This window comes from Shewanella sp. 30m-14 (assembly GCF_052977125.1).
In genome coordinates this window covers 115,344-171,635 of sequence record NZ_JBRILW010000003.1, presented here as the reverse complement: position 1 = coordinate 171,635, position 56,292 = coordinate 115,344, and the positions used below count along the sequence as shown (strand labels likewise).

The following is a 56,292-nucleotide window of genomic DNA, read 5'->3' as shown; positions in this document are numbered from 1 at the left end:
ATAGCAGAATTAGCTAGGAGAATTGCCAGAATGGCTACAATGAAATTTTTATGTGATACCAAGCGCTGCATCGAGTGTAACGGTTGTGTCACAGCATGTAAGAACGAAAACGACTCTGCTCTAGAGTGGGGTATTCAACGTCGTCGCGTTGTGACTATCAATGATGGTGAGAGAGGCGAAGCGTCTATCTCAGTAGCATGTATGCACTGTAGTGATGCACCTTGTATGGCTGTTTGCCCTGCAAACTGTTTCTACAAGACTGAAGATGGCATCGTATTGCACGACAAAGATACTTGTATCGGTTGTGGTTACTGCCTATATGCTTGCCCATTTGGTGCTCCTCAGTTCCCTCAAGGCGGCGCTTTCGGTGCTCGCGGTAAGATGGACAAGTGTACTTTCTGTGCCGGTGGCCCAGAAGAGAACTTCTCTGAAGCAGAGCGTCAGAAATACGGTGCAAACCGAATTGCTGAAGGCAAGCTACCTATGTGTGCTGAGTTGTGTGCAACTAAAGCGCTACTTGCGGGTGATGCTGAGATTGTTTCTTCAATCTTCCGTGAGCGTGTTGCATACCGTGGTTCTAAAAACGCAGCTTGGGGTTAATCAACTTAGGTTGACTAACATCCAACATACCCTGAGTGGTTCATTGACTTGAACCACTTAGTGGTAACAGAGGACGTATTATGAACAAATGGTTAAAACACATAGGCGTGGCAATTGCACTGTTTTTCAGTGTGTCAGTATTTGCCAATGCTTCAGACAAACTAGGTGACACTGTTGATATCAACAACGGCCAAGTTTGGGCTCAGCTTAAAGCTGGCGAAGAAGGTCGTACAACATCAACAAGCGAGTTTCACGGTCAAGCAATCAACACGTATGACTTACGTGTTTTAGAGCTACGTAGTGATATTCTTGCTCCAGCATTAATGGCTGCCCTTTTCGGCATGATCATTATTTTTGTTCTGTTTATCAAAGTGAATGGCATTTCTAAGCTTCACGGTGGTTACTCAGGCAAGCTGGTTTACCGTTGGTCTAAGTTTGACGTATCAATTCACTGGTTAGGTGCTATTCCTTGCCTGCTATTGATCCTGACAGGCTTAACGCTACTTGCTGGTCGTTATTTCGTCCAGCCGTACATCGGTGAAGGCCTATGGGCTGGTATGGTAAACGCTGCTAAGCAAGTTCACGACATCATGGCGATCCCGTTCATGTTGGGGTGGGCGCTTATGGTTACGCTATGGGCTAAAAATCAGATGCCTAAGATGTACGACATTAAGTGGATGATGGTTGTTGGTGGTTACATCAATTTCGGTCCATTTAAAGGTAAGCATCCAGACGCTGGTTTTGCTAACGCGGGTGAGAAATTATGGTTCTGGGCATTCGCTGCCTTTGGCCTACTGATTTCTGCATCAGGTATGTTATTGCTATTCCCGAACTGGTTCGAGCCTAGCCGTACATTAAGCCTAATTGCGTTAGTACTTCACTCTGTCAGTGCTATCATCATTACTGCTTTCTCAATCGTGCATATCTTTATGGCAACGGTTATGTCTGAAGGTGGTATGGAGTGTATGGTTTCTGGTTACTGTGACGAAACTTGGGCAAGCCAACACCACAATCTTTGGTTCGATGAAATCAAAGAGAACGGTACGCTTAAGTACAAAGAGTAATCCTCTTTATGCTTAACGCCTAAACACCCTAGCTATTCGTAGCTGGGGTGTTTTTATATTAAGTACTCGTCGTACAATTTATGCGCAATCGCTAAAGTATGATCTGCTTAACAAAAAAAACTACATTTCATTGATAGGAAACGCTAAGTTATAACCTAATCACGTTTTATGCTCATTTAACGTGCTAATTTTGTTCACCTCAATTGCATTCCAATTTCCGATTCTTTTGTCATTAGCATTCTTCTTATAGGAACTTTTATGTCTTCAATTATTTTGCCTGGAACTGCTCAACCCTATAGCGCCAATATCACCACGCCTAACTGGATGATTAGCGGTATGGAGAAAGTCATGCAGTTTTATGTTGATCGCAATTTAAGACTGGACACCGTTTCGGCTGAAATGATGCCAAACCCAATTGAGGGTAAGAAGTACATGCTTTATGCGCATGTGCCTTTCTGTCACACCTTGTGTTCATTCTGCACCTTCCACCGCTTCCTATTTAAAGAAGATAAGGCACGCGCCTATTTTATCTCTCTGCGTAAAGAGATGGATATGGTTAAAGCGTTAGGCTATGACTTCGAGTCTATGTATATCGGTGGCGGTACCACAACCGTATTAGAAGATGAGCTTGCCCGTACCATCGAGCATGCAAAGAAGTTGTTCCCAAGTATAAAAGAAGTGTCGTGTGAATCAGATCCACAGCACTTAGATAGCCCTGGCTTTAAGCAGCTAGAAGGCTTGGTCGATCGTATGTCGATCGGGGTGCAGAGCTTTAATGATGATATTCTCGCGATGACAGACCGTCTTGATAAGTTCGGTTCTGGACAAGAGACTTTCGATAAGATTATGGCGGCTAAAGAGCTGTTTCCGATCATTAACGTCGATCTTATTTTTGGCTTCCGTGGCCAGACCGATGAGGTGATCCAGCATGACTTGGATATGGCCTCTCGTTTGGACCCTCGCCAAATTACGACTTATCCGCTGATGATTACTCACCAAACACGTAAGAGTGTCAAAGGTAAGTTAGCAGCCCCCCATGGTGATATGGCGCGTCAGTATCGTCAAATCCTGAATAGCTTGAATGGTCAATATAACCAGTTATCAGCTTGGGCGTTTGGTAAGGCGAATAACGAAGGCTTTGATGAATACGTTATCGATTATGATGAGTATCTAGGTGTCGGTTCAGGTTCATTTAGTTTCTTAAATGACACGCTTTATGTGAATACATTCTCACTCAGAAATTACCAAGAACGCATTGCTGATGGTCGTATGGGTGTTGATCAACAGAAGAATTATGGTCGTAAGGAAGTGATGCAATATCGTTTCTTACTCGGTATGTTCTCTGGCCGTTTATCGCGTAAATATTTCCGCGATACTTTTGGTGTAAATCTTGATGCCGCTCTGTTTAAAGAGATGACATCGATGAAAGCCATCGGTGCGATTAAGAACGATCCAACTGACCCTGATAAGTTGATTGTGACCGATAACGGTAAGATGATGGGCTTACTGATGATGAAAGAGTTCTATTCAGGTATGGATAACGTACGAGCTCAGTTGCGCAAGCCGCTTAAAGCCTGCGACATGTAAACAATCTAGCGAGTCCCGTTATATGCGGTTCAGCAACAAAAAAGGGTGAAGCTATATAGCTTCACCCTTTTTTTCTATAAGGTGCTGTAACTTCTTAATATCTTCTTTGATCTGCAAAACATAGTCATCGGTGTACTGCAGTTGTTCAAATTCACATAAACACGCTTGATAACGAGCAAGCTGTGCTTCAGGTGTCGTCCCAAATTCCATTTGATCGAGCATGCCAATAATTGAGTCCATTCAACTATCCTGTAAGTAGGCTTACCAATATCATAAATCGTAAATTTGATTTGCATAGCGCAGTATCAACTCAGATACGATAAGGGTAGCTTATACCCAGTGAATTACTCTGTATGGAGTGGATTTTTTTCAATAAGTTACCCGTAAATTGAAAAAACAGGGCTAAAGCCACTGACTATAAGCTCTCACATTAGTTTAAGAGATCGCTTACATCGCTGGTAATAAAAGCATTACAGAGGCTTTGTTTGTTGATTTCTTGGCCAGAGCTTGGAACCCTGAATAAAATCTCTTACTATCGAGTGAACTCTTGCTTATATCGAGCTGTTATGGCGAATATCTTGTTGGTAGCAAACCTCAACTGCGATCGTATTTTTAACCTAAATCAACCTATCAAGCCCGGTGGGCGATTCCATTATCAAGATGGTGGTCAGCGCTTAGGTGGCGGCGGAGCTAACACGGGCATAGGTTTAGTGTGGGCGGGTAACCAAGTCACCCTTGTCACCGAGGTGGGCCGTGATGATGTTGGTGATTGGTTGATAGCCGAAGCCAGTACTCAGGGGATTAACTGCAGCTTGATCCAGCGCCGCGCGGGTAATACTTGTGAGATGCTACTGATGATGACGCCGGATGGTGAGCGAACCATTATCCGGCCTGAGCGACCTAAGTTTGAATTACCATTACCACCGAACTGGCAAAATATTGATGCCCTTTATATTAACTCTTCAAGCGAAGGGGCGGTGAGTTGGGCCAAAACTGCAATGCAGCATTGTTGGGTCGTCGCCCAACTGGCTAAAGATCAACGTCCGCGCCCATGCCACGTATTAATCGCATCCTTAAGTGATATGCAGGGCCGTTGTGATGGAGATCTTTGGCATTTTGCAACATCGATAGCGGGTGACAATCTCAAATATTTTGTGGTTACCGACGGCGAAAACGGGGCGATCTTATATAGCGCAGCAGAGCCTGTAACGGTTGCGGCAGTCCCGAGTAACGTTGTGGATACAACTGGTGCAGGCGATGCCTACGCGGCAGGGCTGATTCACGCCTTAGTGAGTCATAAAGATATTATCGAATCGATGCAAGAGGCCGCTATTTGGTCCGGCTTTGCAGTGGCGTGTCATAGCTCTATTCCTGGAAAAGGCTTAAAGCAATATCTCACTGAAGCGCCATGAGCTTGTCATATTGGTGTCATGTCACAGTCATCAATTCAGCCTAGAATTGGTATTGAATCATCTCTGAATGTAACTTTTTCACTTCCTTTTGCCCTGTCACTGCGACAGGGCTTTCTTTTTCTAGCCTCTATCAAATCGCTATAAAAAGACTAAAAGTCGATGCGAGCCCATGGGTTTTCAGTTACGATTGAGAAAATTTAACAAATAGTTAACGCTGGCTAGGTTTTATTGACTGTGGCTTTAGATGTTAAGCAAGGACGGTTTATGGGCGATAGGTTTTTTAACGATAAGAAACGCTTTATATGGATTTTATCCTTATTGTTATTAGTTGCCTTCGTGGTGACCAGTGGGATCAGTTATCAAGTCGCCCACGATTCACTCAGTGAACAGGTTAAAGATAATAACCTGCCACTGACCAGTGACAATATCTACTCTGAAATTCAACAAGATCTGCTTAGGCCTATCTTTATCTCGTCATTGATGGCGCAAGATACTTTTGTTCGTGATTGGACCCTTAACCAAGAAAAGAATCCAGAAAAACTTATTCGCTATTTGAAAGAGATCCAAGAGAAGTACGGCACAGTCACTAGCTTTTTTGTTTCCGAAGCCTCACGTAAGTATTACCACTCAAGTGGCGTGCTCAAACAGATTAAAGATATTGATCCTGAGGATGCTTGGTATTTTAGAGTTCGCTCTCTACCTGAATCTGAACATTTTGAGGTCAATATTGATCCCGATTCAGCAGATCTAAATCGAACCGTTATTTACGTTAACTATAAGGTGTTTGACTTTGAAGGTAACTTTATCGGCGTGACAGGGGTAGGGTTAGCGGTTGAAAGTGTAAAGCATCTCATCGAGCTCTATCAGACTCGTTATAATCGCAGCGTATATTTTAGTGACAGGCAAGGCAACATTACTCTGCAGAGTGAGCAGTATAGTGGCGCGTCGACGCTGCAAACGAGTCCTGGGCTTGAAAAGCTTGCAACAAGAATACTGACCAGCCCAAGCACCGCATTTTCGTATCAAAAAGATGGCAACACCATCTTCCTTAATAGCCGTTTAGTGCCGGAGTTTAAGTGGTACTTAATTGTGGAACAGAATGAGGCGCGGGGAGAGCAAAAGCTGTTAACCACCTTTTGGATAAATATTGGTTTAAGTTTGTTGGTGACTATTGGGATCCTGATAATCGCCAATATGACTCTGGGGAAGTATCAACGTAAGTTGGAATTGATGGCATCAACCGACAAGCTCACTGGCGCGGCTAATCGACAAGCTTTTGAAGAACATTTTGCTCATTCATTGGCAAGTTCAGTGCTTGATAATAGGCCGATATCGCTATTATTAGTCGATATCGATCATTTCAAACAGGTCAACGACTCTTACGGACATAATATTGGTGACTTGGTTATCCAAACCGTTAGCCATATGCTCAAAAGTCAGCTTAAAGAGGATGACTTGTTGTGTCGTTGGGGCGGCGAGGAGTTTTTAATCTTGCTGCCTAATAGCAGTTTAAGCCAGAGTAGTGAGCTAGCCGAAAAGATAAGACAGCAGGTGGCTGAGCGACTATTACGCGTCAATGGTTGTGAAATCAATGTCACCTTGAGTTGTGGTGCTGCGCAGCACCGCGCATCGGAACAGGCTGAAGATCTGATCAATCGTGTCGATATCGCGCTCTATCAAGCCAAAGAACAAGGACGTAATCGAGTCGTGCTGTCTTATTAGCGCGTGCCCTAGGCTACAGAAATGTGGGGGGGCTTCTATTGCTTAGCTCTGGGGGCCTCAGCTAAATCAAGTTACTGCATCTTTTGCTGACGATGTTAGGATAGTTCAAGTTTTTCAGCAGAGTAGATATTAATGGCACCTCAAACATTAGTGGAGCAGATCTCAGGCTTATACCAGGGTGAAGTCATCGTTGGGCTAGGTAGCGTGACCTCTGGGATTAATCACAAGCGCCGTGCGGTTCAATTGCAAGTCGGTATCCAAGGCGTTGCCGGAGATGCTCAGGCCGATGTTAAGCACCATGGTGGACTCGATCGAGTGTTGCATCATTTCCCTCGGGAGCATTATGGTCAGTATCGTCGCTGGGACATGATGGCGAGCTTTAAAGATGCCCCTGCTATGGGGGAGAATATCAGTACTGTTGGCTTAGATGAAACCGAGGTGAATATTGGCGATATCATCAAAATCGGTGAAGTCGAATTGCAAGTAACTCAGCCGCGCTCTCCCTGTTTTAAGCTCAATTTACAGTTTGGTCATAATGAGTTTGCTTTGGCGATGCAGCAAAGTGGACGATGTGGTTGGTTTTACCGAGTATTAAAGCCCGGCACGATTGTTGAAACCGATACCATCGAGCGGATTAAGCGCTTAACGGATATCAGTGTGGCAGAGGCTATGCATATCTATTTCTTGCCAGAATTTAACGCAGAGCAATATCAACGTTTGCTTGATTGCGAAGGTTTAGCGGCTGCCTGGGTCAATAGTTTACAGCGACGAATAGAGAACAATGCCATCGAAGATTGGCAAATGCGCCTGTATGGCCCACAAACTCCTTAAGGCTTTATCTGATAAGGGGCTAACTAATGGCCACAATTAATGCAAGGAGTGGTGTGTATGACGCAAGATGAAAAAAATATGGGGATTATTGTACAGGTTGCTAGTTTTTCTGGTTACCTTGTCCCGTTTGGCAGTATTTTAGGGCCCTTAATCGTTTGGTTAATGAAACGTGATGAGTTTCCTCTGGTTGAGAGCTGCGGTCGTAACTGTTTAAACTTTAAAATCAGTATGCTTATCTATGTCACTGTGAGTGCCATTTTGATGTTGGTGGGTATTGGTTTTATTCTCATTGCGCTATTCGCAATAGCCGATATCGTCTTTACTATTATCGCGATAATTAAAGCAAGCGAGGGTGAGAGTTATAAATATCCGCTGACGATTAACTTCATTAAGCCTAGGGTTTATTAATTTCTTTACCGCCTAGGTAAGATACCTTAAACAAAAATGCCTATTGGAAATATCCGATAGGCATTTTATTTGGCTCTTTATTTAGTTCTGCAATCAAACTATATATTGGATGCTACATATTAGGGTAGTTTGGTCCACCGCCACCCTCAGGGGTTACCCAGGTGATATTTTGGCTTGGATCTTTAATGTCGCAGGTCTTGCAGTGAATGCAGTTCTGAGCGTTGATAACAAACTTCTTCTCACCTGCTTCTTCGACAATTTCATACACGCCAGCAGGGCAGTATCGCTGGGCAGGCTCATCAAATTTAACCAGGTTCACATCAATTGGAATACGAACATCTTTTAAACGTAGATGACATAACTGATCTTCTTCATGGAAGGTATTTGAGAGATACACTGAAGAAAGCTTATCAAAACTTAACTTACCGTCCGGCTTAGGATAATCAATTTTGCTGTAGGCACTCGACTCTGCCATCTGCGCATAATCAGGTTTCTCGTCCCTTAGGGTGATAGGCAGCTTACCGCCAAACCAGTTTTGGTCGACAAAGTTAAATGCACCGCCAAGATAGGTACCAAATTTATGCATAGCTGGGCCAAAATTACGGGAAGAATATAGCTCCTCTTTAAGCCAGCTTTTATCAAGTCTGTCTTGTAAGCAATCGAGATCTTTACCCGCTTCAACCCCAGCCATCATGGCCTGTGCTAGTGTTTCAGCAGCTAGCATGCCGCTCTTCATTGCGGTATGAGTGCCTTTGATCTTAGCAAAGTTGAGTGTGCCAGCATCACAACCGATAATCATACCGCCCGGGAAGGTCAGTTTAGGGAGTGAGTTTAAACCACCTTTAGTGATAGCTCTTGCGCCGTATGCAACACGCTCACCACCGGTTAGCGTTTGAGCGATAACTGGGTGAGTCTTATAACGCTGGAATTCATCGAACGGACTTAAATGTGGATTCTTATAGTTAAGGTCGACAATTAAGCCCACTGCAATCTGATTATCTTCCATATGATACATAAAGCCGCCGCCAGAGGCGCCTTCAGTTAATGGCCAGCCGCCAGTGTGCACCACTTTACCGAGCTCATGTTGCTCGCTGGGTACGGTCCAGATCTCTTTAAAGCCTAGACCGTAATGTTGTGGGGTTTTGCCATTGTCGAGGTGGTACTTGTCGATGAGCTGTTTACCTAAGTGACCACGGCAGCCTTCAGCAAATACGGTGTATTTGGCGTGCAGCTCCATGCCAGGCTCATAGCCATCTTTGGGCTGACCATCTTCGCCAACACCCATGTCACCAATTTGAATGCCTTTAACGCTGCCATCCTCGTTGAACAGCAACTCGCTTGCAGGGAAACCAGGGAAGACTTCGACACCTAACTCTTCAGCACGCTCAGCTAACCAACGGCATAGGTTACCGACGCTGATGATGTAGTTACCTTGGTTGTGCATGGTTTTTGGTACAAACGCATTTGGCATGGCTCGCGCGTCGATTGGCGAGTTAAGCATGTGAATTTCATCATGGGTGACAGCGGTAAGTAGAGGGGCATTTTTATCGCGCCAATCGTTAAATAGCTCATCAAGTACTTTGGGTTCGAATACTGCGCCAGATAAAATGTGCGCACCCACTTCGGAGCCTTTTTCGACTACGCAGACGGTTAGCTCTTGGCCACTATCTTGAGATATTTGCATTAAACGACATGCTGCTGCTAATCCCGAGGGACCCGCCCCCACGATTACAACATCGAATTCCATCGATTCGCGTTCCATCAGATCACCTTTCCTTCTTTCTCCCCCGATGACAATAGCGCTAATTGAGTCAACAACACTATAAACGGGTGTTTTAATGTTTTAGTTCACCTTACCTGAAAATCGCTCAAGGGCACAGTGTTTCCACGATAACAGTGCAGATATTTTAAGCAGCTCATTGCATGATCGTTGTCACAAAATCTTTGCATTTGGTGCTTTTGGCCAGCAATTCTGGCTCTTGGGGTATGGTTTGTCACAGAAATACGCCTATAATCAAGGTTGACGGTTCTCCGAGCTTCTTACCCTACGTCGAGACAGATACGGGTTTTTAGCCGTGGCAATAACGCCACCGGGGTGAGAAAAGAAATGCTCTCACCTCCCCTTACTTGGAAAGGTGATCATGTCCCAACTACAAGACAACTTTGGTCGACGGTTTCATTATTTACGTATGTCAGTTACTGACGTATGTAACTTTAAGTGTACGTATTGCCTCCCCGATGGCTACCGCCCAGACGGTAAGCCTAAATTTCTCGATCTCAACGAAATCGAACATTTAGTCTCGGCTTTTTCAAAAGTCGGAACTCAGAAGATCCGTATCACAGGTGGCGAGCCATCTTTGCGAAGAGACTTCACTGATATTATTCGTATCGTTAAAGATAACGATAAGATTAATACCATTGCGACTACGACAAACGGTTATCGCTTAGCTAAGCATGCCCAAGAATGGTATGACGCAGGGCTAAGACGCATCAATATTTCGGTCGATAGTTTAGACCCGAAAATGTTCTACCAGATCACTGGTGAGAATAAGTTTGATGAAGTGATGCGTGGTGTGGATGCTGCTCTAGAAGCGGGCTTTGAGCGGGTGAAGATCAATGCGGTATTACTTAAAGGTCTTAATGATAAAGACTTACCGCGCTTCTTGCATTGGATTAAAAACACGCCTATTGATTTGCGTTTTATTGAGCTAATGGAAACGGGCTTAGGTCACGACTATTTCAAGGCGCATCATCTAGCGGGTAACGATATCAAGTTGCAGCTTGAGCAGGCGGGTTGGCAGTTTGATACGCCAGCTGTTGACGATGGCCCAGCGCAAAACTTCAGTCACCAAGATTACCAAGGTCGTATTGGGCTTATCATGCCTTATGCGAAAAATTTCTGTGCCAGTTGTAACCGTTTGCGGGTATCGGCCAAAGGCAAATTACACCTTTGCTTGTTCACAGAAAACGGTGTCGATCTGCGTGATTTACTGCAAACACCAGATCAACAAGCTGAATTAATAGAGCGCTTACACGGTCAACTTGCGCAGAAGAAAGAAACGCACTTCTTGCATGACGGCATCACTGGTGTGACACAGCACCTCGCTTCTATTGGTGGCTAATTAAATTCTGATCTGACGCAACTTAGTTGCGTCAGAAGCTAGGTATAATCGTCGCTAGACTCTGATAAATAAGAGACCATAATGGGACACTGCACTCCAAGCCAATTTACGGCGCTAAACATTGCTGTTTTAACCTTATCTGACACCCGTGATTTTGAATCTGATACATCAGGTGCTTTTCTTGAAAGCGCACTGTTAGCGGCGGGGCATAAGCTTGCCGAACGCCAGATTATCAAAGATGATAAATACCAAATTCGTTCGGTGCTTTCTCAATGGATTGCATCCGATAACGTACAGGTGATTATCACCACGGGGGGCACCGGTTTTACCGATAGAGATAATACCCCTGAAGCGGTAAAGCCGTTATTCGATAGAGATATCGAAGGCTTTGGTGAGCTCTTCCGTCATATCACTTATACCGAGCTTGGCACCTCGACAGTGCAGTCGCGTGCCTTAGGTGGCATTGCCAATAAAACTGCGGTTTTCTGTCTTCCTGGCTCAACAGGTGCCTGCAAGACTGGCTGGAATAAGCTGATTAAAGAACAACTTGATGCAACTCATCGTCCTTGTAACTTTGTGATGCATGTGAAAAAAATCACCGAATAAGCCTCACTAGAGGCCAATGTTACGGTACTCTTTTTGATTCATATTCTATGACCCATATTTTATAAAAGGCGTAAACCCAATGACCAATGCTTTTACCCATATCAATGCAGATGGTAATGCTCACATGGTAGATGTGACAGATAAGTCTGTTACCGAGCGAGAAGCACGAGCTGAAGCCTATATTGAAATGGCGAGTGAAACCTTAGAGATGATCATGAGCGGCAGTCATCACAAGGGTGATGTGTTTGCTACCGCACGTATTGCGGGCATACAAGCGGCGAAGAAGACCTCTGATCTTATTCCACTTTGTCATCCGCTGATGCTGACCAAAGTTGAAGTTGAACTAGAAGCGCAACCTGAGCATAACCGCGTGTGGATCCGCAGTCTTTGTAAGCTTTCGGGCAAAACAGGGGTTGAAATGGAGGCGCTTACAGCCGCTTCGGTTGCGGCGCTGACTATCTACGATATGTGTAAAGCGGTTCAAAAAGATATGGTGATTTCTCAGGTGCGTTTGACTGAGAAACGTGGCGGTAAGTCTGGGCACTTTAAGGTATAGAGACCAATATGATTAACGTATTATTTTTTGCACAAGTTAGAGAACTACTTGGCACCGCTGGCGTAAAAGTTGAAGCCGGTGAGCACACGCAAACCGCTGAAGGTCTACGTGCAACGCTAGCCGCTACCGACGATAAATGGGCCAAAGTTTTGGCGTCTGACAAGCTATTGGTGGCTGTAAACCAAACCATTAGCCAGTGGGATGCGGCGATTGTAGATGGTGATGAAGTGGCATTCTTCCCACCGGTTACCGGAGGTTAATATGATCCGTGTTCAGACCCAGGACTTTAATGTTCCAGAGGAATACCACTTAATCAGTCAAGACAATAGCGATGGCGCCGTGGTGACTTTTGTCGGTAAAGTACGTGACTTTAACGATGGCAGTGCGGTGACCGATCTCACCCTTGAGCATTACCCAGGCATGACCGAAGCGGTATTGAACCAGATTGAAGCGCAGGCGCGTGAGCGTTGGCCGCTCAATAATGTCACGATTATTCACCGCGTGGGTGCTATGGCGCTGGGTGAGCAGATTGTCTTTATCGGCGTAACCAGTGCTCATCGAAAGGCAGCTTTTGCTGCTTGTGAGTTCTTGATTGATTTTCTTAAGACCAAAGCGCCGTTTTGGAAATTAGAAGCCGGTGACAAAGGCGCTAACTGGGTAGAGGCCCGTGACGCCGATGAACAAGCTGCAAAAATGTGGGATAAAAAAGCGTAGCAAACGCTTTAGCAAGGAGATCGGCTCAATGAAGTTTAGGGTTATGGTGCTTGCTCTATTGCTGCCATTTTTAGCAATAAGCAAAGGTGCGCTAGCAGCACAAGATGTGCCCGCGATAGCGGCTGCATCGAGTATTAAGTTTGCACTGGATGATATCGCTAAGCAATTTACTCAAGAGACTGGCCGTAAAGTCAGGATCTCCTATGGCTCTTCTGGCAATTTTGTTGCGCAGATTAGGCATGGTGCTCCCTTTGAGCTGTTCCTTTCTGCTGATGAGCGTTATATCAAACAGCTAGCCAAAGCTAAGCAGACGCTCGATGACGGGGTGATATACGCAGTGGGTCAACTCGCCATTGCAGCGCCTAAGTCATCGCCACTAACGCTTGACCCTAACTTAGAGGGGCTTAAGCAGTTGCTGGCTGCAAATAAGCTTAAACGCTTCGCCATCGCTAATCCTGACCATGCTCCCTACGGTGAGCGCGCCAAAGAAGTGTTGCAAAAGCTGGGACTTTGGCAACCGATTCAACCCTATCTGGTGTTTGGCGAAAACGTGTCTCAAGCGGCACAGTTTGCACTTAGTGGTGCCACTCAAGGTGGCTTAGTTGCCTTGTCGCTAGCCTCGGCGGAACGTTTTAAGGCGCGTGCAAATTATGTGGTTATCCCACAAGAATATTATACGCCATTGGATCAGCGCATGGTGCTAACCCTAAAAGCGGGTGAAACTGCCAAACTATTTTATAGCTACCTGCTGTCTGAACCCGCTCAGGATATCTTTGCCGATTACGGCTTTGCGAGAGCGACACAGTAATGGATTGGGAAGCGCTATTGCTATCAATCAAGCTCAGTAGTGTCACTGTACTGATCTTGATCCCGCTGGCGATTCTAGCGGGACGTTTTTTGGCTTATCGACATTTTCCCGGTAAGTCCTGGGTAGAAGCCTTAGTCATGGTGCCGCTGGTGTTGCCACCTACGGTTATTGGTTATTACTTGCTGGTGGGGCTTGGCAGTGAGTCTTGGCTAGGTCGAATGCTAGAGCAACTGCTTGGGCATCAGCTGGTATTTCACTTCTCTGGCTTAGTCGTAGCCTCCATCTTAGTCAATATCCCCTTTGCTATTCAGCCTATTCAGCGCGCATTTGAAGCCGTGCCTGAAGATGTGCGTGATGCGGCTGCCTGCTGCGGTATGAGTCGCTTTAAAGTGCTGTTCAAGATTGAGCTTCCTATGGTGTGGCCGGGCGTATTAACGGCTATAGTGTTGTGCTTCTCCCATGTGCTGGGTGAGTTTGGCGTGGTGCTGATGATGGGCGGTAATATTGCCGGTGAAACCAAAACCATTGCTATCTCTATCTACGACAGCGTGCAGGCATTTGATTTTGCCAGTGCGGGTAATATGTCGCTGGTATTACTGCTGTTTGCGATAACGGTATTGGCATTGACCACGAGTTTGTCGCGTCGTGTTGGAGGCCAGCATGTCGCAAACCGTCGCTGATCTATATTGCCGCATTAAACAGACCAAACATATTAAGTTAGATGCCGAGTTCAGCTGTAAGGCTGGAGAGGTCTTGGCCGTTGTTGGTCCCTCAGGAGGCGGTAAGTCGACGCTACTGCGGATGATAGCAGGTCTGACTCAGCCAGAAGATGGCGAGATCTGTTACGGTGATAAGCAGTGGTTTAATCGCCAGCAGAGCATACAGCTAACGCCGCAGCAACGTCACTTAGGTTATGTACCACAACATTTTGGACTGTTCCCTAATTTAACCGCGTTAGAGAACGTGGTGGCAGCGCTGGACCATATACCTAAAGCCGAGCGTGAAGCGCGGGCAAAAGATTGGCTTGAGCGAGTGAACTTACATGGTTTACCCGACAGACTGCCTGCGCACCTTTCTGGCGGACAACGTCAAAGGGTGGCACTGGCTAGAGCATTGGCGCGAGAGCCGTCAGTATTACTACTCGATGAACCTTTCTCGGCAGTTGACAGAGAAACCCGTGAGCGTCTTTATCTGGAGCTCGCTAGGCTTAAAGAGCAGTTAGCGATTCCGGTGATAATGGTGACCCATGATCTGAATGAGGCGATGTTATTAGCTGACAGCATGATTTTGATTAGCCAAGGAAAAATGTTGCAGCAAGGCAGGCCACGTGAGGTATTAACTCGTCCACGCGATGAAGCCGTTGCCAAACAGATGGGCCTGCGTAACATCTTCGACGCCGATGTGATTGCGCAAGAAGCGGAGCGACAGATCACCTGGCTTAAGTTTGGTGAGCACCTCATTGCGAGTACCTATTTTGAAAGCTTAGATGTCGGTGCTAAAGTCCGCTGGGTGATCCCCAATCAAGGCGTGCGTTTCAATTCGATTAAAAAAGGCCGTTTGTGCCGTAGCTTCAATAAACTGGATATTACTATCGACTCGATGTTGATCATGGGGGAGACAGTGCGAGTGCTGGCAAGTGTCGTTGGCGTGCAGCATAAAATTCATGCCGAAGTACCACTACATTTAGCACAAAAGTTAGCCCTAAGCGTCGGCACGCAAACAACGGTGGCGCTAAAATCTGAGTTAATCCATATACTGGAAAAGTAACTTATTTTCAGACAATTTAGCCAAGTTAGACTCGGCTTCACGCATATGATCAAAGTTTAATCTTTGCACCATCTAGATGTTATATAGCGTGTCATATCATGTGCTCCTACATGTAAGAGGAGTATTATGTTATGTCAAAAAAATTAACGGGTTTAATCATGTTGTCTGCAGTGTTAACCCTTCCTGCTATGGCCGCATATAATGGTCCAGGTCCAGTAAGTCAGATTAAAACCGCTTCTGACGCAGCGACAGCAAAAGACGATACTCCTGTAGAGCTGACAGGCTATTTAGTGCAAAGCCTAGGCGATGAAAAGTACCTTTTCCGTGATGACAGCGGTAATGTCGAAGTTGAAATCGATAATAAGCTGCTGCGTGACATCGAAGTTTCTAGCGACTCGAAAGTGAAGCTTGTCGGTGAAGTTGATGATGAGTGGAGCGGTATTGAAATAGAAATTGACAGCATACGTCTGATTTCTGAATAATCCTTTATTGAAAGTGGTTTAGCGTTTATTTTTCGGAGGAGCCATGGCTCGCTGGCTAATTGGTTTATTGTTAGTTTCTGGTAGTTCGTTTGCTGGACAAGGCTTGTATTCATTGCTGTCTACGGGAGATTATCCCTCGCCTACAGAAATGGTGCAGAAGCTTGAACAGCAACATGTGGGCGTGATCTCTGAATTTGAAGCGAATATCGAACATGGTGAATTGGTTTATGAATTCAAGATGATCGATCAGCAAGCTAACACCATTACAGAATATGAATATCGAGCCATAGATGGCAGCTTAAAAGAGCGCGAAGTCGGCCGTATTAAAAAAGACGATAACGATGAGCTTGCGGGTGTGGTTATGCTGCAGGAAAATGGTTTATCGCTATCTGATATGCTTACCCTAGTCGGTAAAGAAACCAGCGGCTACATTGTCAAAGCTGAAGTCGACAACGATCTAGGTATTAGCTATATAGAATTAGAAATTCTTGATATTGATGGTAAACGTCAGTTAGCCTTCGATATTGAAAATAAACAATTATTACCACTGCTCAAATGGGACTAAAACATGAAAATACTCATGGTTGAAGATGACGCGACTACCATCGATTATGTCGTTAAGGGATTTGTTGAGCAAGGGCACAATATAGAAACAGCAACAGACGGTCACCAAGGCTTATTGCTGGCTACCAGCATGAAGTACGACTTGATCATTTTAGATCGTATGTTGCCACAGCTCGATGGGCTAAAACTGTTAGCTGCGCTGCGCGCGACCGGCAGTCAAACACCTGTGTTGATCTTGTCTGCACTCAGTCATGTTGATGAGCGAGTCAAAGGGTTGCGAGCGGGTGGCGATGACTACATGACTAAGCCGTTTGCTTTCTCTGAGTTGTTGGTTCGTGCTGAAAAATTAATGCAACGTGGTGAATCTCAGCCCACTATTACCGACTTGACTGTTGGTCCGCTTAGCATCGAGCTGCTGACACGCAAAGTGACCTTAGATGGACAAGAGATCATGCTGCAGCCAAAAGAATTCCAGTTACTTAAGTACCTGATGGAGCATGTAAACCAAGTGATCAGTCGCACGCTACTGTTTGAAGCGGTGTGGGATTACCATTTCGATCCACGTACTAATGTTATCGACGTGCATATTGCTAAGCTAAGACGTAAGTTTGAAGAGCTTGGTCATGGCGAATTAATCGAAACTGTTCGAGGTGCCGGATATCGGTTACGCCAAGGGCATTAAGCCCTATCAGAGTAGTGCCTGGCGCATTACCATCATTTTCTCAGCCCTCGTAACGGTCATTATTGGCACCTTGTTACTGGGCATGTATCGCCAGCTGATAAATGAACAAGAGCATCAGCTGGACTTACATCTAGATGCAGAAAAGACCCGTTACCAACAGATGGCGTTAACACTTGATAGGCGCAGTTTTGCGACTCAGGTGCGCGGTGCCGACCCTAAAGTTGCCCTGATTGTTTGGCGTGACTCCCTCGATCTGGTTGGTTCGCTAAGTATGATCCCCAAAGATATGCCTATGCTTCCCGAGAAACGTGAGTTTCCGGTATTTACCGGTGGGCCCGAAAAGCTGCATATCTTAACGGGTGGCATGGTGATGACTCGCTATGGCCCTATGCTCATCGCAACCCGTGTCGACCAGCTTGGCGCGTTAATCGACAAATTCACTAATGCGGCAATTACCGCACTGATGCTGACCGTAGTACTAACGCTAGCACTGGGCTATCTATTTTCTAAAGCTATTTTACGCCGCCTAGTACAGTACAACCGCTTGAGTAAGCGGATTGAGCGGGGACAATATTCGACTCGATTACCAGTGAGCTGGCGTCAAGATGAGTTTGATATGCTGGCACGCCAATTTAATGGGGTACTCGATGCCCTAGAGAAGAACTTAGCGGCAGTGCGTGGGGTTACCGATAATATCGCCCACGATCTGCGTACGCCCTTATCTCACCTACGTATTGGGCTTGAGCAGTTACCGAGTAAGCCAGAGGCTGAGCTTGCTGAAAGTTGCGCCATTCTCACTGAAGAACTCGATCATTGTTTGGCGACGTTCGACGCCATGTTGTCATTAACACGCATCGAAGAGGGGCAGCAAACACTCGAACTGCAAGATGTCAGCTTAATTAATATCAGCCAAGATCTATTTGAAATGGCCGATGCGATGGCCGAGTTTAACGGTCAGTCGTTGAAGCTCAGCACGGGTGAAGAGTTTCAGGTCAGTGGCGACAAGTATCTATTATTTCAGGCACTGTTTAACTTGGTCGATAACGCGATTAAACATTCGGGTGAGGGCGCTGAAATTAGCATTTCTCAGAACCGTAATGTTATTTCAATTCAAGATAATGGCCCCGGGATCCCTGAGACTTCTCGTGAGAAGGTATTCGAGCGCTTAGTGCGGTTAGATCCGAGTCGTCACCATAAAGGCACGGGCTTAGGTTTATCTATGGTGAAGGCGATTCTGTCGCGTCATAATGCTAAAATAGCCTTAACCGATAATCAGCCTGGTCTAAAGGTTATTATTACGTTTTAATCTTTGCGCTAGCCGAGCTACTGCTAATTCCTGGAAATCTCAATCTATGTATCAAGTCATTGCCGATGAACGCGACTTTATTGTTATTAATAAGTCCGCCGAGGTGCATTTCCATAGCCAAGACGGTAGCGCTGGCGTAGTTGCTCAAGCCGAGGCCGATCTTGGGATTAAGCTCTACGCCGTCCATCGACTCGATACCATGACCTCTGGGCTTATTATCCTTGCTAAATCTAGTGCTGCTGCGGCTGAGTTTACTCGCATGTTTTCAACGCATTTAGTGCAAAAGTATTATCTCGCACTGGCAAAGGGAAAGCCTAAAAAGAAGCAAGGCTGGGTGATTGGTGACATGGCCAAATCTCGTCGCAGCATGCATAAACTCCTTCGCACGACAGACAACCCGGCAATTACCCAGTTCTTTTCTCATTCTATTGCAGAGGGCGATCGTTTGTATCTGCTCAAGCCCCATAGTGGTAAAACGCATCAACTTAGAGTCGCACTCGCTAGCATAGGTGTGCCTATCTTAGGCGATAGTCTTTACGGCGGAGCGGATGCTGATAGGGGCTATCTGCATGCTTACTGCCTGCAGTTCGATTACTTAGGTGTGCAGTATCAATATATTGCAGCACCAACCTCCGGAGAGTTCTTCCAACAGTCCGCAGTCAGTGCGCAACTTAACGTTTGGCAGCAGCCTCATGATTTATCTTGGCCTAGGCTAAAGAAAAGCTAGATGCGTTAGCACGTTTTTATTTATGTTTCGTCTTGTGGGTTTAAGTGTCAATAATCGGTAAGTATTGTGGCTTATATTGGCTTTTGCATTCACAATTCAGGCGATAACGAGTAGGATAGTGCCCCTAAAAAGTCCTTATCATTGGGCTATGAATTTTATGGTCGCTCATATCACTGAGTGACAATACTAAGGGTAGACTTAAACGTGCATAAGCGAGCCATATATCCTGGAACATTTGACCCAGTTACCAATGGTCATGCCGATCTTATTGAGCGTGCCGCCAATTTATTTGAGCACGTGATTATTGGCATTGCGGCGAATCCCTCTAAACAGCCTAGATTTACCCTTGCAGAGCGTGTCGATTTATTAAAAATAGTCACGGCTCACCTCGATAACGTCGAGGTGGTCGGCTTTAGTGGCTTATTAGTGGATTTTGCAAAGGAACAAAATGCTAGCGTCTTGGTCAGAGGATTGCGCGCGGTTTCTGATTTCGAATATGAATTTCAGCTAGCCAACATGAATCGTCGTTTGAGCCCTGATCTTGAAAGCGTGTTTTTAACACCTAGCGAGGAAAACTCATTTATTTCATCGAGCTTGGTCAAAGAGGTTGCGCTTCATGGCGGCGATGTTAGCCAGTTTGTTCACGCTGAAGTCGCAAATGCATTAACGGTTAAGGCTAAATAGTTGTCCATGCTTAAATTTATTAAAACATCTGCCATTCAGCTTTTATCGGTATTAGCACTGGTTTACTCAAGTGTTAGCATTGCAGCACCTTGGGTCGACACCTCAGACATCTACCTTAGAGCCGATATTCAAGCCCTGGCCGATGCGGGTGTGATTACGGTTCCGGTTAATACCTATCCGCTAATGTGGTCAGGTATTGGTGCAGATCTTGCCAAAGCAGAGCCATCAATGCTGACACCAGCATTAATCGATGCCTATTCGCGGGTGAATTATTACTACCGTAATGCCGTCGATAATCGCGGTAATACCAGTATAAAGCTTGCGGCAGCAAGCGACCCAGCGCGGTTTCAACACTTTGGTTCCGATTACCGTGAGCAGGGTGAACTGGGTGCATCTTACGAATATGTAGGCGAGAGATTTGCGTATAAGCTCTCTGCCTCAGCCAATTACAAGCCGAGTGATGACGAAGAGTTTCGTTTTGATGACTCTTATCTTGCCATGGCACTGGGTAACTGGATGTTTACCTTTGGCGCTGTTGAGCAGTGGTGGGGGCCGGGATTTGACTCGGCACTGCATAAGTCGAATAACGCTAGGCCTATGCCGTCGTTAATGCTGAGCCGTAATAATGCACAGGCTTTCGAGACGCCTTGGTTATCTTGGCTCGGCCCTTGGACCTTTACCGCAGGCATTAGTCGATTTGAAGAGGAGCGCTATGCTCCTAATGCACTGTTATGGAATTTCCGAGGCTCGATTCGCCCCTTTAGACAACTTGAAATGGGGCTGTCGTGGACCACTCAATTTTGTGGTGATGGTCAAGAGTGTACTTGGGACAGCGCCTTTAAATCGATAACGGGTCAGCGCGATTGCCGTGCAGATAACGTCGATGAAGTGGGCTGTAGCAACTACGGCAACCAGATGGCGGGTTACGACATCCGCTTTAGCGATACTTGGTACAATGTGCCGTTTGGTGTGTATTACGAAAGAACCTGTGAAGATGCTAAAAGCTCTGCGCCATGGGATATCGTAGATTGTGGTTCAATGTTCGGTGCCGATACGCGTTTTAACTTAGATGGTCAGCAGTATAAATTGTTCCTCGAGTACACAGATACTATGGTGTTCTGCGGTGAAGATGAAAATGCCTTTAACTGTTTCTATGAGCATTCAACCTATAGAAGTGGTTCACGTTATTACGGCCGCGCATTGGGTAGCACCTATGACAGTGACGCTAATGTGTATGTTTTAGGCTTAATCGGTCAGTTTGCTGATAGCAAAGGTTTTACCTCGTTACTGCGTTATGCTCAGCTTAATAAAGATGGTAAAAGCCCTAGCCACGGATGGGCACCACAGCCGAAAAAAGAGGACTTGTTGATGCTGGAGTTGAGCTATCGCATGCCATTTTGGTATGGCATGATGAGCGTGGGTGGCACTGTGTCTCAATCAGAATTTGAGGTGCAAGACAACGAAACCAATGCCACCGTATTTGGTACATACGAGTACAAATTCTAGATGATTAAATAGAGCCAACGCCAAAAGCGTTGGCTTTTTAGTATTTAAAGCAGATGAGGTTGGCACTGCAAAGATGCAGCTTGTACTGATCTCTATCGAGCCTACTAACTAAAAATTACATAATAGTGGGTTAAAGTACGTTTTTATTTTTAAATCTTTATCTTTTTCTGTAGGTTACAGCAGAAGCTTAATCAGTTTCTGTATAGAGATGTTTGGTGAGGATCATAGAGGAAAGCCTGAATTTCCCAGTGCTCGCCGATAGTGAATACACCTCTTTGGTAGTGGTTTCAGTCAAAGATTGAACAGGGCTAAGTTTAGCTCTAACAACTTTTTTGGAGTACATATTTTGATTTCAGTCGTTATCCCAGCAAAAGACGAGCAAGCTAATATCGGTCCCTTAGTCGAAGAGATCCATCGAGCCCTAAAAGATAAAACGCCTTTTGAAGTGATAGTTGTTGATGACGGCAGCAGTGATGATACTTTTGGTGAGTTGCTGCGCACCGGCGAGCGACTCGGTTGTGCGACGAAAGCAATTCGTCATCAAAAAAGCACCGGCCAAAGTACCGCGCTGCATACAGGCGTACAAAACGCCAGTGGAGACATCATTGCCACCTTAGATGCCGATGGTCAAAATGATCCAGCCGATATTCCCGCGATGTTAGATCTTATTCCCACCATGACCCATAGTGATTTTTGTATCGCCGGTTACCGTAAAAACCGTAAAGATACCGCCTGGAAACGCTTTCAGTCTCGTGTCGCCAATAAAATTCGCGACGCCCTACTCGGTGACGGCGTACCAGACACCGGCTGTGGCTTAAAAGTCTTCCCAAAAGCCAGCTTTTTAAAGCTGCCTTATTTCGATCATATGCACCGCTATATTCCAGCACTTATCCGTCGCCATGGCGGTGAGATAAAAGTCTCGGTAGTCAATCACAGAGACCGCATGGAAGGTGAGTCAAAGTACACCGCATGGAACCGTGTGTGGGTGGGCATTGTCGATATCATGGGTGTGATGTGGCTTAACCGCAGAACGCGTTTACCCAATGTAGTTAAAACTGAGACCACACAGGTCAAGTAGTAATGAAACGCTTAGCTAAAACATTATTCGTTATCGCAATACTGGTATTGCTGATGTTTGCTGCCCAGCAAGGTCTATTTGAACACCTAACTGATAGTAACTGGGTGGCTAACTACGTAGAAAGTAATGGCAACAGCGCCTTGGCGGTACTGTTTGTGATGGGAGCGGCATTCACCAGTGTTGGTGGGCCTCGTCAGGTCATCGCTTTTGTATTGGGCTTTGCCTTAGGCGGCGTTTATGGTGCATTACTGGCCACATTGTCAGCACTGCTCGGTTGCGTGATCACCTTCTACTTTGCCCGGTTAACCTTCAGAAGCAGCCTTAAGAAACGCTTCAAAGATAAACTGTTTCGTTTCGAGAGGTTGATCATTCATCGTACTTTCTTGAAGGTACTGATGATTCGATTGTTACCTATTGGCAGTAACGCTTTAACCAACTTATTTGCAGGCACGACTCATGTGAGTGCGTGGAAATTTTTTGCCGGTAGCGGTATAGGTTACCTGCCGCAGATGCTTATCTTTAGTTTTGCAGGTGCAGGCATTGGCCTGTCAGACCACAACAACTTAATCATTAGTATTGTGCTGTTTATTTTCTCCTCTCTGATCGGTGCATACCTGTATAAAACGCGCTTGCGTAAACAGGTAGATGAAATTGTCACCGATGAATAATAAGTTTTAATAACTGGCTTTAACAACAAGGTCTAATAAAATGGTATTGAAATCGCTACAACAACGATTCAATAGTGATGACTATTATCAAGTGCTGAGCATGCTGTTGCTGTTCGCAGCAGTGATTTTGCTTGTCGGCATTGGCTGGCGTTCGCCTTGGCCTGCTGATGAACCCCGTTTTGCCGAAGTCGCCAGAGAGATGGTGGATTCAGGTCAATGGTTTTTCCCGCAGCGCGGAGGGGAGTTTTACCCTGATAAACCGCCCGTATTTATGTGGGCAATCGCGCTGTTTTATGGCTTGACAGGCAGCTTAAAAGTCGCCTTCTTGCTACCCAATGCATTAGCAGGGTTTTTAACACTATTCCTCGTTTATGACCTAGGTTCAAGACTGTGGAATGTACGTGTCGGCCGTAATGCCGCTCTGCTGTTGATGTTGGCACCGCAGTTTTTAATTCAGAGTAAAAACGCGCAAATCGATGCCATGGTGATGTGTTGGATCACCTTGGGCTGTTATGGTTTGCTGCGTCACTTTATGACGGGGCCTCATTGGCGCTGGTATTTTGCTGGCTGGGCATTTATGGGGCTAGGGGTTATTACCAAAGGTGTGGGTTTCTTACCACTACTTATGCTTATCCCGATTATCGCTTATGCGCTGATCCAAAAAGATCTGTTTAAAGGCCGCCTTAAATGGTGGTGCCTGGCAGGGCCATTGGCCATGTTGGCGGTGATTGCCTGTTGGCTGGTGCCTATGGTGCTGATTGTTCAAAGCCAAGGCACCCCGGAGCTAATTCAGTATCAAAACAATATTTTGTTTAAGCAAACCGGTGAGCGATACGTTAATGCTTGGCACCATATTGAGCCTTGGTATTACTTCTTGATGAGTGTGATACCTGTAATGTGGTTCCCGTTGCCGCTATTGATAGTGGCTCACTGGCAACGCTTTGTCGCCAAGGTTAAAGCCGAGCCTACCATTGCCATATTGTTGGTCTGGGTAGTACTCGTAATCGTGTTCTTCAGTATCAGTCCGGGTAAGCGAGGCGTGTATATCTTGCCTGCACTGCCAATGCTCGCACTCGCGTTATCGGCGATTATTACAGGTACAGAGCCTAAGCGTTGGTTTGAGTGGGGCCTAACAGGCTTACTTTGGTTGCTTGGCTTAGTGTTTACCACAGCGGGTATTTTGGCGCTAATTCATCATCCCGTCGTTGTTAAGGCGATGGCCGATTATTCGGCTGACTTAACGCATATGGGCTATCTGTTGCTGACGGTTGGTTTTATCTGGTTTGCTGTGCTCATTACGCTGCGCCGCTCACAAGCCATGGTGAGAATGGGGATTAGCCTAGCGCTGACATGGATTGTGATGAGCACATGGGGTTATAGCATTTTAGAGCCTATGCGTACGCCGCAAGCCTTAATGGCTAACGCTGCTAAGGCGATAGGCCCAGATGGTCAACTTGGCTTAGTTAAATTTAAAGAACAGTTTATCTTGTTCTCTCCTGTTGATATTACCCACTTTAGCTACCTTGCCCCGCTTGAGCAGCAAGAGCGAAATGCATGGCAGTGGATGCATGAAGGCGATAAGCGCTTTATCTTAGTCGGCGATCATCAACAGCTTAACTGTTTTGATTTTACTGGTGCGAAAAGCATGGGCGTCGCTCATCGCGATGATTGGGTATTGTTAAGCAAAGATAATTTGCTACCGACATGCGCCGAGCCAGATAGACGTTATCAGTATTTCACCCCGACGCCAGGGCGGTGGATGGATTGATCTTTGGTTCTAGGTCCTAGGAAAGACAGGTCCTAGGATTTAGAGCTTAGGTCCTAGGTCCTAGGAAAAGCTAAGACGGAAAAGCATAGGTGCAAGAGAATGTATGTTCTTCTGTAGGTTGGGCTTTAGCCCATCAATTCTGTTTTATATAGGATTTGTCGGCATAAATGCCGACCTACAAAACGCTTAGACGGCAGAGTATATCTGTTCTTCTGTAGGTTGGGATTTAGCCCATCAAGCTTGGTTTATGTAAAGGATTTGTCGGCCTAAATGCCGACCTACGAAATGCTTAGACAGAAGAGCATGTATGTTCTTCTGTAGGTAGGGCTTTAGCCCATCAATTCTGGTTTATATAGGATTTGTCGGCCTAAATGCCGACCTACGGAAAGGCTAAGACGGTTTAAAAAGGTCCTAGGAAAAGCTAAGACGGTACAAGTCAAGATGGAAAAGCCGTAAAAGCTAAGCAAAGCCAAAGCTACGGTTTTGGCTTTTGCATTTGCTTTTCCTCGCAGGGCGCAGCCCGTCCTAGAACCTAGGTCCTAGAAGTGAGCTTGCGAACGCTCTCGTACCTTCTTTTAAAGCTTTTGGCAAAGGCTACAGAAAACCGTCGCCCGCTGGCCAAGCTTTATTTCACTCAGCATATGTCCGCACTGAGTGCAGGTCTCGCCGCCACGCCCATAAACATGCAGCTTTTGCGCAAAGTAGCCCGGTTTGCCATCGGCATTAGTAAAGTCTTTTAAAGTCGTACCACCTTGCTCTATCGCCCTTGCCAAGATCTGTTTCACTTCGCTAACCAAAATAGTAATACGCTCTGCATCGACTTTGCCAGCTTCAGTCTGTGGATGAATGCCTGCGGCAAACAGCGCCTCATTCGCGTAAATATTACCCACGCCAACCACGATATGATTGTCCATTAAACACAGTTTTATGGCCTTCTTCTTATTGGCTAAAGCCTCAAGCAGGTAAGGGGCATTAAAGGCGTCAGTGAGTGGCTCTGGGCCCAGTTTTGACAGTAATGGATGGGCTTGCTCTGGCAGTTCACACCATAGCCAAGCACCAAAGCGCCTTGGGTCATTAAAGCGCAGGGCTTTACCGCTCGCGAGCACCAGATCAATATGATCATGCTTTTCCACTGGCGTGGAGGCGGGCAGAATACGAAGGCTACCCGACATGCCTAAATGCACTATGGTGGTTCCCGCATCCGTATCAATCAGCAGATACTTAGCACGGCGGCGTACATTACGAATGGTCTGGCCGATAATCTGCTTAGCAATGTCGGGGACTGGCCATCTAAGTGAAGGGTTACGGATGATTAAGTCAGTCACTTCATTACCAATAAGGTAAGGCGATACACCTTGCCTGGTGACTTCAACTTCGGGGAGTTCCGGCATGTATTCTCTCTTTTATGGTTATTTAGTGATGGCTTGAATTCCGCGATACGACGAACTTACTTTACGTTCAGGATTAGAGCCTATATTACGCACTTAGCTTGCTAGCCTAAATTACTAGCTTAGTTTGCTTGAGCACGAACAATAGGGATTAAGCTTTCACGTAAACTTGCTGGGATCTGATACCAATTCCCAGCAGGTGACTTTAGCAAGCCTTGCTCACTAAATAAAATCCACAGCTGTGCATCAATCAGGTCATCGACCTGGATCACCAGCTCTATAGGCTCGCCTGAAGTTTCAGGATTATCGGTGAGTGCCGAGATATGCACTTGTTCCCACGCATTAGACCACTCTAAACAGTTGAGCACTTCGCTGCTACATTGCCAACCAGACTGGCGTTTTTGCAGCCAAAGCTCACCGTATTGTAACTGGGATAGCGGCGCAGCTTTGTCGAAGAGTGCCTGAGTCTGCAGTGGCGTTATTTTGCTGTTATCGTCAATGACGGTAAGCACTGAAATCATCAAAATAGATGCGAGGATGATGATGGTGTTCCACTTTTTGCGAGAGAAAGCCATGTTGGGAATTCAGCTTTTTGTTTTGTCTAGGGTATCTGATAAGTGTATCTGCAAGTGGGTGTAACCACAAATTATGCTAACGGTGGGTGTACCGTCATTTACCACTTTTTAGTGCATCAGACTGCACCTGACTTTTAAGTTAGACTTCGTCTAACAACTTAAGTCGTGGCGCTTCGCTCCACATTGGTAATGCATCAAACTTCGTTTGATAAAGGTCGTGAGCTTCCAGCTCACACTTGGGCAAAAGGGGGACAACAGCTTCCCCCTCTTGCATCTCCCGAGCCGCCCCTACGAAGTTACATGCATTAGATACGGGCCTCGTACTTATTCGAAATAGCCTAACGCTTCCGATGGGACATCTGATGTGAATGGATTCACAAATGCCGTGAAGGCATGGATGCCTAGGAACGGCCTGTCCCGCGAAAGCTATGCCCACATCCGTGTGGGCATTACGACTATTTCTTCAACGTATTTCTTCAACGTATTTCGGCAACTTCGATGGGGAATCGGTGTTTTTGTTAGCTTCAGGTTTACTCGTTAAACAATTTCATATTTTTCGATGTATAGTCGCTTAATAAGTATGAAATCAGCGACCTAGCTGATACTTGCAGAGAACAATCATGTTACCTAAAGAAATTGCTCAATTGGCTGTGCAGAAGCTAAATAAGAAGTTATCTAACGAAATTTTTTTGATCATTCAGAATGACCGTGAATTAATGCAGGCTTACCTAAAAGCTGTTGAGGCGAATGGTGTTGAATCGGTAAACCAGCAAATTGGTAAAGAGATTAAAGCGTCTTACCAATTGGTTAATATCAATAAGCGCGAAGATGATCCGTCTTGTACTTTGATTAAGAGTCATCAGATGTTTGAGTAGCGAGACTCTTGCTCGTTTTTGCTTAATCTATCAGGCTGCGCCTGACTTCTAAGTTAGACTTCGTCTAACAACTAAAGTCGTGAGCTTCCAGCTCACACACGGCCAAGAGGGGATCAACAGCAATCCCCTCTTGGATCACCCCTGCCGCCCCGACGAAGTTGTTGATCCTCATACTCCAATAAAAATCGCCTAACGGCTCAGATGGGACATCCATGTCCCGCTGAGCCTGAGCCATCATCCATGATGGCTCCACGGCATTTTCATTTCCGTATTTCGGCAACTCCGATGGGGAGTTGGCGTTTTCTGTAACCTTTGAGTCGTTGTTGGTCTTGCAGTGTCTTTGTTTTTTCTTTGTCTTTTTATAGGTCTAACGCAGAGGTTGAAAGGTTGTGCTTTTCGAACCCAGTGCAGATGCGGCCGTGACCGCCCATGACATGGACGTCATGGTCGAGCTTCCATGGATGGACTTGCAGCGTGTCGCGGCAGTGTCTGCACATACGCTGACCGCAGGTCATTGGAACCACAGATGGTGGATTTCAATCTGCGCTTGATAAAGGTCGTGGTGCTTCGCTTCACATTGGTAGTGCATCAGGCTGCGCCTGACTTCTAAGTTAGACTTCGTCTAACAACTAAAGTCGTGAGCTTCCAGCTCACACACGGCCAAAAGGGGATCAACAGCAATCCCCTCTTGGATCACCCCTGCCGCCCCGACGAAGTTGTTGATCCTCATACTCCAATAAAAATCGCCTAACGGCTCAGATGGGACATCCATGTCCCGCTGAGCCTGAACCATCATCCATGATGGTTCCACGGCATTTTCATTTCCGTATTTCGGCAACTTCGATGGGGATCAGGTGTTTTCTGTACTCTCTGAATAGTCGTTGTTTTCGTATTTTAAGATGCAATTAGGAGCGAACATAATACTTATTTTTTAGTAGGTTTATCTTGATTTAGTTGACACTGTTTTTAAATTTAATATAGCTGTAAGTGTCAACTAAATCAGTTGCTTACGTATATTGCGTTTCATTTTTTATTATGAGAACCTGAATGTGTTCGTTAAGAAAAATACTATTATGGAGAGCAATATGGACACATTAACAAATCAGCAGAATGTACTCTCAGATCATATCCAAATGTTAACCGAATGGGGAATGTCAAAATCAGAATTAGAGCAAATAGTGTGGGAGTGGGACGAAAACCGAAACGGGTATTATTTTCATAATTCACCGGAGCAGATTACTAATAAGATTAGCCGGTTTTTAGACAGTCAGAATAGGCCCTCTCCTATTGAGCAGATTAAAGCTTTGAGTTGGCGTTTTTAAGTTTTGGATTTGAATAATGTATCTCTATGCTTTTTACACTTTATTAAAAAGGTCAAGTATTTGGCTTTTTAAACTCGGTGTAGATGCGGCTTAGGCCTTTGATGGCATGGATGCCATCTTAGAGCTTACATGGATGTACTTGCAGCGTGCCTAAGAAGTATCTGCACATACGCCGGCTGCAAGCCATTCGTTGCATCCAGTTCAGGCAGAAATAAATAACAATATTAGGGACTAAAGTTGCCATAGTTAAGTTAGGGGCATTGCTATTCCTGTAGGCATAAATAATACCTAAAATGGTTTGATGTTTATATAGTGTAAACAATGGTTTATATTGTAAAATAAGAATGATAAGCCTATAAATCGTTGTTGAGCGTAAAGGAGGTATTATGAAACGTTCAGTGGAAATTACAGAGAATAGATTTTTCTCAATATTTTCCGATGCTGTTTTACTTCATGACTTAGCATCATCAGAAAGAAATTTGCATGTTCGTCGGGCTTTATCTACATCCTCGATATTATCTGTACATTACGCACTAGAAGCTGCTGCAAACTCATTTTTAAAGTCTGTTGAGGTAAGTTCTCAAATTAGTACTCAAGTGGACCGATTTTCGACGCTAGACAAATTTGATTTTATTCTTCAATGGCATAGAGATATTTCTTTGCCAAGGGGAGAAAGTGAAACACAAATAGTTAAAAAGTTAATTGAACAGCGTAATCAATTAGTGCATCCAAAAATTAAAGTCATACAAAAAAATGTAGTAACTTCGCTAGGAGATGATGCTATTGCTTACTATCATAAAGCGGAATGCTCTGATTCTAATGAAAAATGCCATATTACAAATATGGCACTTAGCCCCTCTGATTACTCGCCTGAAGACTCCTTAATCGCATTAAAATCACTCGTGAACTTTTTAAATAAATTTGTCGAGAAGTGGTGGGAGATTGATACTCCAACTTCTGAAGTGTTATTAATGAAATCTTGGACTGGTTCTATTCAAGCTAATTCTATTATGTACGACGAAAACGAGCTGAAAATTGCATTGGAACACAATGATGATTTGAATATTAGATTTGTAGATTTGTCAGGGATACTTGAACAGTTCGCATAACAAATTGTTAGAAGCCCAAAAAAACAAAACCCGACAGTGACGTCGGGTTTTGTGTATATGGCACATGAATTAACAGTCAAACACTGTGATTACAGCAACCACCAACAAGCGACAAAACTGTTCAAGCAACAGTTAACCACCTGTTGCATTCATAAACCGCAGGATCTGGGTTTCGCCATTTGGGTCAAAATGGTGTTCTTTTGGCTTGTGTTGGATGCCGTCTAGAATCGCTACTTTAAGCTTTTCGATGTCACCGGGGAACTCGCGTACAATCGCTTTTAAGTCGACCGAGTTTTCGTTGCCTAAGCAGAGTAACAGTTTGCCCTCTACGGTGACGCGGACGCGGTTACATTCGTGGCAAAAGTTGTTGCTGTGTGGCGAGATAAAGCCTACGTGGATGTCGCTGCCGGGCATGGTGAAGTAACGCGCAGGTCCACCTGTACGGCGGTTTGAGGCGATAAGCGGGTAACGCTCGGTGATAATGTCCTGGATCTCTTTACTGCTGCAATGGCGGCTGCGCTTGCGCTCGTCGATAACGCCAAGCGGCATCTCTTCGATAAAGGCGATATCTAGGTCTCGCTCGCGGCAAAACTCGATTAAATCTAAGACTTCATCATCGTTTTGACCACGCAAAATCACCGCGTTGATCTTAATCTTTTTAAAGCCCGCTGCAATGGCGGCGTCGATACCCGCGATAACGCGGTCAACTTTGCCGTTACGGGTCAGCGTGGTAAATAGATCCGGCTTTAGCGTATCTAGGCTGATGTTGAGTCGGTTTAACCCTGAATCATGCATCTCTGCCGCGAAGCGGGTTAAACGCGAGCCGTTGGTTGTCATCGACAACTCTTCAAGCCCAGGTAACTTACCTAATAGCTTCACTAGCTGATCGCAGTCGGTGCGCACTAACGGCTCACCGCCGGTTAAGCGGATTTTCTTTACGCCAAGTTCGGTAAAAGCTTGGGCAACCCAAGCTAATTCTTCCAGACTTAACACATGCTCTCTGCCTAAAAAGCAGGGATCTTCGCTCATGCAGTACACGCAGCGAAAATCACAGCGATCAGTGACTGATAGGCGCAGGTATTCTACCGTGCGACCAAAAGTGTCAACGATTAAACTCATACTAACTACCTACATGACCTCTATAGAAGGTCGGCAAAAGGTTGAATATAAACTGTGTCACCTGGATTTAACTGGTCATCTTTCTCGCCTATTACGATGAGACAGTTTCCTTTTACCATTGAGCTAAGCATCCCTGAGCCCTGAGCACCTGTTGTGGTTACATGTAACTTGCCGTCAGCAGCTAAATGATAGATGCCGCGGGTAAACTCTGTTCGGCCAGTACGGCTGCGCAGCGGTTTGTCGGTAATCGCGGGTACCATAGCCGGTGCCCAGTTTTGCTCGCCTGCAAGCTTACGAATTGCTGGCTGTACAAATTGTAAGAACGACACCATTACTGCTACTGGGTTACCCGGTAAACCGAAGAATAAGCTATCGTCGATTTGGCCAAAGGCTAGTGGGCGACCCGGACGCATATTGATGCGCCAGAAGTTAATTTGTCCGACCTGTTCAAGTACGGTTTTAATATAATCGGCGTCGCCGACTGATACACCGCCTGAACTGATCACAATATCTGCCTGCGCGGCGCCATCTTTTAACGCTTGCGCCAGTGCCGCTTCTGAATCTTGAATAATGCCTAAATCGATCACTTCACAACCTAGCTTTTTCGCCATCGACTTGATGGTGTAGCGGTTAGAATCGAATATGCAGTTAGCCTTTAATGGCTCCCCTGGCTGGCAAACTTCATCGCCAGTTGAGAACACGGCAACTTTTGGACGTTTAAATACCGGTAACTCACCAAAGCCAAGTGAGGCGAGTAAACCTTGCTCTGCAGCGTGCAAGCGAGTGTGGGCTGCAAGGGCTGTTGCACCTTGAGCAATGTCTTCACCCGCTTGGCGTACGTGCTGGCCTAGGCTCATTTCACCTTCAAAACGCACTTCGCCATCTTGCTCGTTGGCAAGCTCGCGTAGCTGAATCGTGTCTGCTCCTGCTGGCAATGGTGCGCCTGTCATAATGCGCACGGCTTCGCCAGCGGCAATGGTGCCGTTGTAAGCGTGGCCAGCCATCACTTCGCCAACCATCTTGTACGCTGCGCTGCTGTCATCACTCAGTTTAAAGGCGTAACCGTCCATTGCTGAGTTGGTGTGCTGTGGCACATCGACAGGTGAAATGGCGTCGCTTGCAAGGATACGGTTCTCTAGTTCATCAAGCTCAACCGCTTCAGTTGCGGTTACCGGCTTAACGTAAGATAAAATCTTATCGATACCTTGTCGCACTGACAGCGTGCTGCTGTTATCTAACTCGCAGCCACAGGTTGGCGCCATCGGCAAATCAACCGGGCATGGCTTCCATGCGGCAATGTACTCACCCACATAGTCAGCGATTTGCTCAATATTATTGATGTCTAAGCGGCGTAGTTCGCTGGGTAATTCTGTGTCATCACAGCAGGCAATGGCTTGAATATTATCATCATTGGTATGGATGAAAGGCTTGCCATGAGCGGCGCGGTGCAGTTCAATTTTAGGCAGTTCGAGCTTTTTAAAACCTTCAACGAGGACGATATCAACCTTGTCGGCTTCAATCTGTTTCAGCAAATGTGGTAGCTCAGGGTCGCCGTCTTTGGCGTCTTCAGTCATTAACGCCCAGCGTACATGAGAGGCAACCAGCATCTGCTTTGCGCCTGCTTTGCGCATTTCATAGCTGTCTTTACCTGGAATATCGACGTCGAAGTTATGATGAGCATGCTTAATGACTGCGAGTCGCACACCTCGGCGATTAAGCTCAGGGATTAATTGCTTTAACAATGTGGTCTTGCCTGTGCCACTGTAGGCGCAGAATCCGAGTACAGGAATCGATAACGGATTAGTAAAAGGTATGCTCATTTACACCTCTAGTGATTTTTTTCATTAGCTATGGCTTCACCTAGCTGCTGTTTTTGTTCTGGTGTGTTCACGTTTACAAATGCATTTGGCTGATCTGAAAACTCGGTGACCACATAGTGATGCTTGGCGTACCAAAAATCGATTTTGCGTTCGCCAGCATCTAAAAATGCTTTCATGGATGCACGTAAACTTGGCTTGAGCAGCATGACGACAGGTTGCTCGCGTTTACCGTCACTCGCCACAGCGAGCTCGGCATCTTCAGCCGTTAATTTCGCTAGCATTCTAGCGACTAAATCTGTTGGTAACAGTGGGCAATCGCAAGGAACGACCAGTAAATATTCTGCATCGGTATTGCTCATTGCGGTGATCATGCCAGCTAGTGGGCCTAAATAGCCGCTATCTTGGTCACTGATCACTTTAAAACCAAACTCAGAATAACGGTTTTGGTTTCGATTTGCGTTGATCAGGATCTCCTTAACTTGAGGTTTTATCCGATCAATAGCATGTTTAATCATCGGCTGATTTTCTAGCTCGACTAAACCTTTGTCGTTTCCACCCATGCGTCTGGCCATACCGCCAGCAAGGATTACTGCATCAACTCGTGCTGTCATCACTGTTACCCTATTGTTTATTGCAGTTTTACTTAAAACTTGCTCATTTAAGTTACCCAAGCGATACGTTCAAATTAGCTGAAAACTCAGCCTGCGCATCATTACTGCTTTTAAGAGCGCAAAGTGTATCGGTGGTAATGGTTTTATCGCTAATCAGCCAAGCATGATCGCATACTTTGGTTAACATACAAGTCTGATGGCTACTAATTAACATGCCAGTTCCCTGCTGTTTTAAGTCGCTAATCATCTGCAAAACTAAATGTTGCGAGTGTTTATCCATATTAGAGGTCGGTTCATCTAGCATCAGTAGCTTGGGCTGGATAATCCAAGCTCTAGCAATCGCTAAGCGCTGCTTTTCTCCGCCAGACAGGCTAGAAGCGGCTTGGGTCAACAGGTGGCGCAATTGCGCTTTGTCGATCGCTTGCTCGGTTCGAGCTTTGAGAAGCTGTGTATCTGCGTGTAAGAATCTTAACGGGTAGGTCAAGTTATACAACACGCTACCTTCAAACAAGTAAGGGTGCTGGTGCAAATAAATGGCCTTGCCGGTGATAGAGTTGCTACGCCACCAGGGGGCAATGCTAAAGCCTTGGGCTTGAATCGTCCCCGATGTTGGCTGAATAAAGCCTGCGAGCAATTTCATCAAGGTGGTTTTACCGCAGCCGTTGTCACCTTGTAGATGAATGACTCGGTTTTGTTCAAACACTAATTTAGCAGCGCTAAACAGATGCTTGCCTTCAAAATGCATCTCAAGATCCTGTGCAATAATCCTCGCACCCGCTTTTGTATTATTGCTTGCTGTTTTCGCTGCCATGATAGATGCCATTTGTTTAATGACTCCTCGGCTCGGCTTTGCCTCTAAGTGTACCTAGAGCAAAGTTTAAAATGAGTGCTAGAACGAGTAGTACAAGTCCGAGTGCAATCGCTTGGGCAAAGTCACCTTTACTGGTTTCCAGTGCAATTGCGGTGGGAATATTACGTGTGACGCCAGCAATATTGCCGCCGACCATCATCGAACAACCAATTTCAGTCAATATACGACTAAACGCGGCAACAATAGCTAATAATAGTGGAACTTTAAGTTCTCTGCAGACTGCCCAGATGGCACTTAATGCTGGTGCACCTAGTGTTCGAGAGGTTTCCCATGCACGGCGATCGACACTGGTAAAAGCCGCTTGGCTCATGGCAACTAATACTGGAGCGCAAATTAGCATCTGGCCTAAAATCATGCCTTTTTGGGTGAACAGCCATTTGAGATCGCCAAGGGGACCCATGCGGGTTAGCAGCAGATAGACCAGCAGGCCGATGACAACTGTTGGAATAGATTGCAAGGTTTGGATTAGATTGGTGACTAACCAGCGGCCAGGAAAGCGAGTAAAGGCCAACAGAAAGCCCAGCACCATAGAAGGCAATAGCGTGATCGCTAAAGCCGCAAATGAGACTGAAAAAGAAACAGCTATAATGGACCACACTTCTGGGTCCAATGAAAACAGCAGGCTTAATGCCTGCTGTATAAGGGCTAACCAGCCTTCATTCATTCGCTATATGTTGCCTTGAACAATTGTTCTCCCTGAACTTTATAATTGTTGATCATGCCTTGCGCTTCAGCGCCGATCAGCCAGTCGCTCAATGCTTTAGCACCCTTGTGGTTTAGTGTTGGGTACTTAGCTTCACTGATGAGTATGATTTGGTATGGGTTAGCCAGTGCTTTACCGCCATCAAAATCTACTGCTAGATCTATTTTACCTGAATAAGCAACAAAAGTGCCACGGTCAGATAGTGTATAACCTTCTAATTCGCTAGCCATTAGTAGCGTTTTGCCCATACCTTGACCAACTGCAGTGTAACCTTTGAATTCTGGAGTAATATTAGCATTCTTCCAAATAAGCAGCTCTTTCATGTTGGTGCCGGAGTTGTCACCACGTGAGATAAAAGGTACACCTGATTTAGCGATTTTAGCAAAGGCTTCTTCAGCGGTTTTGCTTGAACGAATTTGAGCAGGATCGTTCTTTGGGCCTAGCACTACGAAGTCATTTTCCATAATGCCACGTGGTAGACGGCCGTAACCCTCTTCAACGAATTTTGCTTCAGCGCCTGGCGCATGAGTCATCACAACGTCCACGTCACCCTGGCGAGCAAGCTTAAGGGCTTTGCCGGTACCTGTTGCAATAACTTGTACTTGGTAGCCTGTTTCAGCTTCAAATTTGGGTAATAAATTCTTCAGTAGACCTGAGTTTTCAGTACTAGTCGTGGTAGCAAGCTTAATGACTTCGTTAGCTTGAGCTGGCATACCAACAAATAGCGCAGCGGTAACCGCAAGACCAATAACGCGTTTAAGGTTTAGCATTTTTACTCCTTGGAAAATAAAATGGGCTACTCGATACCTGAGCACCTGATTGAAATCGAATTCAATCGACTTAAAAGCAAGTTTGATGCCATGCTTGGTTTGCGTTATTTCAGTTCACATTTGTAACTCATGTGTGATCTTGGTCGCGTTGATGGCAAAAAAAGCACAGACATTATGTCCCAAGATCGCGATTACATGGTTCATAGTGACCTATTTGAACGGGTTAGATGTTAGACTTGATGCATAATGAGTCAAATTGTCCCTCGGCCAGACAAGGTGGGACAGAGAATAAATAATATGAAGCCACTTCCTTCTGCAGTATCTGTACTGATCGTTGATGATGAACCCGGCATGCGCAGCTTTTTAAAGAAAGCGCTTGCTAAAAAGTTTGCTTTAGTCGAAACCGCGTCCAGCGTCGAAGATGCTGAGCAACTGCGTTCGCGCTGTCATTTTGATCTGTTAATTGTTGATATTCGTCTACCCGGTCGTTCAGGTATTGAATGGCATGAGGCGCTCAACGATCAAGAACGCCGCTCTGATATCATCTTTATGACGGGCTATGCCGATATGGATGTGGCGATCAAGGCACTACGAGCTGGCGCGTCTGATTTCATTATGAAGCCTTTCCATTTAGAGCAGATGATGAAGGCGGTTGACCGCTGTATTGAACGTCGCTTGCTTAAGCGTGAAAATCTGATGCTGCGTCGAGAGGTGTCATTTAACCAATCCTCGACCATCATTGGTCAAAGCGATGCGATGACGGAAGTGAAGCATATTATCGAACGCGTCGCACCAACCAACGCCGTGGTGTTGATTGAGGGCGAATCGGGTACGGGTAAAGAGCTGGTCGCCAGACAGTTGCATATTCTTAGTGGTCGCCAGGGGCCATTTGTGCCCGTTAACTGTGGCGCGATTGCACCAGAGCTATTAGAAAGTGAGCTGTTTGGTCATTCAGCGGGCGCATTTACCGGTGCAAAAGGTAACAGAGAAGGCTTATTTAGCTTTGCCTCAGGTGGTACAATTTTCCTCGACGAAATCGGTGAAATGCCACTTAAGATGCAAACGGCATTATTGCGCGTACTTGAGCAACGCACCATTCGTCCAGTGGGTAGCGAAAAAGAAATTAATATCGATGTGCGCGTGTTGGCGGCAACTAACCGTAAATTGTCGGAAGAAGTTGAAGCCGGCAACTTTAGACGTGACCTGTACTACCGTCTTAACGTGCTCGATATCGTGATCCCGCCACTGCGCGATCGCCCTGAAGATATCGTTGAGCTAACCCATCACTTTACTTGCCAGTTGGCAGCAGAGTTGGGGGTAAAAGAGGTGGTCTGGAGTCATGAAGACCTATTAAAGCTGCAACAACACGAATGGCCAGGTAATATTCGTGAATTGCGCAATATGATTGAACGCTGCATTTTGTTAGGTAAGCCACCCGCCGAGTACTGGAAAGCACAACCTAAGGCTGAAATGCTGGTTGAGTCGGGTTATCCATTACAATGGGCGCTTAAAGACGTTGAGCGTGACCATGTGACACGTGTTGTTGATGTGCATGGTGGTAATAAATCAGCCGCCGCGCGCGATTTAGGTGTGTCACGTAAGACGCTAGATAGAAAATACAAAGAGTGGTTCGGCGGCGAAGCCGATAAAGAAGAATAACAATAACAATGAGATCGCTCTAGGGGAGTAGCTGTGTCGTTTTTTTCCAATATGTTTGGTGTGAGTTGGCAGCAAATGCAGGCTAAGGTGCGTTATCGCATCTTGATTTTAACCTTGTTGCCTATCTTGCTAACCTTAGTCAGTTTGGTTTTTATTACCATATATTGGAATATAAGCTACACAGGTAAGCAGCTGTTTATGAAGGTCAAAGCCGATTTGACCGTGGCAAACAGCACTCTAATTACCGTCCAGGATAATCAAGAAAAACAGCTTGAGTTGGTGATGGAGTCCTGGCCGTTTCAGAATGATTTTCGCCAAATTGGTAATGACTCCAAGCAACAGCGCAATAATCTGCAGCAGGTTTTAGACCAGGCCAAAAAAGATCTTAACTTAGATTTTTTACGGCTGATTAGTGTGTCTGAAGCCGCGGCCGATCCCGATTTAAGGCAGATGCTTCCCCACATCGAAGGCGTGGCACCTTTCTCTGGCTTAATGGTACTCGAACCAAGCCGTTTAGCCCGCATAGACCCTGAACTCGCCGACAGAGCCCAAGTGACTGTAATGAAGACATTGCGGGCACAAGAACCCAGTAAACATTTAGAAAAACGTGGCCTGTTAAGCAGAAGCTTGCTGCCCGTTGCTGATACCAATGGCAACGTTTCCTGGTATTTAGATGGCGGTATCATGCTTAACCGTGACACCCGTATCGTCGATCACATTCGCGACTTAGTGTACGACAAGGGCACATTACCAGAACGCTCAATCGGTACAGTCACCATCTTCCTCGATAATATCCGCATCAGTACCAACGTTCCGCTGCATTTCTTCCCTCAAGGGGATGACAAACAAGGTCGAGCACTCGGCAGTTTGGTGTCATCTGAAGTGCGCGAAAAGGTGCTTAATCAAGGCCTACTCTGGGTCGATAGAGCATTTGTTTTCAACGATTGGTTTATTTCAGCCTATTCACCACTAGAAGATATTAACGGTAAACGTATCGGTATGATCTATACCGGATTTTCTGAGTCGCCGTTTATCCATAATTACCTGCTTAACATTATTGAGCTCGGGACTATCTTGATGTTGGTGTTGCTGGTCTCTGGTTGGCTGGTTTATCGCGGTGCCTACAGCTTATTGCAACCGATAGAGCGTATTCACCATGTGGTAAAAGCGGTGCAATCGGGTCGTAATTTACGCATAGGATCATTGGGTCTAGACAGTGGCAATGAGCTGTCTAACCTCGCAGAGCAGTTTGATCGCATGCTGGATCTTCTGCAGCGACGCAACACCCAAATTCAAGCCGCAGCCGAGCAGTTAGAAGTTAAAGTTGAAGAGCGTACTCGCAGCTTGCAAGAAAAAACTGAAGAGCTACAAGCTAATGTGGCACTGCTTAATGAGACTCGACAACAGTTAGTGATCAATGAAAAATTGACCGCGTTGGGTGAGCTTACAGCGGGTATTGCTCATGAGATCAATAACCCGACAGCGGTGATCTTAGGCAATATGGAATTGCTTAAATACGAGCTAGGCGATAGAGCTGATGACGTTGAAGAAGAGATTGAGCTAGTGATCCAGCAAGTGGGTCGTATTAGCACCATTATCCGCAGCTTGTTGCAATACAGCCGTCCAGGGGAGTTTAACGCCCCGTTAGAGATGCACCAGATCACCCCCATTATCGAAGAGATGCTGGTATTAGTGCGCCACTCGATTCAAAAGCAGCAAGTGGTGCTTAACCAAGAACTCAATGCGAGTTATCCCATTCAGGTGAACCGCCCGCAACTGCTGCAAGTGCTTATTAATCTCGTGGTAAACGCCGCCCATGCAATGAACGGTAAAGGCCAAATCTGGATCCGTACCTATGACTGGGTGCAGCATGGCGAGCCAGTTGGAGTGAAAATTGAAGTCGAAGATGAAGGTAAGGGTATTCCAGAGGAAGAGCTTAACCGTATTTTCGACCCTTTTTACACCACGCGTAAAGATGGTACTGGATTAGGCTTATCGCTGAGTTACGGCATTATTAAGCGTATTGGTGGCACCATTGAGGTGAGCTCTACAGTAGGCAAGGGTAGCTTGTTTACTATTGGTTTGTACCATAAGGCCATCGAAGACCAGAGTAATACTCCCTATGAAGGCTTGCAGTTTAGCGGTAAGCATAGCGATATGTCGAAAGACTAGCTGCTTAATCAGATCGCTTAAACAAGAGCTCTTGCTCAGAGCTCTTAAACAAGAGTGTTTCAGTAGAACGCTTGAACAGGGCCTTTTAAAGAGTATGGCCAATGCGGTGTCGCTTGCCTACATGCAGGTATTAATCTCAGCACAACTGAATGACAGATAAAAAAATAGCCAGGAAATAATCCTGGCCACAAAGAGTGTGTGAGCAATGTCGTGCTTAATAAAACTCAAACTTTAAGGAGATGAGATGCCTTTAAGTATTAGCGAGTTTCGGAACGCATGCAAATAGTAATCATTATCATTTGATCTTGCAAGTACAATAACCAATCAAATCGTAATTATTTCAAAAATAAATATTACTTGATTTAAAACAGTGCTTTAGCTTTCGTTATTTACATTGAAAACCCACTCAGTTTCAGACTGAAATATGTATTTCTTTGAACTTAACTCAAAAAAATAGCCAGGAAATAATCCTGGCCACAAAGAGTGTGTGAGCAATGTCGTGCTTAATAAAACTCTATTGCAGATAAAGATGATGAGAACTTTATGTGTTAATCCGAGTTTTGGAACGCAAGTTAACAATAATCATTCTCATTTGGGTTTGCAAGTTTTATTACGCACTTTTAGCCAATTTACTCACTTATTTCACTAACAGTTATACCCAGCAGTATTAAAAATGCTTTTGTAAGTGCAGCTTATTCTGGCTGTGATTTTGAGCATCGCTAACCATAGCGGTGATCTGATATTGATTACTGATCAGCATGTTTAGCATGCTAGGGAAGCAGTTACGGGTTTTAACGTCGATACGTTGATAGCCTTGCTCAGTCGCCCAGCGTTCTTGATACTCAAGTAAGCTCTTAGCTAAACCTAGACCACGAAAATCAGGTGTTACTCCACCTAGCCAGCTGTAAAATACCTGGTCTTCAGTTTGGTAGCCAAGTTTAAAACCGGCAATTTCACCTTCGACTTTAGCAACAAGCAATAACGCAGGGCCAGCAAGCAGGCGCTGGCTGATCTCTTGGCTAGCGTAACCTTGTTCAAATTCAGGAATGGCAGAATAGACAGTCTGGATCAGCTCAAGCACTTCAGGCGTAAACTCAGTTACGGCTTCAATTTCAATGGTGTACATTTCTAACTCTCAATAACTTCGCCAGTTCACCCTGTAATACAACCAAACCATTGGCTGAAAGGTGAACGAATTGGCGAAATTATAACAGGTCAGTCCAGTTGTTGTTAAGCGTTAACTGCCGTTAGCTGGCGGTTTTGCGAGCCGAATCTTGTAAGATCTTATCTTGTAAGAACTTTAATAACAGACCGTATACGGGCAAGAACAGGCCTAAACTAACAATTAGCTTAAATCCGTAATCCACAGTGGCGATTTCTGGCCAGTGTGTTGCCATAAACTCGTCAGTTGAAGCGTAGAAGGCTAGGCCGAAGAACACGATAGTGTCTATCAGGTTGCCGACTATGGTAGATGCTGAAGGTGCAACCCACCAAGACTTGGTCTCTCTGAGCTTGGCAAAAACAAAAATATCCATCAGCTGCCCAACCAGATAGGCCGCGAAGCTTGCAAAAGCGATTCGGAACACAAAACTGTTGAACTCAAGTAGTGCTTCAGCGCCTTGGAAGCTACCTTGGTGGAACACCACGCCCATCAAATAAGAGATGATCAGTGCAGGTACCATGGCGAGGAAGATAATTTTTCTTGCCGCTTGCTGGCCGAATATTCGAACCGTTAGATCGGTAGCTAAATAGACAAAGGGAAAGCTAAATGCACCCCATGTGGTATGGAAGCCAAATATCTGAAAGGGAAGTTGTACAAGGTAGTTACTCGCACAAATAATAACAATATGAAAGCCTGCTAATAGCAGTAATGCACGGCGAACCTGTGCAGGGGTTAACATCAACATCTTGTGGCCTTTTTAAATAAATCGGGCGGGGTTAGGGAACCCGCAATAGCGAACATCGCTATAATTTTACAATTTTTGGTTAAACAGAGTGGTTCGTCCCCTACTGAATATAGGGGGCGCAAATTATAGAGCAGTTTTTTATTTGAGCAAGCGTAAATCTCAGCAGCAGCATAATTTCTGCGTGCTGAGTATGATTAGCAATAGGGATTAAGCGTTACAACTCAGTCAATATCGATAAAATCGTAGTGAGTTTGTTCTCAAGCTCGGTCCACTCTTTATCGGCTTCTGAGCCCGCAACAATACCAGCGCCAGCAAATAAATTGATGCGGCCTGGTTCAATCAGTGCACTGCGTATTGCCACGGCAAATTCGCTTTCATGCTTATTAAAATACCCACATGCTCCCGCATACCAGCCTCTAACGTAGCCTTCTTGCTGACGAATAAAGTTCATCGCCGACTCTTTAGGCAAGCCGCCTACGGCAGGTGTTGGATGCAGCGCCTGGATCAGCTGAAAGTCATTCACACCGGGCTTTAGCTCGGCACGAATAGAGCGGTGCAGATGCTGAATGTGGCTTAGTTTGAATACCGTTGGTGTTTCATCAGCGCCGACATAATTACTGAGTGGGTTAAGAACATTAACGATATGCTGTCTAACAAGTTGGTTTTCGTGGCTATTTTTAGTGTCATCCAGTAACGCCTGCGCCAGTTCTTTGTCTTCTTCTTGGTTTAGCCCGCGCACAGTCGTGCCCGCTAGCGCCTCGGTAAATAGTTCACGTTGACGACGGCGATATAAGCGCTCAGGGGTGCAAGATATAAAAGTACTGTCTGGGCTAAACTGAAAGCCAAACTGAAAACTGGTTGGATTACGTCCTTGCCAGCAGGCCAGTAACATCCAAGGGTCAACGACTTCATTGATCTCAAGTTGAGTCAGTCGAGACAAAACCACTTTAGGGGTGTCTTCAATAAATTTAGGATGGGTGACACGATTAACCAATTCGTTCCAACGATACTTATCAGGGCGATCGCTACGGCTCATCAGTGCCACTTTGTTAGGTGGTGCTAATGGCTTAGGTGCATCTAATGCTTGCAATGACTGTAGCGCATCATCAATTTCTTGAGCGAAAGCTTGCTCGGTAAAATTGAGGTTAACTAATAGTTTTAATTCGTTACCACTGCGGCGAAGCTCGATGCGCGGCAGAATAAAATGTGCTTTACCAAATTCAGGCCAGCTTTCATTGCGGCGATCAAAAGCCACGCCACCGTAATAGCGTATGTCTTGATTGTTGGTAAGGGACCGCTGTTTTTGATACTCAGCAGAGAGTTCACTATCATCAACGTCATCGCCAAAGAAAAAATCTTTGCAACAGCCAATGGCTGCAACCTCTTCCTGGGTATCACGGCCTTTCCAATACACTCTAGGGTAAGTGGTTTGCGCTGCCAGCCAGGCAATCACCGGGATCGGCGAAACCACCACAGACAGCTGCACAATCGGGTCGCTGTTTGGTTGAAGAGTAAAGGATTTGATTTTGTCGGTTAAAGACTTAATAGCTTGAGGCAGCAAGGGGATGGTCAATAAGTACTCCAAACAAATATCATTAGGGCTTGCTTAGAGGAGCTGCCTCTAATTGGGATACACCCATCGCACATTGGTAATAAGAATCTTTACCACAAACTAATAGTCTGAGCATGCAGTGTCAAGTCGATTACTCTACCTGTGTGAGCTTCCACTGACTATTTTATCAGCATGGTTTAGATTTAACCGAAATCATTTCCTTATTCTTTAGTAATAACCTTAGTTATAGCCACTTAGCCATTACCGATATCCAGTGTGCGTTTTTTAATCTGTGACATTCGTGCCCCCTTTTGTCCTTTGCACACAAAGTGTGGGTCAATTTGTCCGTCATTGAGTTTCCATTCTTACCTTAAAGTTCAAATTAGTCGATCTAAGTTTGTTTTATGATTTTATTTACTTGAGAGATAGGCGCAGCTTTTTGAGAATAGCGAAAAACAGATCGTTAGGATGATGAAACTAGATGAAAATGAAACAAAAAGTGCTGAAAGTATCCACATTAGCATTGGCGATGAGCTTAGCTTATCAAGTTCAAGCTGATGAGCTCGAGCGAAGCCCTATTTTAGATGTAACAGACGTTATCGTGGTGCATGGTGAACGTGCTTCTGTGACTGAAGCGGCCACGACTCACTGGAGCATCGATGCTGACGAGATTAAGGCATCAGGCGCGCAAAGCTTAGATCAAGTACTTCAAAATGTACCAGGTATCTATGTAAGAACAGGGGCTGCAGGCATTCCAAGAGTTGATATTCGCGGTTTAAAAACTCGCCATATTACGTTCTTAATTAACGGTGTACCTGCAAGTAGCACTGAAGATGGTCAGTTTGATCCCACTGTTATTCCAACCAATCAAATCGCCCGGGTTGAAGTTTCGGTTGGCCCTACCTCGGTGCTGTACGGGCCTGGCGGAAGTGCCGGTGTCATCAACATTATTACCAAGCAAGGTGATAATGCGCCGGCTCTTTCTGGTCGTTTAGAGGCTGCGCATGACAATACCTTTAATGGCGACTTAAGTGCAGCGGGTAGCGGCGATAACTGGCAAGGCATTATGAGTGTGACTCATCAAGAAACAGATGGCACACCAATGGCAGATGATTTTGAAGATACTAGAAATCAAACCGGTGACGTACGTTTTAACTCTGATAGAAAACTAACTAACTATTATGCTCAAGGTAGTTATTTCATCAATGATTCAACCAAACTGATGGCTAACTACAGCCAACGTGATGGTAAATGGGGACTATCACCCACAGTAGATCGTAAGAAACCGCCATCAAGAGTTGAAGATTATAACGAGCAAAGCATGCAGTTAGGTGCGGCGCATGAAATAAATAATGCTCAGACTCTACGTGGCTTTGTTTATTATAATCAAACAGATATGGTTGAAAACTTTTATAACCATAGAATGAATAATGTAAACAGTATTGTGGACAGTACCTCGAAAGTCAGTGGTACCAACATACAGTTTATCAATGAATTTGATTATGGCGCGGTATTAACGACGTCAGTGATTGTAGAAAAGCAAGATTGGTTCTCTTATACCAACAAATTGCGCAGTGTTAGCGTTAAAAGTGGTGGCAACGGCACTGGTGGCGGGCAAGCTGGCCAAAGCGATATTGACGAAAGCATTGTTATTTATACCGGCGCTGCTGAGTATCAATATCAAGATGACGGTAAATATGGTTACAGCTTAGGCGCAGCTGTACATAATTATGATCGCGATATTAATAGTGAAACAGACTTTTCAGCACAAGCGTCAGCATTTTATCAAGTAACAGATTCAAGCCGTATTCATACCGGTATCGCACAAAAAGTACGTTACCCATCAATTAGTGATTTATATGCGGCTACTAGCGGTAATGTGGATCTTAAGGCTGAGGTAGCTCACCAGTTTGAACTTGGTCTACAACAATCTTTACCTTTTGATAGCCAATTAGACATTAGTAGCTATGTTACTGATGCCAATGATTACATTGCTAAAGATGATCTTGGTCAAGAACAAAATATAGGCGACTACCGCTTTATGGGTGTTGATCTACAGATGACTAACCAATATTTCGATGATCTGGGATTAACGTTCGCCTATAGCTACATAGATACAGAAGACCGTGCTACCAATGAGCGTTTGCAATACCGCCCAACTCACAACCTTCGCTTACAAGCGAGTTATGACTTCTCCTTTGGTTTAACGACGCGTTTAGATGCTGAGCGCATCATAGATCAAGTCAACGGCAAAGGTGTTCAATTAGATAATTACACCTTAGTTGATCTAAGTTTGAGCCAAAATATTTGGCATGAAAATTTAGAGTTATATGTTCGAGCAACGAACTTATTTGATGAGCTTTATTATCAAAGCGACTTTATGCCACAAGCGGGTCGTCAGGTATTCGTCGGCATAAACTGGCAGATCTAGGTTTTCGGGGGAAAGTATGAAACTCATAGCGCTAGAAGGGATTCAATTTGGCTATGGCTCGCACCAAAGTGAGATCTTGGATGATCTCAATTTGGTGGTTAATCGTGGGGAATGCCACTGTATTAACGGCCCGACAGGATGCGGAAAATCAAGCTTATTGCACTTGATGGCTTCAGAGCTGACTCGACCCCATGGTGGGGAGGTGTATCGTGCCCCCTCATTGCTGGTCGGCTTAGTCATGCAAGATCCCAATGTACAAATTCTGCGTAAAAGTGCCGGAGCAGAAATCGCTTTTGCGTTAGAAAACCTCGGTGTTGATGCCGAGCAGATGGTTGAAAAAGTTCAGCAATCACTAAGGCGAGTAGGGCTTTACATCAGTTTAGATGCGCCTGTAGAGGTGTTGTCATTAGGGCAGAAATATCGGCTTATGATGGCAGCGCAGCTGGTGTTTAAGCCCTCTTTATTACTGCTTGATGAACCTTGGGCGCAGCTCGATGACGGTGGCGTACGTGAATTGCACAGTGTTCTCGAGTCCCTGTTAGATGAGGGCGTTGCAATTGTCATGGTTGAGCATAACCCTAGTGCTTTTGCTGGCATAGTTAACTACCTATGGCACTTAGAAGATGGCGTGCTGAAAGAGGGAGTGTTAACCGCTGCAAGGAGCTGCACAGAGAAAACCGCTACAGGCAAAGGCGTATCAGGTGACGGGCAAGAGAATGCTTTTAAGCTAGCCTCGGGATCGGATAAAGACGCTGTCATTGGTATCAAGTCTGGTTTTAAACCTGAGAGCTGCGAATGCCTCATCAAAATACAACCACATCACTTTCGATTCATCGATCAAGATTGTCTGTTTGACTGCCAGCAGAGCTTGTCACTGTTTAGTGGTGAGGTCATTGCCTTAGTCGGTGATAACGGCGCAGGTAAAAGTAGTTTGCTTAAAACCTTGGCAGGTATTCAGGCCAATATCCCTAACTTTCCTATTACTGTGCTGGGCAAGCGGCCGCAATTGGGGATTTATGGCGCTAACTTAGGTTTATTGATGCAACGGCCAAATCGTCAGTTATTTGAGCAAAATGTCCTCGCTGAGCTGCAATTTAGCTTAAAGCGTTTCAAGCTCCCCTTAGTGCGTGCAGAGCAGATGTTAGACACCTTAGGCTTAACTCATCTGGCTAAGTGCTCACCGCATAAATTGTCCTATGGTCAGCAGCATCTTATCGCTCTGGCTTCTTTGGTTTGTTTGCAGCCTAAGATTTTACTGCTTGATGATCCATTTGCCGGGCTTGATAAGCGCTATGTCGACAAGGTGGTGAACTTACTACAGCAATTGAGTAAGCAAGGCTGCGGGATCTTGCTTACGAGTCATCGTGCGATCCCCGCTTTCGAGGTTGATCGCTACTGGTTGATAGGCTCTGGCAAGCTGGTTGATGGCGCAGAACAAATAGAGTCGCGTAATGTGGGCTAAGCACCGCATAGGACGGCGCGCCAATAAGCATTCAGGCTTGAGTTTGAGTGCGACTCAATACTGCGCGCTGGCGTTAGTGCTGAGCTTAGTCTTATCGAGCAGCGCTTTTTTTCTTCCCAACACTGGGCTCATCTGGCTAGTGCTGGTGGATCTAATACTGGTTGCTCATGGTTTATATCTTAAGAACAAGATCATCGCCTTGCTGAGACTCGGTCTCGTGCAGTTGGCATTAACGTTACCGCTCTATTATCTACTACATGGCGAAGCGCAACTGCTAGAGGGGGGGATTGTGGTGCTGCGAGTATTCCTGGCCATGTTACCAGGCTGGTGGCTATCGAGTACTCAGAGCCCGGAGCGCCTTGGTGAGGTGTTGAGTTGGGGGCTCCCCGCTAAATGGGCTTTTGTCATCGCCGCTTCCATTGGTTTGCTGCCCTATATGCTGCAAGAAACCAAAGAAATATACGCCATTCAGTGCTTACGAGGAGCAAACATTACCCCTAAGGCACTGAGGAACCCTAAAAACTGGCCAGAGCTCATCTATTGTGTGGTGCTCCCGGTACTGATCCAATTATTAAAGCTATCAAAGCAGATGGCACAAGCAGCCAAATTACGCCATTTCGGTAAAGTTAATCAGCCAACACATTGGCCTGCAACAAGAGAGGATGAATGAAATCTCCATTTGATCTACAAGATGCCCTATTTATTGGGTTTTGTGCCACCTTGCTGGTGGTATTAAAAAGCATGTTACGCCTCAAGCTAGGATTGAGCGGGCACTCTATGTTCTTAATGACCTTCTTTTACTTGGTTTGCTATGGCGCTGTGGGCCGAGTGGGTTGCATTACCGCTTGTGGTTTTCTCGCTGGCTTAGTGGCCATGATGTTAAGCGTGGGCAAAGGAGGGCCGTTGATATTACTTAAATTTGGCCTGCCAGCATTGGCAATGGATCTGATGTTACTCATGATGGCGGGGCTGTTTAGCGTGCGTTGGCAGAGCATTATTTTAGCGCTAGTGGGTTGTTTAGCCTGGGCGGGTAAAAGTTGGGTTGGTAATTTGCTTGCAGGAATGAGCGGCCAAGTTGCGTTGGCTCAATTTGGACTCAGTTTTATACAAGGTGGTGCATTTGCTATCGCGGCAGCGCTATTAGTGCCCACAGTATTAAGGCGGCTGCATGCCCACGATCTGCTACATAGAGATCAGCTTGATGATAAGTAACGCCGTTTAAAAATGACAATTAATAACTGCACCAATAAATAAGGGTTTTAGATGAAAGAGTGGCTGATCTGCATTGATGATACTGATGATATCGGTACCAAGGGCACGGGCGAAATTGCCGAAGAGATTGCGGCAAAACTGGCTGTGGTAGCATCAACCGAAGACAATGCACTTGCTGTTAGTCGACTGGTGACACGTCATCAACTGTTTGTGCATCCTGATATTCCTTACACATCGCACAATAGTGCCATGTGCTTTCAGATTGCTACAACATTGAGCTTTAATGAGATTAAAGCCATCTGTATTGCGCATTTAAAGCAAGAATCGGCAGCGGCATCGGATCCCGGTTTAGCCATCTTAGATTTAGCCTCCCGCTATGACATCGAGCAACTGATCGCTTTTGGTCAGCAGGCAAAAGTAGAAGTAAAGACAAAACCGCAGGCTTACACCTTGGCTGAAGCGCTAGGCATTGATCTCTCTGAGCATGGCGGTACAGGCCAAGGCGTTATCGGTGCACTTGCGGGGTTGGGCTTACGTCTCAGCGGTCAAGATGGTCGCGTGAAAGGCCAGCTAAAGCTAGGACAAGCTGCGGATGAGTCAGATGAAGTACAGATGAGCGTAGCAGAGGTATTAGCACTGACAGGATTACAGGCGGTGATCTCCGTTGATGGAGAGAAGCTAGCAGATGATCAACAGCTGTTTCTTAAAGGTAAGATCAAGGCGGTATTCACCCAGTATCAATTTGCGCTACTCGTTAGCGCTGAGACTGGCCGGTGGTTAAATGCGACTAAGCAGCAGTTAAAGCCTTACTAATTTTCATACCGTTTAGGATAATAGGAGGGAGTATGGTGCTGTGGTTTACCCAAGTAGATGGCTTATGGCAGTTTAAGTTTGGCGTAGAAGATTATCTGCCAGCCCGCGCCGCCGCAGCCAGTTGTGAGATATTTCTCAGTGATGACGAAGATGAGCATACTGATAATGTTGCTCGCTCTTGTTACAACTGTATGTATCGCCGCTGGCAGCCGACGAGTTTTCAATGTCATAAGCGGCGCGCCGAATAGCCATTGATATTTGCATGAGTAATGAAATATCGTTTTTTCTTACAAGTTGGTGTGTATTTGTCGTGCATTAGTGAATATTAATTAACTTTGTCTATGGTGATTTAACAGTTCAGAGAATAGAATAGCCAACTTCTTACAGGAAATAACAAGATGGGCTCTGCGTAAGCCGGGTCACAACATCAGAGATCTGTGAGGGATACCGTGACTAATTAGTTGCTGTATTTATGGCTAAATCATCCGGGGACCTAAGAGATAATGGGTGATTCATTCGAATCAAATAACTTAATAAAGATACCTGTTTCTAAGTTGAAAGTAGGTATGTTTGTTGAAGCAATAGACAAAAGTAACAGCCAAGTTAATATTGCGAGCGCTGGGCAAATTCGCAGTGCTGAAGCCATTTTAAGGCTGCATAAGAGTCATGTAACCCATGTATGGGTTAATGCTGAGCGCTCAGCACCAGACTTGGGATTACAGCGGCCAACTGCTGCGCCTAAGCCAGTGGTAAAAAAAGTCAGTGTTGAACGTGCCACTACTCAAAAGCAGGCAAAAGAGCTGATTGTTGAGGCTAAAGATCTCATCCAAAAAGTGCTATCTGAAACATTTCAAGGCAAGGCTGTCGAGGTCGAGCCGTTCGAACAGTTAGCAGATAGCATGATTGAGTCGGTGATGCTCGATGCCGATGCCCTCAAATGTGTCTCAGCCTTGCGTTCCAAAGACGCCTATCTGCTCGAGCATTCTATTAATGTCGCCTTTTTGCTGGTGACTTTCGGCCGTTACCTAAACTTCGATACTGACATGCTGCGTCAAATGGCGGTTGGTGGAATTTTGCATGATATTGGCAAGATTAAGGTCGATAGTGAAGTGTTAAACAAGCCGGGTAAATTAACTGCCGAAGAGTATGAGCACGTTAAGCTGCATCAAACTTATGCTGTTGAAATTATGGAGCAGACCACAGGGTTATCTCAAGTCAGTAAAGATATTAGTTTGATGCACCATGAAAAACTCGATGGCAAAGGCTACCCGCTGGGATTGAAGGGGAATGAGATCCCTGTTCATGGGCGGATGAGCTGTATTGTCGACATCTTCGATGCGTTAACAGCGACCCGTTGTTATAAAGAAGCTATGAGCCCTGCAGCCGCATTTAAGATCTTATTGAGTTTGACGCCATTTCACTTAGATCAACAACTTGTTTATGAATTTATCCGCTGTGTCGGCGTTTATCCGGTAGGTTCGTTAGTACAGCTATCAGATGGTCGCATTGGGATTGTATGGGAATCTAAAGGACGAGACGCGTTACACCCCAAAGTGAAGTGCTTCTACTCTATGAAGCATAAATGCTACACCAAGGTGGAGATTGTCGATCTGCTTCGATCGTCATTTCATATCGAAAAAGGCATATCGCCAAGCAGTTTAGATATCGATCCGACACAATTCTACTAGTGAAAAGTCGGGTTTATCGAACATCAAGCGTCCTTAATTGGGCGCTTTTTTGTGCCGATTTCACATCTCTTAGATCTCAATAAGAAATTAAAGTTTGAGCCGCCTCTATTTTTGGTGAACGATTTGTTTTTCGGCTGAATAATCATTGAATTAATTTCACTGGTCATAGACTAAGCCTACATAAAATATTGAGATTGATGGGGAACAAATAATGCAACGTAGACAGTTTATAAAAGGGGCTTCGCTGATGATGGCCGGCAGTGTTATTGCGCCTACGCTACAGGCTAAAACAAGCTTGCAGCTATCTGCTACTAACACACCGTTCACCAAGGGCACATACCGCATACTGGCACTGGTGTTTGATGACTACGAAACCCTAGACTTGCACGGCCCAGTTGAGATGCTTGGGCATATGCCCAATACCGAGATAAAGCTGGTGGCCACCAAAGAGATCGTCAAAAGTTATCAGGGGCCGCGTGTGGTTGCCGATTGTTTAACAACAGAGATTTATGACTGCGATCTGCTATTAATTCCTGGTGGATTAGGTACTCGCACATTAGTTAGCGATACAGCACTGCGCCAATGGCTTATTAAGCAGATTGACCGTAGTCAAAACGTGTTTACTGTGTGCACGGGTACCGCATTGCTGGCAATGACTTCTGTGCTTAACGGGCGTAAAGCCACCACCAATAAAATGGCGTTTCAATGGGTGACATCACTAAACGATAATCCACAATGGCAGGCCAAAGCGCGTTGGGTGTTTGATGGTAAGTTTTTAACCTCATCGGGCGTATCGGCAGGCACAGACGCGGCGCTGTTTTGGGTCAAGCACCTGCATGGCGAGCAGGAGGCGAAGCGTATCCAAACACTAACCGAATATAACTGGATTGAAGACCCCAATAATGACCCTTATGCCGCGGACTTAGCTTAGGTCATTTATAAGTAAATCATCTAGCCTTAGTAGTTATTGCTATTTATTAGTAATAAAGGATATTGGCGAGATCAGTACTAAGCACCAATAATAGCCATTCATTTAGCCTGCCTAAGAGGGGAGATTACATTGAATAACTGGCTAATATTATTGTGTTGCGCAGTGTTAATTACTGCCTCTTTACTCACCAGCGGTTTAACGCGCGCCTTAATAGATTTAGGTGCGTTTAGTTGCTTGCTTGGCTTATTGGTTTGGCGTCATAGCGCTCGAGATCGTAATAGAGAAGGTAGTAAGACGTCGCAATAAAAAGCAGCGCCTGTAAGGGCACTGCTTTATGGTTATATCGCGCGATTGTACAGCGCACTAATCAGTAATGAGACTAATCAGTAATGAGTTAGTTAAGCAGTAAAATGTACGCCAGTGAACTGCTACCTATCGCCAGCCATAACAACACGCCTAAAATGAGTGGCTTAGGACCAGTTGATTTCATTTTCTTAATCGTAATACCGGCACCAATCAAGAACAGACACACTACCAGTAATCGTTTTGATACCTCAAATATTGCCCCGTACACGACTTCGCCTTGCGGCAGCCAATGGGCAATCGCAATCGCTAAGCAGTAAAAGCCAATAAAGTAGGGGATAGCAATCTTATTTTTATCGCCTTTAAACAACATGGCACTGATGAGTGCGATTGGAATGATCCACAGTGCGCGTGCCAGCTTAATCGTCGTAGCGGTTGTAAGGGCTTCACTGCCATAAGCTGAAGCAGCTCCCACGACAGATGACGTATCGTGAATAGCAATCGCGCTCCAAACCCCAAAATCATGCTGGCTCATCGATAGAGCATGGCCGATGGCCGGAAACACAAACAGTGCAATCGAGTTAAGAATAAATACCGTGGCTAAGGCAATAGCCGTTTGTTCGCTGTTGGCTTTAATTGCGGGAGATACGGCCGCAATGGCGCTGCCACCACAAATAGCGGTGCCAGAGGCAATTAGGTGGCCGGTTTTATGATCTAGCTTGAGTAGGCGCGTTAAGGCAAAACCTAAAATCAGCGTGAATATAATCGAGCCCAAAATGAGGGGGAGATTGGCTAAGCTAATGCTAACAGCGGCGTCAAGCTGAATGCCAAATCCAAGACCGACAATCGAATAGGCCAGAAGCTTCTTGGTCAGCGCGCCAAGATGTATTTGATCCGGCGCCCAGCCTATGCTGGCAAGCGTAAAGCCCAAAATTAGCGCCACAGGAGACGACACCATAGGTAATAGGCAGATGAGACCAACAATAATAAAAATGGCTAAATGGGTTTTGTTGCGGGTTTCGCTGGTCATTAAAAGGCAGTCGTATATAGCAGATCGGTTGATAATTATAACGCTCGAACAAGATTTAATAAATTAAATAGTGTTGACGGTTGTAGTCAGCAAAATTGAATGTCTGGAAGGTTTTAGGAAAAGCTAAGACGGACGGCCTGCAGCCTAGGGAACGTGACTGCGTCACTTCGAGAGCGCGACGATGTCGCTTCTAGGAAAAGATAGATCCTAGGTTCGAGGTCCTAAGAAAAGCTAAGACGGTAAAGCTAAGACGGTAAGGCTGAGACGGTAAAGCTAAGACGGTAAAGCTAAGACGGTAAAGCTAAGACGGTAAAGCTAAGAGGTTCTGTTGGGCTGCTTTTATGCTTTCCCTAGCAGCCAACTTGTTGGCGTCCTAGCAGGTGCATAGCACCGTTCTAGAAGCGAGCCTGTGAGCGCTCTATCTTTACGCTGTGAGCCTGCGAACGCCCTAGGACCTAGAACCTAGGACCTATCAGGACGTAGTCCGTCCTTTCTTTTAATAACAAAAAAGCCGCAATTAAGCGGCTTTTTGTCATCTAAATTCAGTGAATTTATTTAGCAGTGCTGTGCATGCCTTCCCAAACGATTTGACGGTAACGGTCTGGGTTAGTGTCGCCTTCAGTGCTGAACAGCATGATAACCGCATCTTGGTCTAGGCCAAGCTGTGTACGGTACTCGCTGTACTCTTCACGGCTTGCTAGCATGTAAAGTAGACCTAGCGTTAGTGCGCCTGACTCACCGCTAACCACTTTAGTATCGCCAGCTAGTGGGTTACCAAGCACGCGCATACCTGTTGCAGTCACTTCGTCTTCAACTGATGCGAAGAAGCTGCTGCACTGCTTTAGGATTGGCCAAGTCACAGGGTTAGGCTCGCCACATGCAAGACCTGCCATGATAGAGTTTAGCTCGCCAGTAACGGCAACCATTTCGCCTTTTATGCCTGAGTTGTAGATACAATCAGCTTTTGCAGGCTCTGCAATAATAGTCTTGAAGTTAGCTGCGCCAACTTTGTCAGCGAAGTAGCCTAATAGGCCGCCAGCCATAGCGCCAACACCAGCTTGTAGCATTAGGTGAGTCGGCTTAAGGCCCATAGCTTCAACTTGCTCTTGCGCTTCAACAGCCATAGTCATATAGCCTTGCGAGATCCATGTTGGGATCTTGTCGTAGCCTTCCCAAGCGGTATCTTGCACTAGCATCCAACCATTTTCAGTTGCAGTCTGGTTAGCAATACGTACCGTATCGTCGTAGTTACAGTCAGTAACGATACACTCAGCACCTAAATTCTTAATGCGAGTCACACTTGCTTGAGATGAACCTTTTGGCATGTAAACAACAGCCTTTTGACCCATTTCACGTGCAGCCCAGGCAACACCTGTTCCGTGATTACCAGCAGTTGCTGTAGCGAAAACCAATGGCTCGCTTAACTTAGCTGCTACGGTTTTCATATCAATTTCACTGATATCTACATTTAAGTGCTCAGCAAGTTGCTTACCTAAAGCGTAAGAACCACCCAGTACTTTAAAAGCATTTAGACCGAAACGGTAAGATTCGTCTTTAACCAGAATCGCTTTAACACCAAGACGCGCCGCTAGCTGCTCTAGAGAGATAAGCGGAGTCGGTTGGTAAGCTTCGATCTGCTGGTGGAATTGACGAGTTTGTTCAGCGATCTGAGCTGTAAAAAGATCAGAAGTCTCGCCGTTAAAGAAATCATTTTGAGTCAGCTTTAGCATGGTAACCACTATAAATTATGAACAAGGAGGCATTTGTCCACTCACTAAAGGTAAGTGGACAGCAGGGCTTACTTTAAAACTAAATTATTTGATGAAGGCGATTGCTTCAACTTCAACTAACGCGTCTTTTGGAAGACGAGCAGCTTGTACACAAGAACGAGCAGGAGCTGCTTCAGTACCGAATACTTCAGTGTAAACTTCGTTGAAAACAGCAAAGTCTTCCATGTTAGCTAGGAAACAAGTTGTTTTAAGTACGGTGTCAGTACCTGCGCCAGCTTGCTCTAGAACCGCTTTAAGGTTCTTTAGAGATTGGTAAGCTTGCTCTTTAACGCCGCCTTCAACGAAAGCCATAGTCACAGGATCTAGTGGTAGCTGACCTGAGGTGAATACTAACTTGTCGAAAGCAAGAGCTTGAGAGTATGGACCAATTGCAGCAGGAGCATTTTCAGTATGGATTACAGTTTTCATAGCGTTGTTATCTCGATAATTAGGATTTAAATTCACGGATGTACTTGTACACCGCATGTTTGGTAATACTTAAATGGTTAGCAACAATGTTAGTTGCTTCTTTTAATTCAAAGATGCCGTTATCAAACAACACCTTAGTAATAGCTTTATTGCGACCTTTCAGGTTAACGCTGGTATCAGCTTCAACTTCTGAAATCGCGTGGTTTAGCGCTTGCTCAACCACATCTCCAGCTGATGCGCTGAAGTTTTCGGTCATATCAAAACTGTGATGCTGGCTTGTATCTGGCATCAGGGTCTTAATAATTTCAGGGAACGGATACGACAAGTTCATATTGACGCAAAACATGCCAATCGGTCTGCCTTTCTCACCCTGTAATATGCAGGTGCTCGACTTCAACATCTCGCCACCTTTGTTATTACTAAAGTAACTCTTAGGGGTCAGCTCGCCGGTTTGTTCGTACTGGCGCAGCATCTTTAAGCCTAAATCTGTTATCGGCGAGCCCACTTTTCGACCGGTGTGATGACCATTAACGATTTTCACCACTGACTGTTCAAAGCTTTCTAAAGAATGGATCACGACTTCGCAGTGAGGCCCTATTAGATCGGCCATGCTTTCAGCTAGATGGAAATAGCTTTGCAGTAGCGCACGATCTCTAGCTGTAAATTCTGTTTTGAATGCCTGTTCTGCCGCTTTGATCATTTCAGATTACTTTTGTGAACTATAGATGCCGTTATTGTCAACTTTTTGAGTTAACAATTCAACCCTTGAATCAACTTTATGTAACTATGGGACGTTTTTTAGGACTTTTACGCAAGTAATATTTAACTGTGGTTCAAAATATTTGACTTTGGTCATGAAATTTCAGTTTGATGATGCATCTTGAGTTAACAGATTTTGACTATGAGATATGTGTCACATTTTTAAATTCTGCAAACAGTATGATGCGCACCAAGTTAACGATAGTTGACTAAAACAGGTTTCCGGTCACTTTAGTGACCTTTTGGCAAATAGGCCAGTTGTGTGGGATGTGGAGATAAAAATGAAAAGCATATTACAGCGTGGATTTACAACAGCAGAATTTGAGATGCGTGCAACTAAAGCTCAGCAG

General features: G+C 45.4%; 59 protein-coding genes and 1 riboswitch (2 of these 60 running past the window's edge). Of the genes, 40 read left to right on the top strand and 19 right to left on the bottom strand.

Features of this window, described 5'->3' with window-relative positions; translation table 11 throughout:
- From ACVBIU_RS03685 to ACVBIU_RS03670, 4 genes are all read left to right on the top strand, one after another.
- Position 1, top strand: partial view of a molybdopterin-dependent oxidoreductase gene (locus tag ACVBIU_RS03685; RefSeq protein WP_447159091.1) — a 1-nt sliver only. Its footprint begins 2,855 nt before the window's first position; just 1 of its 2,856 coding nucleotides falls inside the window; its start codon lies beyond the left edge, outside the window; its stop codon straddles the left edge of the window (only 1 of its three bases is visible, at position 1).
- 29 nt (positions 2 to 30) lie between these two features.
- Positions 31 to 600 carry a formate dehydrogenase FDH3 subunit beta gene (gene fdh3B / locus ACVBIU_RS03680; protein WP_447159090.1) on the top strand — a complete coding sequence of 190 codons (570 nt, stop codon included), beginning with the start codon at positions 31 to 33 and terminating at the stop codon, positions 598 to 600.
- An 80-nt stretch (positions 601 to 680) separates the two neighbouring features.
- Positions 681 to 1,664, top strand: a complete 984-nt coding sequence (locus ACVBIU_RS03675) for a formate dehydrogenase subunit gamma (protein WP_447159089.1) — start codon at positions 681 to 683, stop codon at positions 1,662 to 1,664.
- Positions 1,665 to 1,922: 258 nt separating this feature from the next.
- Entirely contained in the window at positions 1,923 to 3,251 is a 1,329-nt protein-coding gene (locus tag ACVBIU_RS03670; RefSeq protein ID WP_447163105.1) for a coproporphyrinogen III oxidase family protein, read from the top strand.
- A gap of 51 nt (positions 3,252 to 3,302) precedes the next feature.
- Here the strand turns inward: ACVBIU_RS03670 and ACVBIU_RS03665 are convergent, their stop codons facing one another.
- Positions 3,303 to 3,491 (bottom strand): hypothetical protein, encoded by a 189-nt coding sequence (locus ACVBIU_RS03665; RefSeq protein ID WP_447163104.1) that lies wholly within the window; start codon positions 3,489 to 3,491, stop codon positions 3,303 to 3,305.
- 326 nt (positions 3,492 to 3,817) lie between these two features.
- On the opposite strand from ACVBIU_RS03665, the gene ACVBIU_RS03660 reads away from it, so the two are divergent.
- The 4 genes from ACVBIU_RS03660 (at position 3,818) to ACVBIU_RS03645 (ending at position 7,624) form a co-directional block, all read left to right on the top strand.
- Positions 3,818 to 4,663 carry a PfkB family carbohydrate kinase gene (locus tag ACVBIU_RS03660; protein ID WP_447159086.1) on the top strand — a complete coding sequence of 282 codons (846 nt, stop codon included), beginning with the start codon at positions 3,818 to 3,820 and terminating at the stop codon, positions 4,661 to 4,663.
- 264 nt (positions 4,664 to 4,927) lie between these two features.
- Entirely contained in the window at positions 4,928 to 6,385 is a 1,458-nt protein-coding gene (locus ACVBIU_RS03655; protein ID WP_447163103.1) for a sensor domain-containing diguanylate cyclase, read from the top strand.
- Between the two features lie 132 nt (positions 6,386 to 6,517).
- Complete coding sequence (locus tag ACVBIU_RS03650) at positions 6,518 to 7,216, top strand: MOSC domain-containing protein (RefSeq protein WP_447163102.1); 699 nt, start codon at positions 6,518 to 6,520, stop codon at positions 7,214 to 7,216.
- A gap of 57 nt (positions 7,217 to 7,273) precedes the next feature.
- Positions 7,274 to 7,624 (top strand): DUF4870 domain-containing protein, encoded by a 351-nt coding sequence (locus ACVBIU_RS03645; RefSeq protein ID WP_447159083.1) that lies wholly within the window; start codon positions 7,274 to 7,276, stop codon positions 7,622 to 7,624.
- 112 nt (positions 7,625 to 7,736) lie between these two features.
- On the opposite strand, the gene ACVBIU_RS03640 is transcribed toward ACVBIU_RS03645, so the two are convergent.
- Complete coding sequence (locus ACVBIU_RS03640) at positions 7,737 to 9,386, bottom strand: electron transfer flavoprotein-ubiquinone oxidoreductase (RefSeq protein WP_447163101.1); 1,650 nt, start codon at positions 9,384 to 9,386, stop codon at positions 7,737 to 7,739.
- A 255-nt stretch (positions 9,387 to 9,641) separates the two neighbouring features.
- Positions 9,642 to 9,778, top strand: a riboswitch (molybdenum cofactor riboswitch).
- Here ACVBIU_RS03640 and moaA (ACVBIU_RS03635) point away from each other — a divergent pair.
- The 18 genes from moaA (ACVBIU_RS03635) (at position 9,766) to ACVBIU_RS03550 (ending at position 24,662) form a co-directional block, all read left to right on the top strand.
- Positions 9,766 to 10,746 carry a GTP 3',8-cyclase MoaA gene (moaA, locus tag ACVBIU_RS03635; protein ID WP_447159081.1) on the top strand — a complete coding sequence of 327 codons (981 nt, stop codon included), beginning with the start codon at positions 9,766 to 9,768 and terminating at the stop codon, positions 10,744 to 10,746. Its footprint overlaps the riboswitch before it by 13 nt.
- Positions 10,747 to 10,827: 81 nt before the next feature.
- A complete protein-coding gene (gene moaB, locus ACVBIU_RS03630; RefSeq protein WP_447163100.1) occupies positions 10,828 to 11,352 on the top strand; it encodes a molybdenum cofactor biosynthesis protein B in 525 nt (174 codons plus the stop codon).
- Positions 11,353 to 11,431: 79 nt separating this feature from the next.
- Positions 11,432 to 11,908, top strand: coding sequence for a cyclic pyranopterin monophosphate synthase MoaC (moaC, locus tag ACVBIU_RS03625; protein ID WP_447159079.1), 477 nt, complete (start codon positions 11,432 to 11,434; stop codon positions 11,906 to 11,908).
- 8 nt (positions 11,909 to 11,916) lie between these two features.
- Positions 11,917 to 12,168 carry a molybdopterin synthase sulfur carrier subunit gene (gene moaD / locus ACVBIU_RS03620; RefSeq protein WP_447159078.1) on the top strand — a complete coding sequence of 84 codons (252 nt, stop codon included), beginning with the start codon at positions 11,917 to 11,919 and terminating at the stop codon, positions 12,166 to 12,168.
- A gap of 1 nt (position 12,169) precedes the next feature.
- Positions 12,170 to 12,622, top strand: a complete 453-nt coding sequence (moaE, locus tag ACVBIU_RS03615; RefSeq protein WP_447159077.1) for a molybdopterin synthase catalytic subunit MoaE — start codon at positions 12,170 to 12,172, stop codon at positions 12,620 to 12,622.
- 28 nt (positions 12,623 to 12,650) lie between these two features.
- Positions 12,651 to 13,430, top strand: a complete 780-nt coding sequence (modA, locus tag ACVBIU_RS03610) for a molybdate ABC transporter substrate-binding protein (protein WP_447163099.1) — start codon at positions 12,651 to 12,653, stop codon at positions 13,428 to 13,430.
- The gene (gene modB, locus ACVBIU_RS03605; RefSeq protein WP_447159075.1) at positions 13,430 to 14,110 is read left to right on the top strand and encodes a molybdate ABC transporter permease subunit; all 681 of its coding nucleotides are present in this window, start codon (positions 13,430 to 13,432) and stop codon (positions 14,108 to 14,110) included. The genes modA and modB overlap by 1 nt, the downstream gene beginning before the upstream one ends.
- On the top strand, positions 14,091 to 15,197 hold the full coding sequence (locus tag ACVBIU_RS03600; RefSeq protein ID WP_447159074.1) for an ABC transporter ATP-binding protein: 1,107 nt from the start codon (positions 14,091 to 14,093) through the stop codon (positions 15,195 to 15,197). The genes modB and ACVBIU_RS03600 overlap by 20 nt, the downstream gene beginning before the upstream one ends.
- Positions 15,198 to 15,328: 131 nt before the next feature.
- Positions 15,329 to 15,679, top strand: coding sequence for a NirD/YgiW/YdeI family stress tolerance protein (locus ACVBIU_RS03595; RefSeq protein ID WP_447159073.1), 351 nt, complete (start codon positions 15,329 to 15,331; stop codon positions 15,677 to 15,679).
- Positions 15,680 to 15,722: 43 nt separating this feature from the next.
- Positions 15,723 to 16,244 carry a PepSY domain-containing protein gene (locus tag ACVBIU_RS03590; protein ID WP_447159072.1) on the top strand — a complete coding sequence of 174 codons (522 nt, stop codon included), beginning with the start codon at positions 15,723 to 15,725 and terminating at the stop codon, positions 16,242 to 16,244.
- A 3-nt stretch (positions 16,245 to 16,247) separates the two neighbouring features.
- Complete coding sequence (locus tag ACVBIU_RS03585) at positions 16,248 to 16,925, top strand: response regulator transcription factor (RefSeq protein ID WP_447159071.1); 678 nt, start codon at positions 16,248 to 16,250, stop codon at positions 16,923 to 16,925.
- An 82-nt stretch (positions 16,926 to 17,007) separates the two neighbouring features.
- A complete protein-coding gene (locus ACVBIU_RS03580; RefSeq protein WP_447163143.1) occupies positions 17,008 to 18,231 on the top strand; it encodes a sensor histidine kinase in 1,224 nt (407 codons plus the stop codon).
- 46 nt (positions 18,232 to 18,277) lie between these two features.
- Positions 18,278 to 18,958: a TIGR01621 family pseudouridine synthase gene (locus tag ACVBIU_RS03575; protein ID WP_447163098.1), complete on the top strand. Its 681-nt coding sequence runs from the start codon at positions 18,278 to 18,280 to the stop codon at positions 18,956 to 18,958.
- Positions 18,959 to 19,162: 204 nt separating this feature from the next.
- Positions 19,163 to 19,642, top strand: coding sequence for a pantetheine-phosphate adenylyltransferase (gene coaD / locus ACVBIU_RS03570; RefSeq protein WP_447163097.1), 480 nt, complete (start codon positions 19,163 to 19,165; stop codon positions 19,640 to 19,642).
- A 6-nt stretch (positions 19,643 to 19,648) separates the two neighbouring features.
- Positions 19,649 to 21,148 (top strand): capsule assembly Wzi family protein, encoded by a 1,500-nt coding sequence (locus tag ACVBIU_RS03565; RefSeq protein WP_447163096.1) that lies wholly within the window; start codon positions 19,649 to 19,651, stop codon positions 21,146 to 21,148.
- Positions 21,149 to 21,494: 346 nt separating this feature from the next.
- Complete coding sequence (locus ACVBIU_RS03560; RefSeq protein ID WP_447159067.1) at positions 21,495 to 22,226, top strand: glycosyltransferase family 2 protein; 732 nt, start codon at positions 21,495 to 21,497, stop codon at positions 22,224 to 22,226.
- Between the two features lie 2 nt (positions 22,227 to 22,228).
- Positions 22,229 to 22,894, top strand: a complete 666-nt coding sequence (locus tag ACVBIU_RS03555) for a TVP38/TMEM64 family protein (RefSeq protein ID WP_447159066.1) — start codon at positions 22,229 to 22,231, stop codon at positions 22,892 to 22,894.
- Positions 22,895 to 22,940: 46 nt separating this feature from the next.
- Positions 22,941 to 24,662, top strand: a complete 1,722-nt coding sequence (locus ACVBIU_RS03550) for an ArnT family glycosyltransferase (RefSeq protein WP_447163142.1) — start codon at positions 22,941 to 22,943, stop codon at positions 24,660 to 24,662.
- A 575-nt stretch (positions 24,663 to 25,237) separates the two neighbouring features.
- Here the strand turns inward: ACVBIU_RS03550 and mutM are convergent.
- Positions 25,238 to 26,053 (bottom strand): bifunctional DNA-formamidopyrimidine glycosylase/DNA-(apurinic or apyrimidinic site) lyase, encoded by an 816-nt coding sequence (gene mutM, locus ACVBIU_RS03545; protein ID WP_447163095.1) that lies wholly within the window; start codon positions 26,051 to 26,053, stop codon positions 25,238 to 25,240.
- Positions 26,054 to 26,172: 119 nt separating this feature from the next.
- Positions 26,173 to 26,625, bottom strand: a complete 453-nt coding sequence (locus tag ACVBIU_RS03540) for a hypothetical protein (protein ID WP_447159064.1) — start codon at positions 26,623 to 26,625, stop codon at positions 26,173 to 26,175.
- Between the two features lie 620 nt (positions 26,626 to 27,245).
- On the opposite strand from ACVBIU_RS03540, the gene ACVBIU_RS03535 reads away from it, so the two are divergent.
- Entirely contained in the window at positions 27,246 to 27,500 is a 255-nt protein-coding gene (locus ACVBIU_RS03535; protein WP_439267530.1) for a hypothetical protein, read from the top strand.
- A gap of 64 nt (positions 27,501 to 27,564) precedes the next feature.
- Here ACVBIU_RS03535 and ACVBIU_RS03530 read toward each other — a convergent pair whose 3' ends face one another.
- A complete protein-coding gene (locus ACVBIU_RS03530; protein WP_447163094.1) occupies positions 27,565 to 27,753 on the bottom strand; it encodes a hypothetical protein in 189 nt (62 codons plus the stop codon).
- A gap of 369 nt (positions 27,754 to 28,122) precedes the next feature.
- Positions 28,123 to 28,311, bottom strand: a complete 189-nt coding sequence (locus ACVBIU_RS03525; RefSeq protein WP_447159062.1) for a hypothetical protein — start codon at positions 28,309 to 28,311, stop codon at positions 28,123 to 28,125.
- 274 nt (positions 28,312 to 28,585) lie between these two features.
- Here ACVBIU_RS03525 and ACVBIU_RS03520 point away from each other — a divergent pair, with 274 nt between their 5' ends.
- Both ACVBIU_RS03520 and ACVBIU_RS03515 read left to right on the top strand, forming a co-directional pair.
- Positions 28,586 to 28,822 carry a hypothetical protein gene (locus tag ACVBIU_RS03520; RefSeq protein ID WP_447163093.1) on the top strand — a complete coding sequence of 79 codons (237 nt, stop codon included), beginning with the start codon at positions 28,586 to 28,588 and terminating at the stop codon, positions 28,820 to 28,822.
- A gap of 386 nt (positions 28,823 to 29,208) precedes the next feature.
- A complete protein-coding gene (locus ACVBIU_RS03515) occupies positions 29,209 to 29,931 on the top strand; it encodes a hypothetical protein (protein ID WP_447163092.1) in 723 nt (240 codons plus the stop codon).
- A 132-nt stretch (positions 29,932 to 30,063) separates the two neighbouring features.
- Here ACVBIU_RS03515 and moaA (ACVBIU_RS03510) read toward each other — a convergent pair whose 3' ends face one another.
- The 6 genes from moaA (ACVBIU_RS03510) to ACVBIU_RS03485 are packed head-to-tail and all read right to left on the bottom strand — an operon-like array spanning position 30,064 to position 35,825.
- Positions 30,064 to 31,050 carry a GTP 3',8-cyclase MoaA gene (moaA, locus tag ACVBIU_RS03510; protein ID WP_447159060.1) on the bottom strand — a complete coding sequence of 329 codons (987 nt, stop codon included), beginning with the start codon at positions 31,048 to 31,050 and terminating at the stop codon, positions 30,064 to 30,066.
- Between the two features lie 20 nt (positions 31,051 to 31,070).
- The gene (locus tag ACVBIU_RS03505) at positions 31,071 to 32,870 is read right to left on the bottom strand and encodes a bifunctional molybdopterin-guanine dinucleotide biosynthesis adaptor protein MobB/molybdopterin molybdotransferase MoeA (RefSeq protein ID WP_447159059.1); all 1,800 of its coding nucleotides are present in this window, start codon (positions 32,868 to 32,870) and stop codon (positions 31,071 to 31,073) included.
- A gap of 8 nt (positions 32,871 to 32,878) precedes the next feature.
- A complete protein-coding gene (gene mobA, locus ACVBIU_RS03500; RefSeq protein WP_447159058.1) occupies positions 32,879 to 33,481 on the bottom strand; it encodes a molybdenum cofactor guanylyltransferase MobA in 603 nt (200 codons plus the stop codon).
- A 52-nt stretch (positions 33,482 to 33,533) separates the two neighbouring features.
- Complete coding sequence (locus ACVBIU_RS03495) at positions 33,534 to 34,292, bottom strand: ABC transporter ATP-binding protein (protein WP_447163091.1); 759 nt, start codon at positions 34,290 to 34,292, stop codon at positions 33,534 to 33,536.
- 16 nt (positions 34,293 to 34,308) lie between these two features.
- On the bottom strand, positions 34,309 to 35,016 hold the full coding sequence (locus ACVBIU_RS03490; protein WP_447159056.1) for an ABC transporter permease: 708 nt from the start codon (positions 35,014 to 35,016) through the stop codon (positions 34,309 to 34,311).
- Positions 35,013 to 35,825, bottom strand: coding sequence for a substrate-binding domain-containing protein (locus tag ACVBIU_RS03485; RefSeq protein WP_447159055.1), 813 nt, complete (start codon positions 35,823 to 35,825; stop codon positions 35,013 to 35,015). Before ACVBIU_RS03485 ends, ACVBIU_RS03490 begins: the two co-directional genes overlap by 4 nt.
- A gap of 276 nt (positions 35,826 to 36,101) precedes the next feature.
- On the opposite strand from ACVBIU_RS03485, the gene ACVBIU_RS03480 reads away from it, so the two are divergent.
- On the top strand, positions 36,102 to 37,484 hold the full coding sequence (locus tag ACVBIU_RS03480) for a sigma-54-dependent transcriptional regulator (RefSeq protein WP_447159139.1): 1,383 nt from the start codon (positions 36,102 to 36,104) through the stop codon (positions 37,482 to 37,484).
- Between the two features lie 33 nt (positions 37,485 to 37,517).
- Entirely contained in the window at positions 37,518 to 39,656 is a 2,139-nt protein-coding gene (locus ACVBIU_RS03475; RefSeq protein WP_447159054.1) for a sensor histidine kinase, read from the top strand.
- 667 nt (positions 39,657 to 40,323) lie between these two features.
- Here ACVBIU_RS03475 and ACVBIU_RS03470 read toward each other — a convergent pair.
- From ACVBIU_RS03470 to ACVBIU_RS03460, 3 genes are all read right to left on the bottom strand, one after another.
- Positions 40,324 to 40,782 carry a GNAT family N-acetyltransferase gene (locus ACVBIU_RS03470; RefSeq protein ID WP_447159053.1) on the bottom strand — a complete coding sequence of 153 codons (459 nt, stop codon included), beginning with the start codon at positions 40,780 to 40,782 and terminating at the stop codon, positions 40,324 to 40,326.
- 121 nt (positions 40,783 to 40,903) lie between these two features.
- Positions 40,904 to 41,563 carry a 7-cyano-7-deazaguanine/7-aminomethyl-7-deazaguanine transporter gene (locus ACVBIU_RS03465; protein WP_447159052.1) on the bottom strand — a complete coding sequence of 220 codons (660 nt, stop codon included), beginning with the start codon at positions 41,561 to 41,563 and terminating at the stop codon, positions 40,904 to 40,906.
- A gap of 214 nt (positions 41,564 to 41,777) precedes the next feature.
- Entirely contained in the window at positions 41,778 to 43,136 is a 1,359-nt protein-coding gene (locus ACVBIU_RS03460; protein ID WP_447163090.1) for an isochorismate synthase, read from the bottom strand.
- A gap of 460 nt (positions 43,137 to 43,596) precedes the next feature.
- Between ACVBIU_RS03460 and ACVBIU_RS03455 the strand changes: the two genes are divergently transcribed.
- The 8 genes from ACVBIU_RS03455 to ACVBIU_RS03420 all read left to right on the top strand — a co-directional run bounded on the left by ACVBIU_RS03455 (position 43,597) and on the right by ACVBIU_RS03420 (position 51,652).
- Complete coding sequence (locus tag ACVBIU_RS03455; RefSeq protein ID WP_447159050.1) at positions 43,597 to 45,546, top strand: TonB-dependent receptor; 1,950 nt, start codon at positions 43,597 to 43,599, stop codon at positions 45,544 to 45,546.
- Positions 45,547 to 45,562: 16 nt separating this feature from the next.
- Entirely contained in the window at positions 45,563 to 47,008 is a 1,446-nt protein-coding gene (locus tag ACVBIU_RS03450) for an ATP-binding cassette domain-containing protein (RefSeq protein WP_447163089.1), read from the top strand.
- Complete coding sequence (locus ACVBIU_RS03445) at positions 46,998 to 47,678, top strand: energy-coupling factor transporter transmembrane component T (protein WP_447163088.1); 681 nt, start codon at positions 46,998 to 47,000, stop codon at positions 47,676 to 47,678. The genes ACVBIU_RS03450 and ACVBIU_RS03445 overlap by 11 nt, the downstream gene beginning before the upstream one ends.
- Complete coding sequence (locus tag ACVBIU_RS03440) at positions 47,675 to 48,220, top strand: core component of ECF transporter (protein WP_447159047.1); 546 nt, start codon at positions 47,675 to 47,677, stop codon at positions 48,218 to 48,220. The genes ACVBIU_RS03445 and ACVBIU_RS03440 overlap by 4 nt, the downstream gene beginning before the upstream one ends.
- Positions 48,221 to 48,271: 51 nt before the next feature.
- Positions 48,272 to 49,033: a DNA-binding protein gene (locus ACVBIU_RS03435; RefSeq protein WP_447159046.1), complete on the top strand. Its 762-nt coding sequence runs from the start codon at positions 48,272 to 48,274 to the stop codon at positions 49,031 to 49,033.
- Between the two features lie 32 nt (positions 49,034 to 49,065).
- Entirely contained in the window at positions 49,066 to 49,281 is a 216-nt protein-coding gene (locus ACVBIU_RS03430; RefSeq protein WP_447159045.1) for a hypothetical protein, read from the top strand.
- 255 nt (positions 49,282 to 49,536) lie between these two features.
- Positions 49,537 to 50,721, top strand: a complete 1,185-nt coding sequence (locus ACVBIU_RS03425; RefSeq protein WP_447163087.1) for an HD-GYP domain-containing protein — start codon at positions 49,537 to 49,539, stop codon at positions 50,719 to 50,721.
- Positions 50,722 to 50,932: 211 nt separating this feature from the next.
- The gene (locus ACVBIU_RS03420) at positions 50,933 to 51,652 is read left to right on the top strand and encodes a DJ-1/PfpI family protein (protein WP_447163086.1); all 720 of its coding nucleotides are present in this window, start codon (positions 50,933 to 50,935) and stop codon (positions 51,650 to 51,652) included.
- A gap of 394 nt (positions 51,653 to 52,046) precedes the next feature.
- Here the strand turns inward: ACVBIU_RS03420 and ACVBIU_RS03415 are convergent, their stop codons facing one another.
- The 4 genes from ACVBIU_RS03415 to ACVBIU_RS03400 all read right to left on the bottom strand — a co-directional run bounded on the left by ACVBIU_RS03415 (position 52,047) and on the right by ACVBIU_RS03400 (position 55,883).
- Positions 52,047 to 52,985, bottom strand: a complete 939-nt coding sequence (locus ACVBIU_RS03415; protein ID WP_447159042.1) for a YeiH family protein — start codon at positions 52,983 to 52,985, stop codon at positions 52,047 to 52,049.
- Positions 52,986 to 53,536: 551 nt separating this feature from the next.
- Positions 53,537 to 54,715, bottom strand: a complete 1,179-nt coding sequence (locus ACVBIU_RS03410) for a diaminopropionate ammonia-lyase (RefSeq protein ID WP_447163085.1) — start codon at positions 54,713 to 54,715, stop codon at positions 53,537 to 53,539.
- An 84-nt stretch (positions 54,716 to 54,799) separates the two neighbouring features.
- Entirely contained in the window at positions 54,800 to 55,183 is a 384-nt protein-coding gene (locus tag ACVBIU_RS03405; protein ID WP_012157267.1) for a RidA family protein, read from the bottom strand.
- Positions 55,184 to 55,202: 19 nt separating this feature from the next.
- On the bottom strand, positions 55,203 to 55,883 hold the full coding sequence (locus ACVBIU_RS03400; protein ID WP_447159040.1) for a helix-turn-helix transcriptional regulator: 681 nt from the start codon (positions 55,881 to 55,883) through the stop codon (positions 55,203 to 55,205).
- Positions 55,884 to 56,223: 340 nt separating this feature from the next.
- On the opposite strand from ACVBIU_RS03400, the gene ACVBIU_RS03395 reads away from it, so the two are divergent.
- Positions 56,224 to 56,292 carry the start of a M24 family metallopeptidase gene (locus ACVBIU_RS03395; RefSeq protein WP_447159039.1) on the top strand. 1,098 nt of this gene lie beyond the right edge of the window, so the window shows 69 of its 1,167 coding nt (coding positions 1-69); the start codon lies at positions 56,224 to 56,226; its stop codon lies off the right edge, out of view.

What these genes read in the sequence shown, in the direction of transcription:
- fdh3B (WP_447159090.1), top strand. Translation starts at nt 31, where the DNA reads ATGGCTACAATGAAATTTTTATGTGATACCAAGCGCTGCATCGAGTGT.
- ACVBIU_RS03675 (WP_447159089.1), top strand. Translation starts at nt 681, where the DNA reads ATGAACAAATGGTTAAAACACATAGGCGTGGCAATTGCACTGTTTTTC.
- ACVBIU_RS03670 (WP_447163105.1), top strand. Translation starts at nt 1,923, where the DNA reads ATGTCTTCAATTATTTTGCCTGGAACTGCTCAACCCTATAGCGCCAAT.
- ACVBIU_RS03665 (WP_447163104.1), bottom strand. Translation starts at nt 3,491, where the DNA reads ATGGACTCAATTATTGGCATGCTCGATCAAATGGAATTTGGGACGACA.
- ACVBIU_RS03660 (WP_447159086.1), top strand. Translation starts at nt 3,818, where the DNA reads ATGGCGAATATCTTGTTGGTAGCAAACCTCAACTGCGATCGTATTTTT.
- ACVBIU_RS03655 (WP_447163103.1), top strand. Translation starts at nt 4,928, where the DNA reads ATGGGCGATAGGTTTTTTAACGATAAGAAACGCTTTATATGGATTTTA.
- ACVBIU_RS03650 (WP_447163102.1), top strand. Translation starts at nt 6,518, where the DNA reads ATGGCACCTCAAACATTAGTGGAGCAGATCTCAGGCTTATACCAGGGT.
- ACVBIU_RS03645 (WP_447159083.1), top strand. Translation starts at nt 7,274, where the DNA reads ATGACGCAAGATGAAAAAAATATGGGGATTATTGTACAGGTTGCTAGT.
- ACVBIU_RS03640 (WP_447163101.1), bottom strand. Translation starts at nt 9,386, where the DNA reads ATGGAACGCGAATCGATGGAATTCGATGTTGTAATCGTGGGGGCGGGT.
- moaA (WP_447159081.1), top strand. Translation starts at nt 9,766, where the DNA reads ATGTCCCAACTACAAGACAACTTTGGTCGACGGTTTCATTATTTACGT.
- moaB (WP_447163100.1), top strand. Translation starts at nt 10,828, where the DNA reads ATGGGACACTGCACTCCAAGCCAATTTACGGCGCTAAACATTGCTGTT.
- moaC (WP_447159079.1), top strand. Translation starts at nt 11,432, where the DNA reads ATGACCAATGCTTTTACCCATATCAATGCAGATGGTAATGCTCACATG.
- moaD (WP_447159078.1), top strand. Translation starts at nt 11,917, where the DNA reads ATGATTAACGTATTATTTTTTGCACAAGTTAGAGAACTACTTGGCACC.
- moaE (WP_447159077.1), top strand. Translation starts at nt 12,170, where the DNA reads ATGATCCGTGTTCAGACCCAGGACTTTAATGTTCCAGAGGAATACCAC.
- modA (WP_447163099.1), top strand. Translation starts at nt 12,651, where the DNA reads ATGAAGTTTAGGGTTATGGTGCTTGCTCTATTGCTGCCATTTTTAGCA.
- modB (WP_447159075.1), top strand. Translation starts at nt 13,430, where the DNA reads ATGGATTGGGAAGCGCTATTGCTATCAATCAAGCTCAGTAGTGTCACT.
- ACVBIU_RS03600 (WP_447159074.1), top strand. Translation starts at nt 14,091, where the DNA reads ATGTCGCAAACCGTCGCTGATCTATATTGCCGCATTAAACAGACCAAA.
- ACVBIU_RS03595 (WP_447159073.1), top strand. Translation starts at nt 15,329, where the DNA reads ATGTCAAAAAAATTAACGGGTTTAATCATGTTGTCTGCAGTGTTAACC.
- ACVBIU_RS03590 (WP_447159072.1), top strand. Translation starts at nt 15,723, where the DNA reads ATGGCTCGCTGGCTAATTGGTTTATTGTTAGTTTCTGGTAGTTCGTTT.
- ACVBIU_RS03585 (WP_447159071.1), top strand. Translation starts at nt 16,248, where the DNA reads ATGAAAATACTCATGGTTGAAGATGACGCGACTACCATCGATTATGTC.
- ACVBIU_RS03580 (WP_447163143.1), top strand. Translation starts at nt 17,008, where the DNA reads ATGTATCGCCAGCTGATAAATGAACAAGAGCATCAGCTGGACTTACAT.
- ACVBIU_RS03575 (WP_447163098.1), top strand. Translation starts at nt 18,278, where the DNA reads ATGTATCAAGTCATTGCCGATGAACGCGACTTTATTGTTATTAATAAG.
- ACVBIU_RS03565 (WP_447163096.1), top strand. Translation starts at nt 19,649, where the DNA reads ATGCTTAAATTTATTAAAACATCTGCCATTCAGCTTTTATCGGTATTA.
- ACVBIU_RS03555 (WP_447159066.1), top strand. Translation starts at nt 22,229, where the DNA reads ATGAAACGCTTAGCTAAAACATTATTCGTTATCGCAATACTGGTATTG.
- mutM (WP_447163095.1), bottom strand. Translation starts at nt 26,053, where the DNA reads ATGCCGGAACTCCCCGAAGTTGAAGTCACCAGGCAAGGTGTATCGCCT.
- ACVBIU_RS03540 (WP_447159064.1), bottom strand. Translation starts at nt 26,625, where the DNA reads ATGGCTTTCTCTCGCAAAAAGTGGAACACCATCATCATCCTCGCATCT.
- ACVBIU_RS03535 (WP_439267530.1), top strand. Translation starts at nt 27,246, where the DNA reads ATGTTACCTAAAGAAATTGCTCAATTGGCTGTGCAGAAGCTAAATAAG.
- ACVBIU_RS03520 (WP_447163093.1), top strand. Translation starts at nt 28,586, where the DNA reads ATGGACACATTAACAAATCAGCAGAATGTACTCTCAGATCATATCCAA.
- ACVBIU_RS03515 (WP_447163092.1), top strand. Translation starts at nt 29,209, where the DNA reads ATGAAACGTTCAGTGGAAATTACAGAGAATAGATTTTTCTCAATATTT.
- moaA (WP_447159060.1), bottom strand. Translation starts at nt 31,050, where the DNA reads ATGAGTTTAATCGTTGACACTTTTGGTCGCACGGTAGAATACCTGCGC.
- ACVBIU_RS03505 (WP_447159059.1), bottom strand. Translation starts at nt 32,870, where the DNA reads ATGAGCATACCTTTTACTAATCCGTTATCGATTCCTGTACTCGGATTC.
- mobA (WP_447159058.1), bottom strand. Translation starts at nt 33,481, where the DNA reads ATGACAGCACGAGTTGATGCAGTAATCCTTGCTGGCGGTATGGCCAGA.
- ACVBIU_RS03495 (WP_447163091.1), bottom strand. Translation starts at nt 34,292, where the DNA reads ATGGCAGCGAAAACAGCAAGCAATAATACAAAAGCGGGTGCGAGGATT.
- ACVBIU_RS03490 (WP_447159056.1), bottom strand. Translation starts at nt 35,016, where the DNA reads ATGAATGAAGGCTGGTTAGCCCTTATACAGCAGGCATTAAGCCTGCTG.
- ACVBIU_RS03485 (WP_447159055.1), bottom strand. Translation starts at nt 35,825, where the DNA reads ATGCTAAACCTTAAACGCGTTATTGGTCTTGCGGTTACCGCTGCGCTA.
- ACVBIU_RS03470 (WP_447159053.1), bottom strand. Translation starts at nt 40,782, where the DNA reads ATGTACACCATTGAAATTGAAGCCGTAACTGAGTTTACGCCTGAAGTG.
- ACVBIU_RS03465 (WP_447159052.1), bottom strand. Translation starts at nt 41,563, where the DNA reads ATGTTGATGTTAACCCCTGCACAGGTTCGCCGTGCATTACTGCTATTA.
- ACVBIU_RS03455 (WP_447159050.1), top strand. Translation starts at nt 43,597, where the DNA reads ATGAAAATGAAACAAAAAGTGCTGAAAGTATCCACATTAGCATTGGCG.
- ACVBIU_RS03450 (WP_447163089.1), top strand. Translation starts at nt 45,563, where the DNA reads ATGAAACTCATAGCGCTAGAAGGGATTCAATTTGGCTATGGCTCGCAC.
- ACVBIU_RS03445 (WP_447163088.1), top strand. Translation starts at nt 46,998, where the DNA reads ATGTGGGCTAAGCACCGCATAGGACGGCGCGCCAATAAGCATTCAGGC.
- ACVBIU_RS03440 (WP_447159047.1), top strand. Translation starts at nt 47,675, where the DNA reads ATGAAATCTCCATTTGATCTACAAGATGCCCTATTTATTGGGTTTTGT.
- ACVBIU_RS03435 (WP_447159046.1), top strand. Translation starts at nt 48,272, where the DNA reads ATGAAAGAGTGGCTGATCTGCATTGATGATACTGATGATATCGGTACC.
- ACVBIU_RS03430 (WP_447159045.1), top strand. Translation starts at nt 49,066, where the DNA reads ATGGTGCTGTGGTTTACCCAAGTAGATGGCTTATGGCAGTTTAAGTTT.
- ACVBIU_RS03425 (WP_447163087.1), top strand. Translation starts at nt 49,537, where the DNA reads ATGGGTGATTCATTCGAATCAAATAACTTAATAAAGATACCTGTTTCT.
- ACVBIU_RS03420 (WP_447163086.1), top strand. Translation starts at nt 50,933, where the DNA reads ATGCAACGTAGACAGTTTATAAAAGGGGCTTCGCTGATGATGGCCGGC.
- ACVBIU_RS03415 (WP_447159042.1), bottom strand. Translation starts at nt 52,985, where the DNA reads ATGACCAGCGAAACCCGCAACAAAACCCATTTAGCCATTTTTATTATT.
- ACVBIU_RS03410 (WP_447163085.1), bottom strand. Translation starts at nt 54,715, where the DNA reads ATGCTAAAGCTGACTCAAAATGATTTCTTTAACGGCGAGACTTCTGAT.
- ACVBIU_RS03405 (WP_012157267.1), bottom strand. Translation starts at nt 55,183, where the DNA reads ATGAAAACTGTAATCCATACTGAAAATGCTCCTGCTGCAATTGGTCCA.
- ACVBIU_RS03400 (WP_447159040.1), bottom strand. Translation starts at nt 55,883, where the DNA reads ATGATCAAAGCGGCAGAACAGGCATTCAAAACAGAATTTACAGCTAGA.